General features: G+C 68.7%; 39 protein-coding genes and 1 pseudogene. 27 read left to right on the top strand and 13 right to left on the bottom strand.

What is annotated here, in order from left to right:
- Nucleotides 1–374, top strand: a 374-nt coding sequence (locus tag BST42_RS27280) for an MmpS family transport accessory protein (protein WP_237159609.1), incomplete at its 5' end; no start/stop codon positions are given.
- Nucleotides 374–1,066: a DUF2561 family protein gene (locus BST42_RS27275; RefSeq protein ID WP_083122830.1), complete on the top strand. Its 693-nt coding sequence runs from the start codon at nt 374–376 to the stop codon at nt 1,064–1,066. The genes BST42_RS27280 and BST42_RS27275, both read left to right, overlap by 1 nt.
- Before the next feature lie 97 nt (nt 1,067–1,163).
- On the opposite strand, the gene qcrB is transcribed toward BST42_RS27275, so the two are convergent.
- The 4 genes from qcrB to ctaE are packed head-to-tail and all read right to left on the bottom strand — an operon-like array spanning nt 1,164 to nt 5,471.
- The gene (gene qcrB, locus BST42_RS27270; RefSeq protein WP_083122829.1) at nt 1,164–2,858 is read right to left on the bottom strand and encodes a cytochrome bc1 complex cytochrome b subunit; all 1,695 of its coding nucleotides are present in this window, start codon (nt 2,856–2,858) and stop codon (nt 1,164–1,166) included.
- Nucleotides 2,855–4,009, bottom strand: coding sequence for a cytochrome bc1 complex Rieske iron-sulfur subunit (qcrA, locus tag BST42_RS27265; protein WP_083122838.1), 1,155 nt, complete (start codon nt 4,007–4,009; stop codon nt 2,855–2,857). Before qcrA ends, qcrB begins: the two co-directional genes overlap by 4 nt.
- Nucleotides 4,006–4,848, bottom strand: a complete 843-nt coding sequence (gene qcrC / locus BST42_RS27260) for a cytochrome bc1 complex diheme cytochrome c subunit (RefSeq protein WP_083122828.1) — start codon at nt 4,846–4,848, stop codon at nt 4,006–4,008. Before qcrC ends, qcrA begins: the two co-directional genes overlap by 4 nt.
- An 11-nt stretch (nt 4,849–4,859) precedes the next feature.
- On the bottom strand, nt 4,860–5,471 hold the full coding sequence (gene ctaE / locus BST42_RS27255; RefSeq protein WP_083122827.1) for an aa3-type cytochrome oxidase subunit III: 612 nt from the start codon (nt 5,469–5,471) through the stop codon (nt 4,860–4,862).
- 112 nt (nt 5,472–5,583) lie between these two features.
- Between ctaE and trpD the strand changes: the two genes are divergently transcribed.
- Nucleotides 5,584–6,666, top strand: a complete 1,083-nt coding sequence (gene trpD / locus BST42_RS30210) for an anthranilate phosphoribosyltransferase (RefSeq protein WP_237159608.1) — start codon at nt 5,584–5,586, stop codon at nt 6,664–6,666.
- Here trpD and BST42_RS27245 read toward each other — a convergent pair.
- Nucleotides 6,604–8,559 (bottom strand): annotated as a pseudogene (locus BST42_RS27245) (DEDD exonuclease domain-containing protein); the annotation flags it as partial. The gene trpD and the pseudogene BST42_RS27245 overlap by 63 nt on opposite strands.
- On the opposite strand from BST42_RS27245, the gene BST42_RS27240 reads away from it, so the two are divergent.
- The 5 genes from BST42_RS27240 to BST42_RS27220 all read left to right on the top strand — a co-directional run bounded on the left by BST42_RS27240 (nt 8,528) and on the right by BST42_RS27220 (nt 12,771).
- Nucleotides 8,528–8,749: a hypothetical protein gene (locus tag BST42_RS27240; RefSeq protein WP_110918805.1), complete on the top strand. Its 222-nt coding sequence runs from the start codon at nt 8,528–8,530 to the stop codon at nt 8,747–8,749. The pseudogene BST42_RS27245 and the gene BST42_RS27240 overlap by 32 nt on opposite strands.
- 177 nt (nt 8,750–8,926) lie before the next feature.
- Nucleotides 8,927–10,099 (top strand): peptidoglycan hydrolase RipC, encoded by a 1,173-nt coding sequence (gene ripC / locus BST42_RS27235; RefSeq protein WP_083122824.1) that lies wholly within the window; start codon nt 8,927–8,929, stop codon nt 10,097–10,099.
- 46 nt (nt 10,100–10,145) lie between these two features.
- On the top strand, nt 10,146–10,949 hold the full coding sequence (locus tag BST42_RS27230) for a hypothetical protein (protein WP_435406075.1): 804 nt from the start codon (nt 10,146–10,148) through the stop codon (nt 10,947–10,949).
- Nucleotides 10,950–10,960: 11 nt separating this feature from the next.
- Nucleotides 10,961–12,109, top strand: coding sequence for a glycosyltransferase family 4 protein (locus BST42_RS27225; RefSeq protein ID WP_083122822.1), 1,149 nt, complete (start codon nt 10,961–10,963; stop codon nt 12,107–12,109).
- A gap of 11 nt (nt 12,110–12,120) precedes the next feature.
- Complete coding sequence (locus BST42_RS27220; RefSeq protein WP_435406074.1) at nt 12,121–12,771, top strand: cutinase family protein; 651 nt, start codon at nt 12,121–12,123, stop codon at nt 12,769–12,771.
- On the opposite strand, the gene BST42_RS27215 is transcribed toward BST42_RS27220, so the two are convergent.
- Together BST42_RS27215 and BST42_RS27210 are read right to left on the bottom strand one after the other, a co-directional pair.
- Nucleotides 12,768–13,229, bottom strand: coding sequence for a hypothetical protein (locus BST42_RS27215; RefSeq protein ID WP_207569587.1), 462 nt, complete (start codon nt 13,227–13,229; stop codon nt 12,768–12,770). The genes BST42_RS27220 and BST42_RS27215 overlap by 4 nt on opposite strands.
- 7 nt (nt 13,230–13,236) lie before the next feature.
- The gene (locus BST42_RS27210) at nt 13,237–15,036 is read right to left on the bottom strand and encodes an AMP-dependent synthetase/ligase (RefSeq protein WP_083122820.1); all 1,800 of its coding nucleotides are present in this window, start codon (nt 15,034–15,036) and stop codon (nt 13,237–13,239) included.
- A 65-nt stretch (nt 15,037–15,101) separates the two neighbouring features.
- Here BST42_RS27210 and BST42_RS27205 point away from each other — a divergent pair, with 65 nt between their 5' ends.
- The 5 genes from BST42_RS27205 (at nt 15,102) to BST42_RS27185 (ending at nt 18,487) form a co-directional block, all read left to right on the top strand.
- Nucleotides 15,102–15,491, top strand: a complete 390-nt coding sequence (locus BST42_RS27205; protein ID WP_083122819.1) for a polyketide cyclase / dehydrase and lipid transport — start codon at nt 15,102–15,104, stop codon at nt 15,489–15,491.
- Nucleotides 15,492–15,586: 95 nt separating this feature from the next.
- Complete coding sequence (locus BST42_RS27200) at nt 15,587–16,021, top strand: SRPBCC family protein (RefSeq protein WP_083122818.1); 435 nt, start codon at nt 15,587–15,589, stop codon at nt 16,019–16,021.
- On the top strand, nt 16,022–17,275 hold the full coding sequence (locus BST42_RS27195) for an ArsA family ATPase (protein ID WP_083122817.1): 1,254 nt from the start codon (nt 16,022–16,024) through the stop codon (nt 17,273–17,275).
- The gene (locus BST42_RS27190) at nt 17,272–17,637 is read left to right on the top strand and encodes a hypothetical protein (RefSeq protein WP_083122837.1); all 366 of its coding nucleotides are present in this window, start codon (nt 17,272–17,274) and stop codon (nt 17,635–17,637) included. Before BST42_RS27195 ends, BST42_RS27190 begins: the two co-directional genes overlap by 4 nt.
- Nucleotides 17,638–17,743: 106 nt before the next feature.
- Nucleotides 17,744–18,487, top strand: a complete 744-nt coding sequence (locus tag BST42_RS27185) for a lysophospholipid acyltransferase family protein (protein ID WP_083122816.1) — start codon at nt 17,744–17,746, stop codon at nt 18,485–18,487.
- Here the strand turns inward: BST42_RS27185 and BST42_RS27180 are convergent.
- Complete coding sequence (locus BST42_RS27180; RefSeq protein WP_083122815.1) at nt 18,429–19,724, bottom strand: glycosyltransferase 87 family protein; 1,296 nt, start codon at nt 19,722–19,724, stop codon at nt 18,429–18,431. The genes BST42_RS27185 and BST42_RS27180 overlap by 59 nt on opposite strands.
- Before the next feature lie 148 nt (nt 19,725–19,872).
- Here BST42_RS27180 and BST42_RS27175 point away from each other — a divergent pair, with 148 nt between their 5' ends.
- Genes BST42_RS27175 through BST42_RS27165 form a run of 3 tightly spaced genes read left to right on the top strand, consistent with a single transcriptional unit; the run spans nt 19,873 to nt 22,629 of the window.
- Complete coding sequence (locus BST42_RS27175) at nt 19,873–20,688, top strand: hypothetical protein (RefSeq protein WP_083122836.1); 816 nt, start codon at nt 19,873–19,875, stop codon at nt 20,686–20,688.
- Nucleotides 20,689–20,698: 10 nt separating this feature from the next.
- On the top strand, nt 20,699–21,208 hold the full coding sequence (locus tag BST42_RS27170) for a polyadenylate-specific 3'-exoribonuclease AS (protein ID WP_083122835.1): 510 nt from the start codon (nt 20,699–20,701) through the stop codon (nt 21,206–21,208).
- Nucleotides 21,209–21,240: 32 nt separating this feature from the next.
- A complete protein-coding gene (locus tag BST42_RS27165; protein WP_083122814.1) occupies nt 21,241–22,629 on the top strand; it encodes a class II 3-deoxy-7-phosphoheptulonate synthase in 1,389 nt (462 codons plus the stop codon).
- Here BST42_RS27165 and BST42_RS27160 read toward each other — a convergent pair.
- Nucleotides 22,626–23,858 carry a protein kinase domain-containing protein gene (locus BST42_RS27160; RefSeq protein ID WP_083122813.1) on the bottom strand — a complete coding sequence of 411 codons (1,233 nt, stop codon included), beginning with the start codon at nt 23,856–23,858 and terminating at the stop codon, nt 22,626–22,628. The genes BST42_RS27165 and BST42_RS27160 overlap by 4 nt on opposite strands.
- Nucleotides 23,859–23,895: 37 nt before the next feature.
- On the opposite strand from BST42_RS27160, the gene BST42_RS27155 reads away from it, so the two are divergent.
- Nucleotides 23,896–24,300, top strand: coding sequence for an Rv2175c family DNA-binding protein (locus tag BST42_RS27155; RefSeq protein WP_083122812.1), 405 nt, complete (start codon nt 23,896–23,898; stop codon nt 24,298–24,300).
- Here BST42_RS27155 and BST42_RS27150 read toward each other — a convergent pair.
- Genes BST42_RS27150 through BST42_RS27135 form a run of 4 tightly spaced genes read right to left on the bottom strand, consistent with a single transcriptional unit; the run spans nt 24,218 to nt 28,229 of the window.
- Nucleotides 24,218–25,777 carry an alpha-(1->6)-mannopyranosyltransferase A gene (locus BST42_RS27150; protein ID WP_083122811.1) on the bottom strand — a complete coding sequence of 520 codons (1,560 nt, stop codon included), beginning with the start codon at nt 25,775–25,777 and terminating at the stop codon, nt 24,218–24,220. The two genes, BST42_RS27155 and BST42_RS27150, sit on opposite strands and share 83 nt — an antisense overlap.
- Before the next feature lie 4 nt (nt 25,778–25,781).
- On the bottom strand, nt 25,782–26,903 hold the full coding sequence (gene idsA2 / locus BST42_RS27145; RefSeq protein ID WP_435406073.1) for a bifunctional (2E,6E)-farnesyl/geranyl diphosphate synthase: 1,122 nt from the start codon (nt 26,901–26,903) through the stop codon (nt 25,782–25,784).
- Nucleotides 26,904–26,940: 37 nt separating this feature from the next.
- Nucleotides 26,941–27,591 (bottom strand): LppM family (lipo)protein, encoded by a 651-nt coding sequence (locus BST42_RS27140; RefSeq protein ID WP_083122810.1) that lies wholly within the window; start codon nt 27,589–27,591, stop codon nt 26,941–26,943.
- A gap of 59 nt (nt 27,592–27,650) precedes the next feature.
- Nucleotides 27,651–28,229 (bottom strand): GNAT family N-acetyltransferase, encoded by a 579-nt coding sequence (locus tag BST42_RS27135; protein WP_083122833.1) that lies wholly within the window; start codon nt 28,227–28,229, stop codon nt 27,651–27,653.
- Between the two features lie 271 nt (nt 28,230–28,500).
- Between BST42_RS27135 and BST42_RS27130 the strand changes: the two genes are divergently transcribed.
- The 10 genes from BST42_RS27130 to ftsW form a co-directional block, all read left to right on the top strand.
- Nucleotides 28,501–28,905, top strand: a complete 405-nt coding sequence (locus tag BST42_RS27130) for an SCO2097 family morphological protein (protein ID WP_083122832.1) — start codon at nt 28,501–28,503, stop codon at nt 28,903–28,905.
- Nucleotides 28,906–29,267: 362 nt separating this feature from the next.
- Nucleotides 29,268–29,699 carry a division/cell wall cluster transcriptional repressor MraZ gene (gene mraZ, locus BST42_RS27125; protein WP_083122831.1) on the top strand — a complete coding sequence of 144 codons (432 nt, stop codon included), beginning with the start codon at nt 29,268–29,270 and terminating at the stop codon, nt 29,697–29,699.
- On the top strand, nt 29,674–30,870 hold the full coding sequence (rsmH, locus tag BST42_RS27120; protein WP_083122809.1) for a 16S rRNA (cytosine(1402)-N(4))-methyltransferase RsmH: 1,197 nt from the start codon (nt 29,674–29,676) through the stop codon (nt 30,868–30,870). Before mraZ ends, rsmH begins: the two co-directional genes overlap by 26 nt.
- A complete protein-coding gene (gene ftsL, locus BST42_RS27115) occupies nt 30,870–32,015 on the top strand; it encodes a cell division protein FtsL (protein WP_083122808.1) in 1,146 nt (381 codons plus the stop codon). Before rsmH ends, ftsL begins: the two co-directional genes overlap by 1 nt.
- Complete coding sequence (locus BST42_RS27110) at nt 32,012–33,931, top strand: peptidoglycan D,D-transpeptidase FtsI family protein (protein ID WP_083122807.1); 1,920 nt, start codon at nt 32,012–32,014, stop codon at nt 33,929–33,931. Before ftsL ends, BST42_RS27110 begins: the two co-directional genes overlap by 4 nt.
- A 37-nt stretch (nt 33,932–33,968) precedes the next feature.
- Nucleotides 33,969–35,510 (top strand): UDP-N-acetylmuramoyl-L-alanyl-D-glutamate--2,6-diaminopimelate ligase, encoded by a 1,542-nt coding sequence (locus tag BST42_RS27105; protein ID WP_083122806.1) that lies wholly within the window; start codon nt 33,969–33,971, stop codon nt 35,508–35,510.
- Nucleotides 35,507–36,988, top strand: a complete 1,482-nt coding sequence (locus BST42_RS27100) for a UDP-N-acetylmuramoyl-tripeptide--D-alanyl-D-alanine ligase (protein ID WP_083122805.1) — start codon at nt 35,507–35,509, stop codon at nt 36,986–36,988. The genes BST42_RS27105 and BST42_RS27100 overlap by 4 nt, the downstream gene beginning before the upstream one ends.
- Nucleotides 36,985–38,064, top strand: coding sequence for a phospho-N-acetylmuramoyl-pentapeptide-transferase (gene mraY, locus BST42_RS27095; RefSeq protein ID WP_083122804.1), 1,080 nt, complete (start codon nt 36,985–36,987; stop codon nt 38,062–38,064). The genes BST42_RS27100 and mraY overlap by 4 nt, the downstream gene beginning before the upstream one ends.
- A 1-nt stretch (nt 38,065) precedes the next feature.
- On the top strand, nt 38,066–39,526 hold the full coding sequence (murD, locus tag BST42_RS27090) for a UDP-N-acetylmuramoyl-L-alanine--D-glutamate ligase (protein ID WP_083122803.1): 1,461 nt from the start codon (nt 38,066–38,068) through the stop codon (nt 39,524–39,526).
- Nucleotides 39,527–39,531: 5 nt separating this feature from the next.
- On the top strand, nt 39,532–40,969 hold a 1,438-nt coding region (gene ftsW, locus BST42_RS27085; RefSeq protein WP_207569586.1), incomplete at its 3' end, for a putative lipid II flippase FtsW.

Genomic DNA, 40,969 nt, shown 5'->3' with positions numbered 1-40,969 from the left:
CGCCACCACCACCCCCGCCAGCGACGACGGAGGCACCACCGCCCGTGACCACAACGACAGCTCCGCCGGCGCCGGCCACCACGACGTCGACGCCGCCGCCCGGACCGCGTCAGGTCACCTATTCGGTGACCGGCACCAAGGCGCCCGGCGACATCATCTCGGTGACCTACGTCGACGCCTCGGGCCGCCAGCGCACCCAGCGCAACGTCTACATTCCGTGGTCGCTGACAGTGACACCGATCTCGCAGTCCGACGTCGGCTCGGTGCAGGCCTCCAGCCTGTTCCTGGTGAGCCGGCTGAACTGCTCTATCACCACCAGTGACGGCGTGGTGCTGTCGTCGAACCAGAACAACGCCGCGCAGACGAGTTGCTGATGACTACAGACACAGACACAGAAGACCGCCGGTCACCGGAAACCGTGGACCGGCTGCTGGTCGGGGTATGTGGCGCGATCTGGCTGGTGCTGCTTGCGGTGACGGTGATCGCGATCGTCGCGCTGGTGGACATGAGCCGCGGTCACTCGGCGAATGCGGGCGGTTCGGACACCCCCTGGCTGCTGTACAGCATCATCATCGTCTCGGCGGTGATCATCGTCGGCGCGATTCCGCTGCTGATCCGAGCCCGGCGCACTGCGCTGAATGATTCGCGCCTGACGCCGGAACCGGCCAAGGCCGCGCCACCACGAGCCACGGCCGCGCCGGCGGCCCCGGCGCGCGGCACCGAGGCGCCCACGGAGAAGCTCAAGGTTTTCGGCTCGACTGTGGACCCCTACGAGCGGTACCAGCCGGACTTCGCCCAGTCGTCGGCCTCGCGGCGGGCTGATCCGCTGATCCCGGCCACCGAACTGGACCGGCTGTGGCTGCGCTGCACGGTGATGCTGGCCGGCGCGATCGGCCTTGCGCTGGTCGGGGTGTCGACCGCGACATACCTCATGGCGGTGGACAACGACACCGCGGCGTGGGTGGCACTCGGCCTTGCGGGACTCATCACGGTCGCGATGCCGGCAATCCCGGTGACCTACCTACGTCAGCTGCACGGCGCGGTGGAAGAGGCTGTGCCCGCTTAGTTGGCGCTTGCGGTTGCGTGCGTCGGATGAGACGTGAGCGCTCCTTCAAACCAAGAGAACCCCGGGCCCTGTGGACCCGGGGTTCTCTTGGTTGGTGCTAGTGGTGGTGGCCGTTGCCACTTCCGTTGCCGTTGCCATCTCCGTTGCCGCTGTACTCGCTGTCCTGCCATTCGCGCAGGGCGGTGAGCGTGCGGTGCTCGGCGGCGTGTGCGGCCTCGTTGAGCGCTGCATCCTCGGATGCCGGATCGGCGGTGAGGAAGCTGCCGTGGCCGGTTCGACCGCCGGAGCCCAACTTGTTCATTCGCTTGGGCAGAGCCGCTCCCTGGTACTCCAGGGGGAGCGGGTGGCCATGCTCGTCGACCGGTCCGAGCGGCTGGTGCAGCTCGACGTAGGCGCCGTGCGGCAGACGCTTGATGATGCCCGTCTCGATGCCGTGCTCCAGCACGTCACGGTCGCTGCGCTGCAGCCCGACCGCCCAGCGGTAGGCGATGAAGAACACCAGCGGCGGCAGCACCAGCGAACCGATCCGGCCGATCCACGTCGTCGCGTTCAGCGAGATGTGGAACTTCAGCGCGATGATGTCGTTCATCGCGGCCAGCGTCCAGACCATGTACAACGAGATCGCCATCGCACCGATCGCGGTCCGCGTCGGAGCGTCACGCGGGCGCTGCAGCAGGTTGTGGTGCGCGGTGTCCCCGGTGAACTTCTTCTCCAGGAACGGGTAGGCGATCAGCAGTCCGAACACCAGACCCATGACCAGCGCGACCCAGAAGGCCGCCGGGATCGTGTGGTGGCCGAGGTAGAGCTCCCACGGCGGGAAGATACGGGCCAGGCCTTCCGTCCACATCATGTAGAAGTCGGGCTGGCTGCCTGCCGACACCTGAGACGGCTTGTAGGGACCGAGCTGCCAGATCGGGTTGATCTGCAGCAGGCCACCCATCAGGCCGAGGATGCCGACGGTCACCGCGAAGAACGCCCCGGACTTGACCGCGAACACCGGCATGACGCGAACGCCGACGACGTTCTTCTCGGTGCGGCCGGGGCCGGGGAACTGGGTGTGCTTCTGGAACCACACCAGCGCCAGGTGAACACCGATGAGCGCCAAGATGATTCCGGGGATCAGCAGGATGTGCAGTGCGTACATCCGGGGGAGCAGGGCGCCCACCGCGTTGCACTGGTAGCCCACCCCACCGCAGGGGAAGTCGCCGCCGAACAGTGCCCAGTGCAACCAGGTCCCGACGATCGGCACGCTCATGGTGATCGACGACAGCGCCGCGCGAAGGCCGATGCCGGACAGCAGATCGTCGGGCAGCGAGTAGCCGAAGTACCCCTCGAACATGGCCAGGATCAGCAGCAGCGAACCGATGACCCAGTTGGCCTCACGCGGCTTGCGGAAGGCGCCGGTGAAGAAGATGCGGGCCAGGTGCACCATGATCGACGCGGCGAACAACAGGGCCGCCCAGTGGTGGATCTGGCGGACGAACAGGCCGCCGCGAACCTCGAAGCTGATGTCGAGCGTCGAGGCGAACGCCTTCGACATCTCGATGCCCCGAAGCGGTTGGTACACACCCTGATACGTCACTTCGGCCATCGACGGGTCGAAGAACAGCGTCAGGTACACGCCGGTGAGCAGCAGCACGATGAAGCTGTACATCGCGATCTCGCCCAGCAGGAACGACCAGTGCGTGGGGAAGACCTTGTTCAGCTGGCGTCGAACCGCGGCCGACGGGTGGTAACGGGAGTCGATGGCGTCGCCCTGCTTGGCCAGGGCATCGTTGAGTTTCGGACTCATGATGTGCGCTCCCAGAATGCGGGTCCGACGGGCTCGGCAAAGTCGCCGTTGGCGACCAGATACCCGTCGGAGTCAATGGTGATCGGCAACTGCGCCAACGCGCGCGCAGCTGGACCGAAGATCGGCCGTGCGAAATGCAGTGCGTCAAACTGCGATTGGTGGCACGGGCACAGGATGCGGTAGGTCTGCTGCTCGTACAGCGAGGCCGGGCAGCCCAGGTGCGAGCAGACCTTGGTGTAGGCGAACAGGTCGCCGAAGTTGAAGCTCTCCTGGCCCGCACGCTTGACGACCTTGGCCATGTCGACCGGCTTGATGCGGATCAGCATCACCGGATTGCGCACGCCCATAGCGATTTCCGACAACCGCTCATGGCTTTCGACGGTAGTGCCGTCGCCGTCGCTCTCGCGCCACGGGAACACCGTCTCCATGCCGCCGGCGTCGATGTCCTCGGGCCGCAACTTCACGAACGGCGACTCGCCGGGCAGGCCGGTCGCGCGCGCCAGGAAGATGGTCTCGCCGGTGAACCGCGGGGTCCACCCCGAGGTCCACAGCACTGCCTTCTTGCCTTCGGCGGTGGGAACCACCGGCTTCCACGGGTTCTTGATCAGGCCGCCGATGAACGCCACCAGCGTGCCTGCCCCGAACGCGCCCAACCCGATTCCGAGCGATAGCCCGACGAGCTTGCGCCGCTTGATCGTCGAGCCCTCGAGCGCGTCGGTGAGGTTGGCGACGACGGTCTTGCGCGCGATCTCCGGGGAGGCGCCGTCGTGGCGCTCCTGGACGGAGATCTCCTCGGGGATGAACTTCTTCTGGTAGAGCACCGCGCCGATGCCGATCGCCAGGATCGACATGCCGAACGTGAGTCCGTACAGCGGGGTGGCGAACTCCGACCATTCGACGTTGTTGGTGCCGTCCCACTGCCACGGCCAGAACAGGAAGACCAGCAGCAGCGCCAGACCGAACAGGCCGCCGAGCAGCAGCCAGATCGACACCAGCCGCGCGGCACGCTTCTCTGCCTTGGTTCCCTCAACCGGCCAGCGGGGCTCCTTGAGGATGGTCTCGACACCGTCGATCCGGCCGCCGAGTTCGACCAGTTCCTCGCGCGACATCGCAGCGAGTTGCTCGTCGGTGGGCTGATTCACGTCACTCATGAAGATCTCGCTCCGATCCACAGCGCCGCCGCGATGACGGCGACCATGCCGATGATCCAGGCCGCCATGCCCTCAGATGAGGGGCCGAACCCGCCGAGGCCGTAGCCGCCGGGATCCGGCGCGCGAGTCGCCATCCGCACGTAGGCGACGATGTCCTTCTTCTCCTCAGGAGAAAGCTGGCGGTCGCCGAACTTGGGCATGTTCTGCGGGCCGGTCAGCATCGCGGTGTAGATCTGGGCCGGGGTGGCCGGCTCGAGTTCGGGTGCGTACTTACCCGACGACAGGGCGCCGCCCTTGCCGGTGAAGTTGTGGCACGAGGCGCAATTGAGCCGGAACAGGTCGCCGCCGCGGGCGACGTCGTTGCCGAGCAGCGAGTGGTCGGCGATCTGGCCGTTGGCGTCGCGGGGGACCAGCGGTCCGCCGCCGTTGGCCTGAACGTAGGCGCCGAGCGCGTCGATCTGGGCCTCGTCGAAGACCGGGTCCTTGCGCGGTGCCTGAGCTTCGCCGCGCATCGCAGGCATGCGGCCGGTGGACACCTGGAAGTACACCGCCGCCTCGCCGACGCCGATCAGGCTGGGGCCGCGGCCCTCGACGCCCTGAAGGTTGGCGCCGTGGCAGGTGACACAGGAGGTGTCGAACAGCTGCTTGCCGGTGCGCAGCAGTGCGGACTGTGATTCGTCGGCCACCGCGACCTGCGGGGTGGGCGTCAGCGTGGCGGCCAGGCCACCGGCGACACCGAGCCCGACCAGGAGCAGTACCGCACCGGTCAGGCGGCGACGAAGCCGGCGACGCGACTTCTCGCTTATCGGAGACTTCGGCTGCCCCGATCTCTTGAGCATCGAACCCCTTCTCATCGGATGAAGTAGATCGTCGCGAACAGGGCGATCCACACGATGTCGACGAAGTGCCAGTAGTAGGACACGACGATGGCAGCGGTCGCCTGCGCAGGCGTGAACTTGCTCATCGTGGTCCGCAGCAGAAGCAGGATGAACGCGACGAGACCGCCGATCACGTGCAGGCCGTGGAATCCGGTGGCCAGGTAGAACACGCTGCCGTAGGAGCTGCCCGCGATGGTCGTGCCGTGGGTGACCAGGTGGTAGTACTCGTAGGCCTGGCCTGCCACGAAGAAGGCGCCCATCAGGAAGGTGATCACGTACCAGCGGCGCAGCCCGTAGACGTCACCGCGCTCGGCCGCGAACACACCCATCTGGCAGGTGAACGACGATGCGATCAGCACCAGCGTCACCGGAACCGCCTGATACAGGTTCAGTTCGGTGGGCGGTGGCGGCCATACCCCGCCGGCCTGAGCACGGGCAGTGAAGTACATCGCGAACAGTCCAGCAAAGAACATCAGCTCACTGGAAAGCCATACGATGGTGCCAACACTGACCATATTCGGCCGGTTCAGCGAATGTACGCGCGATGTGATCGCAGTTCCCGAAGTGCCAACAGCGCTCGTCACAACAAGAAGTATGACGCTTTGTAGTTGTCGAGGTACAGCCAGGGGGCCAATTGGTCACATCTGTCTGAAAACTGACGTGTGGACATGCCCCGCGGCATGGGAATATCGGCGCGTGACTCACCCCCATTCCCCGCCCGGCGCAGGCTCGCCGGATACGTCATGGCCGCAGGTCCTGGACCGGTTGACGGCCAGCCTGGAACTCGAGCCCGGGCAGGCGAGTTGGGCGATGGACCAGATCATGAGCGGCGTCGCGACACCGGCTCAGATCGCCGCCTTCGGCGTGTCGATGAAGATGAAGCGGCCGACCGCCGCCGAGGTACGTGAATTGGCCGACACCATGCTGGGATACGCCCGCATGGTCCCCACCGACGAGATCGGCACCGACACCGTCGACATCGTCGGCACCGGAGGCGACCGCGCCAACACCGTGAACCTGTCGACGATGGCGGCGATCGTGGTCGCGGCCGCCGGCGTCCCGGTCGTCAAGCACGGCAACCGTGCGGCGTCGTCGAAGAGCGGCGGCGCCGACATGCTCGAAGCCCTCGGGGTGCGCATCGATCTCGGTCCCGACGAGGTGGCGCGCTGCGTGGCCGAAGTGGGCATCGGGTTCTGTTTCGCGCCGGTGTTCCACCCGTCCTACAAGTTCGCGGGCCCGCCGCGCCGCGAGATCGGCACCCCGACGGTGTTCAATCTGCTTGGGCCGCTGACCAATCCGGCCTCGCCGCGCGCAGGCCTGATCGGATGCGCGTTCGGTGATCTGGCCGAGGTGATGGCCGGGGTGTTCGCCGCCCGCCGCAGCAGCGTGCTCGTGGTGCACGGCGACGACGGTCTCGATGAACTGACCACCACGACCACCAGCACCATCTGGCGGGTGCAGGCCGGCACCATCGACAAGCTCACCTTCGACCCGATGGGTTTCGGCTTCGCCCGGGCCCGCATCGAGGAGCTGGTGGGGGGCGAGGCCGAGGAGAACGCCCAGGAAGCCCGTGAGGTGCTCGGCGGCGCCAAGGGACCCGTGCGGGACGCGGTGATCCTCAATGCGGCGGGCGCAATGGTCGCCCACAGCGGCCTATCCAGCCACGCCGAATGGCTGCCGTCGTGGGAGGACGGGCTGGCCCGGGCCGCGGAGGCGATCGACTCCGGGGCGGCCGAACAACTCCTGGCGCGTTGGGCGCGGTTCAGCCAGCAGCTCTGAGTCCAGCCGCTGCGCCTGTTCGGCAGCCAACCGTGCCGAGCGTGCGGTCGCAGCCCACTGCGCCCACGGACCCGCCGAGGCCAGAGGTGATGTCAAACCCGTTGTGGCGCTGACGATTCGTACGCCGGGAGCGTTGAGCCAGCGGGCGATCAAGGCGGTCTCTTCGACCAGCGCGCCGCCCAGCGGTGCCGGCTTGGGAAGTACCACCTGCGCTCCTGCCTGCAGAGCCTCGACCACGGGCATCGGCGGGACGCGACGGGGAGCAACGCCGGCCCCGGCGAGTTGCCCGTGCCGGATCACCGCCAGCTGCCAACCGCCCGCACCGTCCGGCGCGGCGGCGACGAGTTCTTCGACGGCACTGAGCGACCGCAGTCGCTGGCCGCGCCACAGCACGTCGACGGCTGCCGCGATGTGGTCACGCAGCCGCGCCGCGCTCTCGTAGCGGGACTTCTGCGCCAGGACGGCGACCTGGTCGACGGCCGCACCGAGCGCGGCGTTGTCCAGGCCTTCGATCAGCGCGGCCGCCAGCTGCGGAGCAGCCGCGTACTGCTCGGCGGTGATACCGCGCGGGGCGGGGCATGGGGAGACCTCGCGCTCGGGACAGGACGGTCCGTGCTCGGCCGTGCGGCCGATACGGCTGGTGCAGGTGCGCACACCGGTGAACCGGGCGATCAGCTCGGCGGTGTCCAGGGCGTCGGCCCGCGACCGGAACGGACCGATCGCGCGGTCGTGACGCGGCTCGCGGACCACCGAGAGCCGCGGGAAGGCCTCGTCGGTCAGCGCTACCCACCACCAGCGGTGCGGAAAGCGGGACCGGCGGTTGTACGGCGGCGCGTGTGCGGCCAGCAACCGCAGTTCACGTACTCCCGCTTCCAGCGCGTGGGCGCATTCGACATGGTCGACCGCCGTCGCCAGGGCCACCATCTCCTTCATCCGCCCGCGCGGGTCGGCGCCGTTGAAGTACTGGCCGACCCGGCGGCGCAGATCGGTGGCGGTGCCGACGTAGAGCACTTCGCGCGCCGGCCCCCGGAACAGGTACACCCCCGGCCGGTGCGGCAGGTTGCGGGCCAAGACCCGTTTGTTCCGTTGGGCGTTCGAGATGTTGGGCAGGTACCCGCGCAGATCGGTGTAGGTGTGCACGCCCTGGTTGCCGACCCGTTCGATCAGCGCGTGCAGCACGTCGACGGTGGCTCGGGCGTCGTCGAGCGCACGGTGGGTGGGCGTGGTGGCGGAGCCGACGAGTGCGGCGAGTGTGGACAGCCGAACGCTGGGCGCCTCCTCGCGGGTCAGCACGCGGCGGGCCAGTCGCACCGTGCACAGCACCGGCGGGCGGGGCCAGGGGATGCCGCACTGTTCGGCGGCGGAGCGCAGGAAGCCGATGTCGAACCCGGCGTTGTGGGCGACCAGCACGGCGCCACGGGCGAATTCGAGGAACATCGGCAGTACGGCGGCGATGGTCGGCGCATCGTGGACCATCGCGGTGGTGATCCCGGTCAGCTGGACGATCTGCGGCGGGATGGAGCGCTGCGGGTCGACCAGGGTGGCGAATTCGCCGAGCACCTCCCCGCCGCGGACCCGGACCGCACCGATCTCGGTGATCGCGTCGCGGGAGCCGTCGGCCGATGCGGTGGCCCGCCCGCCGGTGGTCTCCAGGTCGACCACCACGAATGTGGTCTCGCGTAGGGAGATATCGGCGCTCGCGTCGACGTCGGCGAAGCTCAGCTGAGCATCGATCGGTGTGGCCGCCACAGCGACTGACGGTAGGCAGCCCCACCGACAACGTGTCGGTGCCACTCCGATGGGGCGGACTTGTCGGTGGCCGGCGATAGCGTGCGGCCAACTCGATAGAAGGAGTCCCGAGATGGGAATGGAGCCAGCCGAACCGGTCGTCATCGACTGCGACGACTGTGCGGTGCGCGGCCCTGGTTGTCGCGACTGTGTGGTGAGCGTATTGCTCGGTGTCCCGGAAACTTTGCTGGAAGACGAACGAGCGGCCCTGGAGGTGCTCGCTGAGGCGGGCCTGGCGCCGAAGTTGCGGCTGGTGCCGATCCACCGCGCCGGGGGGCGGGGGCTGGCCAGCTAGCGCTGAGGCCGCGTCCTGCTAGGTTGGTTGGCAGGTTGTGACTGGTGTGGCTTGGGTGGCTGAGAGTCTGCTGAATTTCCGCCCCACGTTTGGACAACGCCGATGCCATTTCGTAACCTGTTCGAGACCTAAGGCACTCGATGCATCAACGTCGACGGCACTTAAAGGAACGCAATTTTGAGCTCTGACCGCAGATACCTGACTAAACGCGTTCTCAAGCGCCCTCTAGTTGGTGGGATTGCGGGCTTCCTGGTCCTCTCCGCCGTTATCTCCGGTGCCTCGCATGCCGACCCCGCCGAAGACGGTGTGGCCAAGCTGAACGAACTGTCACGACAGGCAGAACAGCTCACCGAGTCAATGCATTCCGCTCAGCTCGATCTTGACAAGAAGCTGCAGGCCGAAACCGTTGCGGAGAAGAAGCACACCGATGACCTCGCCGCAGCTGACAGCGCAAAGGCCCAGTTGGCGACCTACCAGGCTGCGGTCGACAAATTTGCTGCCGCGGTCTACATGGGCGGCCGCACCGACGGCCTGAACGCCATCCTGACCGCCGAGTCGCCCCAGGGTCTGATCGACAAGATGGCGGTGCAGCGGGTGATGGCCACCGAGATGGCCGCCCAGATGCAGAGCTACCGCCAGCTGAACGACCAGCTGCGCCAGGCCGAGGCTGAATCCGCCAAGTCGGCGGGCGAGGCCAAGACGGCCGCCGAGCAGGCTGCCGCGGTCCGCGCCGACCTGCAGCGCAAGCAGTCCCAGCTGCAGGTGCAGATCTCGGTCGTGAAGTCGCGGTACCAGACCCTCACCCCGGAGCAGCGCACCGCGCTGGCCGCGCCCGGTCCCGTGCCGCCGGCGGACATCCTGGCCGCTCCCGCGCCTGCGGGCCTGCCCCCGCTCAACGATGTGCCGCCGCCCGATGCGCTGCCGCCGGCACCGGATGCCCCGCCGCCGCCGGACGCCGCCCAGGTGACGCCGATGGCCGCCGTACCGACGCCTGGCGGTGGCGGCGAACAGGCCGCCGTCGCTGTCCAGGCGGCGCTGACCCGGATCGGTGATCCGTACGTCTGGGGTGGATCGGGTCCCAATCAATTCGACTGCTCCGGTTTGGTGATGTGGGCCTTCCAGCAGGCCGGCATCTTCCTGCCGCATTCCAGCCAGGCGCTGGCCGCCGGTGGCCAGCCGGTCTCGATGGATCAGATGCAGCCCGGCGACGTCGTGAACTACTACTCCGACGCCTCGCACTCGGCGATCTACATCGGTGACGGGATGATGGTCCACGCCTCGACGTTCGGCCGGCCGGTGATGATCGCTCCGGTCAACAACGCCCCGATCTACAACGTCCGTCGCTACTGACGCACCCCGGCGACGGCGCGCATTCGCGGCCGTCCTGGCCGTCGTTCTGATCACTGAGCTGCTCGGTGGCTCCGCACTGGTAGCCGCTCCCGCGGCGACTCCGCCGTCGCCGCGCTCCGCCGTTCCCGCACCGTCGCCCCTGGTCGTCGGCGACGGCCGCACCGTGCGACTGATCAGCCTCGGTGGAGACCGCACCGACGGCCTGCTCACCCGGATCGCCGGCGACATCGGTGACGCTGTCGCCGCCGTCGAGAAGTTCTGGGGCACCGACTGGGATCGCGAGATCGTCATCATCGCCACCGGCTCGCCGCAGGAGTTTGTCGCCCAGGCGGGCCTGGATCCGCGCGGTCAGTGGCAGGACATCGCGGCGGTCTCGGTCGCCGACCAGGTCGATTTCGCCCACCATCGGGCCGGCGGGCAGCGCATGGTGTTCGCCCCGGGCGCCGTCGCGATGAGCGATCAAGCGCTGCGAATCGTGTTGACCCACGAGCTGTTTCACCTCGCCGCCCGCGCCGACACCGCGCTGGACGCTCCGCGCTGGCTGGTCGAAGGGGTGGCCGATTTCGTGGCCCGCCCGCCGACGCCGCTACCCCCGGGCGCCGCCGCGGACACCGGGCTACCCGCCGACGCCGACCTGGACGCCGCCGGACCGCTGCGTGCCCACGGCTACGACCGGGCCTGGTGGTTCGCCCGGTTCGTGGCCGATACCTACGGCGTCGACGCATTGCGAAGGCTCTACACCGAGGCGTGCGGTCCAGGCCACGGCGACTTCGCGACGGCCGTGCGCAGGGCGCTGAACACCGATATCGCCGAGCTACGCGCCCGCTGGGCGCAGTGGCTGACCGGCTAGCGTGTACGGCGATGACGCGAGTCCTGCTGGTCACCAATGACTTTCCACCCCGCCGGGGCGGTATCCAGTCCTACTTGGAGCAGTTCGTCAGACGGCTCGCCGACAGTGGCGAACACCAGCTCACCGTCTACGCCCCGACGTGGAAGGACGCGCAGGCCTACGACCAGGCGGCCGGCTACCGCATCGTTCGCCACCCCGGCACGCTGATGCTGCCCGAGCCCGGCGTGGACCGCCGGATGCGTGAACTGATCGGCAAGCACGACATCGACACGGTGTGGTTCGGGGCCGCCGCCCCGTTGGCGCTGCTCGCCGGCCGGGCCCGTGGCGCCGGCGCACGCCGGGTGGTGGCCAGTACCCATGGCCACGAAGTGGGCTGGTCGATGCTGCCGATCGCGCGTTCCGCGCTACGCCGCATCGGCGACACCACCGACGTCGTGACATTCGTCAGTCACTACACCCGCGGACGGTTCGCCTCGGCGTTCGGGCCGGACGCCGCGCTGGAGCATCTGCCCCCCGGGGTCGATGCCGACCGTTTCCGTCCAGATCCCGCGGCCCGGGCGGAGCTGCGCGCTCGTTACGGCCTCGGCGAGCGGCCCACCGTGGTCTGCGTGTCGCGGCTGGTGCCGCGCAAAGGCCAGGACATGCTCATCAAGGCACTGCCCGGCATCCGCCGCCGGGTGCCCGACGCCGTACTGGCGATCGTCGGCAACGGGCCCTACGCCGACGACCTGCACAAGCTCGCCGCGCAGGTGGGTGTCACCGACGACGTGGTGTTCACCGGGGCGGTGCCCAGCGCCGAGCTGCCGGCCCACTACGCGATGGCCGATGTCTTCGCAATGCCTTGCCGCACAAGGGGTTCCGGGCTCGACGTGGAGGGACTCGGCATCGTGTTCCTGGAGGCCTCGGCCGCGGGCGTGCCGGTGGTGGCCGGCGACTCCGGTGGTGCCCCCGAGGCGGTGAAGGACGGCGAAACCGGACGGGTGGTGAACGGACGCTCGGTCGAGGAGATCACCGAGGCCGTGTCGGACATCCTCGGCGACCCCGCGCTCGGCGCGCGGATGGGGGAGGCCGGCAGGAGGTGGGTCGAAGCGGACTGGAACTGGGCGGCGCACACCGCGCGGCTTTCCGAACTCCTACGCGTGGCCGACCACGCCGTGTGACGATGCTCACGATGAGCAGAACCCGGGTCGCCGCGTTCGGCGCCGTTCTGGCGACCGTCGCAACGATGGTGGGCCCGGTCGGCGCCGCGTCGGCCGACGACTGTCCCGACGTCGAGGTGATCTTCGCCCGCGGCACCGGTGAGCCACCCGGCCTGGGGCGGGTCGGACAGGCCTTCGTCGACGCGCTCGCACCCCGCCTGGGCGGGCGCAGCATGGGCACCTACGCAGTGAACTACCCGGCCAGCTTCAACTTCCTCGCCGCGGCGTCCGGCGCCGACGACGCAGCCGCCCGCATCGCGGACATGGGTGCCCGCTGCCCGCAGACCACCCTGGTGCTCGGCGGGTTCTCCCAAGGGGCGGCGGCGGTGTCCATGCTGGCCGGCGTCCCGCCGGTGGGGCAGCGCATCGGCAGCATCGGTTCGGCTGCGCCGCTGCCGCCGGCCGCCGCCGGTCAGATCGCGGCCGTCGCGGTGTTCGGCAACCCGGGTGCCCGGTTCGGCACCCCGCTGTCGAACACCGGCCAGTTCGCAGGCCGCGCCATCGACCTCTGCAGCGGCGGCGACCCGATCTGCTCGCCGGGCCTCGACCGCGCCGCCCATAGCAACTACGAGCTGCCGCCGTACCCCGACCAGGCGGCCGGCTTCGTCGCCGGCCTGCTCTAGGTGCCGGTGCCCGGGCAGCCGTCGAATGCGTTACCCGTCCAGGTGGGATGTGCCTTCATGTTCTCGGCACACCACGCGGCGCCGTCCTCGGTCGTGCTCTTCCATTCATATGCCTGTTCGTCTTTGAGCGCCTGCTGCCCCTCCGGGCTGGCCGCCGAGTTGCCGGGTTTGCCCGCCGTCGCCACGGCGGCATTGCAGTTCAGGAAGAGCAGCATGGTGTTGTTCACCTGCTGGAAGTTGCTGCCTTTGACCCAGGGCGCCTTCTGCGACCGGGTGACGATGCACTCTTCGGTGGGCAGTTCGGACCCGACGCGTCCACCGACGACGACGGTCATGCCGGACCCGCTCAGCGCGCCGGCCGCGTCGCTGTAGGTCTCGCCTGCGTAGGCATCCGCGGACGCGACTCCGCACGAAAACAGCGACGCCGTCACGGCGAAGGCGCCGACGGCACCGGTCACCAAGAACCTACTTTGCATAGATCGCTCCGATCTCGTCGGCGAACTTCTCCGCCACCACATTGCGCTTGACTTTCAGCGTCGGGGTCAGCTCACCAGTCTGCACGGTGAAGTCATCCGGCAGGATGCGGAACTTGCGTATCGATTCGGCATGGGACACATGCTGATTCGCGTCCTTGACGGCCAACTCGACCTCGGCGACCAGATCGGGATCCGTCCGCAGATCACCTACCGAGGCGCCGGCGGCCTTGCCGTGCTGGGTCTTCCACACCTCGAACGCCTCGGGGTCGATGGCGATCAGGGCACCGATGAACGGCTGGTTGTCGCCCACGGCCATCGCCTGGCTGATCAGCGGATGAGCTCGCAGGGCATCTTCGAGCACCGCGGGGGCGACGTTCTTGCCGCCCGCGGTGACGATGATCTCTTTCTTGCGGCCGGTGATCGACACGAAGCCGTCGGCGTCGATGCGGGCCAAATCCCCGGTGTGGAACCAGCCGTCGACGATCGCTTCGCCGGTCGCTTTCTCGTTGCGCCAGTAGCCGGCGAACACGACGCCACCGGAGACCAGAAGCTCGCCGTCCTCGGCGAGCGCCATGCTGTTGCCCGGCACCAACTTTCCGACCGTGCCGACCTTGAGCTCGCCGATTCGGTTCACCGTGATCGCCGCGCTGGTCTCGGTCAGCCCGTAGCCCTCGTAGATCGACAGCCCGGCGCCGCGGTAGAAGTGGCCGAGTCGCTTGCCCAACGGCGCGCCGCCCGAGATCGCGGCGTGGCAGTCCCCACCGAGGGCGGCGCGCAGCTTGCTGTACACCAGTCGGTCGAACACGGCGTGGCCGAGCTTGAGCAGCAGGTTGGGGCCGTCGCCGGCCAGCGCCTCGCTGTAGGCAATCGCGGTCTTGACGGCCAGCTCGAAGACCGGACCCCTGCCGCTGTTGCGGGCGTTCAATTCGGCTGTGTTGTAGACCTTTTCGAACACTCGCGGTACAGACACCACGATCGTCGGCTTGAACGACTGCAGCATCGGCACCAGGTTCTTGATGTCGCTGGTGTAGCCGAGCGTCACCTTGTTGGCGAACGCGGTCATGGACAGGGCGCGTGCCAACACATGCGCCAACGGCAAAAAGACCAGCAGCCGCTCGTGTTGTCGCAGTAGCGTCGGGAAACATGTTGTGGTGCCGCGGGTTTCGAACAGCAGATTGGCATGGGTGAGCTGGACGCCCTTGGGTCGGCCGGTGGTGCCCGAGGTGTAGATCAGCGTCGCCGGGTCGGCCGAACGCAACGCCGCCAACCGCCGCTCCAGCTCTGCGGGTTCGGCACCGGCGGCGGCCTCGGCCAGCTCGTCGAGCGCGGTGGGGCCCGAGGACTCGATCCGCAGCGCCTTGCGCAGGTCCGGCAGCTCGTCGGTGAGTTCTGAGACCATCTGCGCGTGGGACTCGGTCTCGGTGAACACCAGCACGGCACCGGAGTCCTGGAGAACCCAGCGGATCTGTTCGGCCGAGGACGTCTCGTAGATGGGCACCGTCACCCCGCCGACCGACAGGATCGCGTAGTCGAGGATCACCCACTCGTAGCGGGTCGCCGACAGGATTGCCACCCGGTCGCCCGCCTGCACGCCTTCGGCGATCAATCCCAGCGCCGCCGAGCGGATCTGGGCGGCGACCTCGGCACACGTCACGTCGGTCCAACCGCCGTCGACCAGCCGTTGGACGATCACGTAGCTGGGATCGGTGCGCTCGTGGTCGTACACCGAACTGACGACATTGTCGTGCTCGCCGATGGTGAACGACGCCGGAACGGTGTACTCACGCATGTCAACAGCGTAGTCACCGGCAACCAGGCACCCCGGCCACGGACCCGATATGTGAAGCTGTTGGCATGAACAGCATCCAGGTCGCCGACGAGACATTTGTCGCGGCAGATCCGGCGGCGGTCGGGCGCGCGGTCGCGGACCGGGCGAGCTGGCGGCGGTGGTGGCCGGACCTGCGTCTCGAGGTCGTCGAGGACCGTGCCGACAAGGGGGTGCGGTGGACGGTGACCGGCCCGCTGACCGGCACCATGGAGATCTGGCTGGAGCCGGTGCTCGACGGCGTGCTGCTGCACTATTTTCTGCACGCCGAGCCCTCCGGGGTGGCGGCCTGGCAGCTGGCCAAGATGAACCTCGCCAAGCTCACGCATCAGCGTCGGGTGGCCGGTAAACGGATGGCGTTCGAGGTGAAATCCGCTTTGGAGGCGTCCCGCCCGGTGGGCGTCGCACCCGGCACCTGATATCAGGTCAGACCCTCGGGCGGGAGGGTACCTTTGTGGCCGAGGGAGCGGACCCCGGTCGGGTCACGCAGCGCAAGCGATGGGAATGGGCAACAGTGGCTGACAAGACGGCGCAGACCATCTACATCGACGCGGACCCCCGCACCGTGATGGATGTCATCGCCGATATCGGGTCGTACCCGCAATGGGTCTCCGAATACAAGGAGACCGAGGTCATCGAGTCCGATGACGCCGGTTACCCGCTGGTCGCGCGACTGGTTCTGGACGCCGCTGTTCTCAAGGACACCATGGTGCTGGCCTACGAGTGGCCGGCCGACCGCAAGTCGGTGCGCTGGTCATTGGTTTCAAGCTCGCTCTTGCGGGCACTCGACGGCGCATACACGTTGCAACCCAAAGGTTCTGGAACCGATGTCACCTACGAGTTGTCGGTGGATCTGATGATCCCGATGATCGGCCTGCTCAAGCGCAAGGCCGAGCGCAGGCTGACCGACACCGCGCTCAAGGACCTGAAGAAATGGGTCGAGGGCTGAGTGACTGACCGGGCCCGGATCAGTTTCTTCGTCGGCAAAGGCGGCGTCGGAAAGTCGACGCTGGCCTCGGCGACGGCGGTCCGGGCAGCGCTGGCCGGTCAGCGGGTGCTGGCCGTGTCCACCGATCAGGCCCACTCCCTCGGCGATGTTCTCGGACTGGCGGTTCCGCCGACCGGGACCCGCGATCCGGTGCGGATCCTCACCGAGGAGGGCACCGATGACACCGCGGGCGGCCACCTTGACGCGCTGGCGCTGGACACCTTGGCCCTGCTCGCGGCCAGATGGCGTGCCGTCGCGCCGGTGCTGGCCGCCAGATTTCCGGAGTCCGACATCAAAGACGTTGCCCCGGAAGAGCTTTCCGCTCTGCCGGGAATCCAAGAAGTGTTAGGGCTGGCCGAGGTGGCCGCGCTGGCCGACTCCGGCCAGTGGGACTACGTCGTCGTCGACTGCGCCTCGACGGCCGATGCGATGCGGATGCTGACACTGCCTGCCGCCTTCGCGATGTATGTCGAGCGAGCCTGGCCCCGCCATCGCCGGCTCAGCGCGGCCGTCGACAGTGTGCACGCCGCGGCCACCGTCGCTGTGGTCGAGGGCATCAGCGGGGCCGTCGAGGGGTTGTCCGCCCTGCTCACCGATGCCGAACGGGTCAGCGCCCACCTGGTGCTCACCGCGGAGCGGGTAGTGGCCGCCGAGGCGGTCCGCACCCTGGGCTCGCTGGCGCTGATGGGTGTGCGCGTCGCTGAACTGATCGTGAACCAGGTTCTCGTCCAAGATGATTCGTACGAGTACCGCAATCTTCCGGATCACCCGGCGTTCGGCTGGTACGCCGAACGAATCTCCGAACAGCAATCGGTGCTCGATGAGCTCGCCGCCACCATCGGTGACGTCCAACTTGTGCTGGCACCCCATCTGGCCGGTGAGCCGATCGGACCCAAGGCGCTCGGACAACTGCTCGACAGTGTCCGGCGTCGGGACGGCTCGGCACCGCCCGGGCCGCTCAAGCCGGTGGTGGACCGAGAATCGGGCTCAGGGCTCGATGCCGTCTACCGCATGCGGCTAGAGTTGCCGCAAATCGATCCGGGCACGCTGACGCTGGGCCGGGTCGACGACGACCTGATCATCGGCGCCGCGGGGATGCGGCGCCGGGTACGGCTGGCGTCGGTTCTGCGGCGGTGCATCGTGATGGACGCGGCCCTGCGCGGCACCGAGCTGACCGTGCGCTTTCGACCCAATCCGGAGGTGTGGCCCGCGTGAACGGCCCGCATCCCGACCTGGGCCCGGAACTGCGCGCCCTGGCCCAGGCGATCCTCGACCGGCTCGACCCGGCCGTACGGGCCGGTGCGGCAATGGCATCCGGTGGCGGGCAGGGTAAGTGCCAGCAGGTGTGGTGCCCGGTGTGTGCGCTGGCAGCGCTGGTCAACGGCGAACAACACCCGCTGCTCACCGTGGTCGCCGAGCACAGCGTGGCGCTGGTGACGGTGATCCGCACGATCATCGCCGAGGACGGCACAAGCCCACCGGAGCCGGACCGGACACCCCCGGAGCCGCCCGGCCCAGATTCGCCGGAGCGCCCCGGCAGCCGCTACCAACACATTCCCGTCAGCGTCGAGGAGTGACGCTGCCCGCGCCCTGATGATCCGGTGAGAACCGGGTGCGACCTGTGGTCGGTGCCCGCGGACCTGGGTAGAGTTGCACGAAAGCGTGCGGTGATCGGGAGGCTCCATGTGGTACTGGCTGTTCAAGTACATCTTCATGGGCCCGTTGCTGTCCCTCTTAGGTAGGCCGAAAGTCGAAGGGCTGGAACATGTTCCGACCAACGGCCCGGCAATCCTGGCCAGCAATCACCTGGCGGTGGCCGACAGCTTCTACCTCCCGCTGGTGGTCCGGCGAAGGATCACCTTCCTGGCGAAGTCCGAATACTTCACCGGCACCGGGATCAAGGGCTGGTTCACCCGGTGGTTCTACACCGTCGCCGGACAGGTCCCGATCGACCGCACCGACGCCGACGCCGCGCAGGCGGCGTTGACCACCGCCGAGCGGCTGCTGTCGCAGGGCAAGCTGATGGGCATGTATCCCGAGGGCACCCGCTCGCCGGACGGGCGGCTGTACAAGGGCAAGACCGGACTGGCGCGGCTCGCGCTCGAGACCCAGGTGCCGGTGATTCCGGTCGCGATGATCGGAACCGACGTCGTGAACCCGCCGGGATCGAAGATGTGGCGCTTCGGCCGGGTGACGGTGCGCTTCGGCAAGCCGATGGACTTCTCCCGGTTCGACGGACTGGCGGGCAACCGGTTCATCGAGCGGGCCGTCATCGACGAGGTCATGTACGAGCTGATGGAGCTGTCCGGCCAGGAGTACGTCGACATCTACGCCGCGACGTTGAAGAACAGCGAGGAACCCGGCGACCCTAAGCAGGGTGGACCAGGTCAGCCACCGGCGCGGTTCCCGGAGTCCGCCGCAGGTTAGCGACCGGTGTGGTCACCGTCAGCCCCGCGACGACGATCACGGCCAGGGCCCACCAGACGTACGACATCCCGAGCAGCTGGCGCCACCACGACGCCGACTCCTCGTGATGCTGGGGCAGCAATTCCAGCGGAATCCACACCATCAACGCCACACCGACGGCGGTCACCACGCCGAGCGCGATATTGCGCCGCCGGTAGGCCGCCACCGCGGCCGTGACCACTGTCGGCAGCGCCCACACCCAGTGGTGTGACCACGACACCGGCGAGACCATCAGCCCGAACAGGGCCACGCACATCAGCGCCAGCGTCGGCGCTTCGGCGTCGGGGCTGGCCCCCAGCACCCGCCGGACCGCCCAGACGGTCAGGCCCAGGACAGCGAAGCACGCCAGCGTCCACAGGATGAAGTGGGTGCCCTTGTCCAGGCCGAGCCGGGCCAGCGCGCCCGCGATGTTCTGGTTGGTGTTGAGCGCCGCGCTGCCGATCCGGTCGGTGTGGCGGATCGTGGTTGTCCAGTACTCCAGCGAATCGCGCCAGGCCAGCGCGCAGCCCAGCAGGCTGGCCGCGACGAAGGTGGCGGCCGCGGTCAGCGCGGCGCGACCCTCGCGGCGCAGCAGGAAGTACAGCAGAAATACCGCTGGGGTCAGCTTCAGCGCGATCGCCAGCCCGAGCAGTATCCCGCGCGGCCAGGGAGTGCGGCGCGGCACGCAATCGGCGATCACCAGCGTCATCAGCACCACGTTGATCTGGCCGAACGCGAAGTTGGCGTCGATGGGTTCCAGATACATCACCGCCAGCGCCACGATGCCCGCCGACAGCCAGGCCCGGCGCATCCAGGCTGGCTCCCGGGTCAGCGTCGAGGCCGGCCACACCGCCAGGCGGGTCAGCACGATCCAGGTCGACACCAGCACCAGGACCAGGGTGATGACGGTGATGATCACGCTCGCCGCCGACAGCGACACCCAGGCGAACGGGCTGAACACGATGGCCGCCAGCGGGGGATAGGTGAATGGCAGGCCCAGTCCGATCGTGGTGCGGAATGTCGCATCACCGGAGTACAGGGACTGACCGTGCAGCCAGGCCTGGCCGCCCATCCGGTAGACCTCGATGTCGATCCGATAAGGGATATGCCCGAACAACAGCCAGCCGGCGTAGACCAGGAGCGCGACGATCGCGACCTGCATCACCCGCCACCCGGCGACCAACCAGGGCCGCGCCGGACTGCCCACGTCGCTACTCATCTCGCGAACAAGACTATCTCCGGCGCCGCGACGCGCCGGGACGTATCCCGGCCGTGCCGGGCCCATCGGGGCGCGTCGGCGCGTATCTTCACCTCCCGTGCCCTACCACCTGCACTTCGATGTCGTCGCCCCCGGGCGCGTGCCGTTGATGTGGTGTCTGATCGCGTTCATCCTCACGTTCTTCGTGACCCGCACGATCGTCCGCTACATCCGGCACAACGCCGGCAACGACGCTCCCCGCAGATGGTGGCAGCCGCGCAACATCTCCGGCCACGGCGGCCTGCACATTCACCACGCCGTGTTCGGCATCATCCTGGTGATGATCTCTGGGGTCGCGATGGTGACCATGGCCACCGAAGGCGGAACCAGCGAGTTCACCGCTGCTGCAATCGTTTTCGGCATCGGCGCGGCACTGGTCCTCGACGAGTTCGCGCTCATCCTGCATCTGGAGGACGTCTACTGGGCCGAGGACGGCCGCGCCTCGGTGGACGCGGTGTTCGCCGCGATCGCCGTGGCCGGCCTGCTGATCATGGGTTTCAACCTGCTGTCGTTCTTCGACATCGGCATCTGGCGCGCCGACGATTCCGTCGGCGCCCGCACGCTGGTCGTGGTGCTCGCCGTCGCGACGCTCGCGCTCGCCGTCGTGGTCCTGCTCAAGGGCAAGGTGTGGACCGGCCTGATCGGGATGTTCATCACGCCGCTGCTGTTCATCGGCGCGATCCGGCTGTCCCGTCCGCACGCTCCGTGGGCACGGTGGCACTACCAGGACAAGCCCCGGAAGATGCACAAGGCCCTGGAGCGGGAACGCTACATGCGGCGCCCCGTCGTGCAGGCCAAGCTGTGGTTGCAGCACATCATCGCCGGTGAGCCGAGCTTCCCGGCCGACGCCGAGGTCGACGCCGAGCTCGACAAGGAGATTCACGCCGCCCCCGCGCCGCTGCCGCGGGCCGAGGCGAAGGGATAGGGTGCCGCCGGTGCGGTACTTCTACGACACGGAGTTCATCGACAACGGTCGGATCATCGACCTGATCTCGATCGGCGTGGTCGCCGACGACGGACGCGAGTTCTACGCGATCTCCACCGAGTTCGACCCCGACTCCGCGGGCCGGTGGGTGCGCACCAACGTGTTGCCGAAGCTGCCGAGCCCGTCGTCGCAGCTGTGGCGCTCGCGCCGCCAGATCCGGGAGGGCCTGGAGGAGTTCCTGGGTATCGACGGCGACGAACCGATCGAGCTGTGGGCCTGGGTGGCCGCCTACGACCACGTCGCGCTCTGCCAGTTGTGGGGGCCGATGACCAGCCTGCCGCCGCAGATCCCGCGGTTCACCCGCGAGCTACGCCAGTTCTGGGAGGACCGCGGCAGCCCGCGGATGCCGCCGCGACCGCAGGACACCCATGACGCCCTGGTCGACGCACGCCACAACCGGCGCCGGTACGTGCTGATGACCACCGGTGTCGACCTGGGCGCGACGCCGGTCAGCCGGTAAAAGGGGATGCGCGGCCCGGTTACCATGGACGGGTGAACTGGACCGTTGACGTACCGATCGAGCAGCTGCCGTCGCTCCCGCCGCTCCCGGCTGACCTGCGCGGACGGCTCGATGCGGCGCTGACGAAGCCGGCGCTGCAGCAGCCCAGCTGGGATCCCGAGCAGGCCGCCGCGATGCGGACCGTCCTCGAGAGCGTGCCGCCGGTCACCGTGCCGTCGGAGATCGAGAAGCTCAAGTCGCAGCTGGCCGATGTGGCCCTCGGCAAGGCGTTTCTGCTGCAGGGCGGCGACTGCGCCGAGACCTTCGTCGACAACACCGAGCCGCACATCCGCGCCAACATCCGCACCCTGCTGCAGATGGCCGTCGTGCTCACCTACGGCGCCAGCATGCCGGTGGTCAAGGTCGCTCGCATCGCCGGTCAGTACGCCAAGCCGCGTTCGTCGGACACCGACGCCCTCGGGCTGAAGTCCTACCGCGGTGACATGGTCAACGGTTTCGCCCCCGACGCCGCTGTGCGCGAACACGATCCGTCGCGACTTGTCCGTGCCTACGCCAACGCCAGCGCCGCAATGAACCTGGTGCGCGCGCTGACGTCGTCGGGATTGGCCTCGCTGCACGCGGTGCACGACTGGAACCGGGAGTTCGTCCGGACCTCACCGGCAGGTGCCCGCTACGAGACGCTGGCCGGTGAAATCGATCGCGGTCTGCGCTTCATGACGGCCTGCGGTGTCAACGACCGCAACCTGGACACCGCCGACATCTACGCCAGCCACGAGGCGCTGGTGCTGGACTACGAGCGCGCGATGCTGCGGATGGACGCCGAGGCTGTGGGCGGACCCAAGCTCTACGACCTGTCGGCGCACTACGTGTGGATCGGGGAGCGCACCCGTCAGCTCGACGGCGCTCACGTGGCGTTCGCCGAGGTGATCGCGAACCCGATCGGCGTCAAGATCGGCCCGACCACCTCACCGGAACTCGCGGTGGAGTACGTCGAGCGCCTCGACCCGAACAACGAGCCCGGTCGCCTGACGCTGGTCAGCCGGATGGGCAACGGCAAGGTCCGCGACACGCTGCCCCCGATCATCGAGAAGGTGCAGGCGTCGGGTCACCATGTCATCTGGCAGTGCGACCCGATGCACGGCAACACCCATGAGTCCTCGACGGGCTACAAGACCCGCCACTTCGACCGCATCGTCGACGAGGTGCAGGGCTTCTTCGAGGTCCATCGCGCGCTGGGCACCCATCCCGGCGGCATGCATGTCGAGATCACCGGCGAGAACGTCACCGAATGCCTCGGTGGCGCGCAGGACATCTCGGATTCGGACCTGGCCGGGCGTTACGAGACGGCCTGCGACCCGCGGCTGAACACCCAGCAGTCACTCGAGCTGGCGTTCCTGGTCGCGGAGATGCTGCGCGACTAACCGATCAGGCCTTGCAGGTTGGTCCCCAGGGTCCAGCCTGCCGCCGCCACACCGCCGGTCAGAAGCAGCACGATCAGGGTCCAGAACATCAGTGCCCGACGGCCGCGCTGCCGTTCCCAGATGAACTCACCGATGTCGATACCGGCGAATTGGCTTGCCAGTTCCGGAGTCTCGTCATCCTCTGCGACCGGCTGCCAGTCCTGCGGGTCACGAATGAGCTGACGGGTGGGATTCTTGACGGCCGGTGGCGGCGGCAGCGGCGGCGCCGTCTGCGCGGGCACCGGCTGCTGGGCGGGGTGGAAGTCGACCGTGGGCCTGCTGTGAAACGCGGTGGCCGCGGCGTGCTGAGCGGAGTTCTTCGGCGCCGGTACCCGGAACCTCGGCAGCGCCAACTCCACGGCGATCGCGTCCAGGTCTTCGGCCATCTCCGCCGCGTCGGCGAACCGCGACTCGGGGTCGCGAGCTGTCGCGCGCGCGATGAACTCGTCGAACTGGGGCGGCACCCCGCTGATCGCCGCACTGGGCGGCGGGACGTCGTGATCCATCCGCTGGTATGCGACGGTCAGCGGATTGTCGCCGGTGAACGGCGTTGCGCCGGTGATCAATTCGTAGGCCAGCACGCCGACCGCATAGACATCGCTGCGTGCGTCGGCCGCCCCGGTGCTGACCTGCTCGGGCGACAGATAGGCCGCGGTGCCCAGAATCACGCTGGTCGAGGTGATCCCGGCTTCGGCGACCGCGCGAACCAATCCGAAGTCGACCAGCTTCACCTCGCCGTCGTCGGAAATCAGCACGTTCTCGGGTTTGACGTCGCGGTGCACCAGTCCGGCGCGATGCGCGGTGGCCAGCCCGCCGAGCACCGGACGCAGCACCGCCGCCGCCGCGTGCGGGGGCATCGGCCCGCGCTCGCGCAGCAACTCGCGCAGCGTGCCGCCCTCGATCAGCTCCATCACCAGGAACGGATGACTGCCGTCGAGACCCTGGTCGTAGACCGCGACCAACCCGGGGTCCTTCAACCGGGCCACCGCACGGGCCTCCCGCTGGAAGCGGGTCAAGAACTGGCTGTCTCCTGCGTACCGCGCGTCCATCACCTTCAGGGCGACCGGCCGGTCCAGACGCACGTCGAGACCGCGATACACGGTGGACATGCCGCCGGTGGCGATCTTGGCGTCGACGCGGTACCGGTCTTCCAGCAACACGCCGTTGAGGGGGTCCGACGTCACCGACACATGGTATGCCGCGGCCGAACAGTTCTAGACTGGGCCGGTGAGCAGCATTCCCGCCGGCGAAGATGTGCTGGATCCCGACGAGCCCGTATACGATCTGCCGGCGGTCGCCGAGTTATTGCACGTCCCGGTGACCAAGGTGCACCAGCAGTTGCGTGAAGGCCATCTGGTCGCGGTGAAACGCGGCGGGGCCCCGATGATCCCGAAGGCCTTCCTCAACGCCGAGGGCGAGGTGGTGAAGAGCCTGCCCGGCCTGCTGGCGGTATTGCGCGACGGCGGCTACCGCGACACCGAGATCCTGCGCTGGCTGTTCACCGCCGACCCGTCACTGACGATCACCCGCGATGGATCGCATGAACCGGTCAGCAACGCTCGCCCGGTTGATGCGCTGCACGCTCATCAGGCTCGTGAGGTGGTTCGGCGCGCCCAGGCGATGGCGTACTGACCTTCAGCGAATACCAGGCCGCCAGAGCGCACGCAGTGGCCAGCAGTACATGGATCCACGAGTACATCCCGTGTGAGCCGTCCGGTTTGAAGATCACCATGATCCACGTCGAGAACCCGGCGATCAGGGCGATGGCGGCGCGGGACTGCGCCAACGCCGACAGCACCGCGAGCGGCCAGGTGTAGTACCACGGCAACGCGGCGGGGACGAAGAGCACGACCACCAGCATCGCCCACGCGATGCCGGTGAGGGCCTCGCGGTCGTTATGCCGAAACCGCCACCACAGCAAGGGAAGTGACACCGCGATGATCACGATCCCGGCGATCCGGGTGACGTCGAGCACCGCGTAGAAGTTCACCGGCAAGAACAGTCCGCCGATCGCGTTGGTGAGGTTGGCGATCGCCGTCGGGATGGTCAGCCAGTTGATGATCTTCACCGAACCGGCCAGCGCCGTCAGCCAGCCCAGGCCCACCCCGGCGACCCAGGACAGTACGGCGAACACAGCGACGAAGATCGCCACCGACGCCGCCGATGCGATCGCGAAAGCTCTTGGCGCGCTGTATTTCTTCCGGTCCCGCAGATGTCGCATCCATACCCAGACCATGAACGGCAGTGCCAGCACGGCGGTGGCCTTGACCGCGACGGCGATCGCGATCAACGCCGCCCCGGCCGCGTGATGGCGGGCGAATGTCAGCGCGATGCCGGCCATCATGAGCCCGACCATCAGCATCTCGTTGTGGACGCCGCCCATCAGGTGAATGATCACCAGCGGGTTGAGCGCGCAAATCCACAGTGCGACCGCACCGTTCGCGCCGATGTGGCGGGCCACCCGCGGTGCGGCCCAGATCAGCAGCGCCAGGCCGGGCAGCATGCACAGCCGCAGCAGCATCGTGCCGGCCACGACATGGTCACCGACCAGGGTCGTGACGAACCGGGCGACCAGGATGAACGCCGGACCGTAGGGTGCGGTGGTCGTCGTCCAGATCGGACTCACGTTGTCCAGCAACGAGTTCTGGTTCTCCACCGGCCCCACGGCGTAGGGGTCCAGACCGTCGCGCAGCAGTGCGCCCTGCGCCAGATACGAATAGGTGTCCCGGCTGAACAGCGGAACGCTCAGCAGCAGGGGAGCCAGCCAGAAGCCCGCCGTGGCGATCATCGCGAACTCGCTGACCTCGGCATCCGGATCGACGACCCGCCGGCCCACCCACAGCCACGCGACCAGCATCACCACGACCCCCACCCACAGCAGCACCGACGAGACCACCAGGCCGTGCCCGAACCGCAACCAGGACAGGTGCATCGACTCCAGCACCGGGTCGTGCTGACGGGTGCTGCCCGCGCCGAGGCCGCCGAGGGTGAGCAGAATCGCGCCGAGGAAACCCAGCAGCGCCGGCCGGCCCTCGTCGGCGGCGGTGAACGCGGCCAGGCGCGCGAGGCCGCCCCGGCTGGTCGGTGTGGTGGGTGTGGTGGCGGACATGGGCCTAGGCGGACCGGTTGGCGGCCAATCTGGCGAGTTCGGTCAGACCAGCCTTGGCCGGCGCGTTGATCGGCGCGCTCTCCAGCAGGCTCAGCGCCCGGTTGGTCAGCAGTTCGATGCGGCCCTCCACCGCGGCCAGCGCGCCCACCGACTCGATCACGTCGCACAGTTGGCGCACGTCGGCGTCGGACAGCTCGGTGCCGATTCCGGCACGTAGCCGATCCGCGGCGGCCGAATCCGAGTCGGACGCCCGCTGCACGGCCTCGGCGAGCAGCACGGTGCGCTTGCCGGACCGCAGGTCGTCCCCGGACGGTTTGCCGGTGACGGCGGGATCGCCGAACACGCCGAGAACGTCGTCGCGCAGCTGGAACGCCACACCCAGGTCGGTGCCGAGTGCGTAGAAGATCCGCTGGACGTCGGGTCGGTCGGCGGCGGCTGCGGCGCCGAACTGCAGCGGCCGCGAGATCGTGTACGAGGCGGTCTTGTAGGTGTTCACGTTCATCGCCGACTGGATGGACTCGGCGCCGCTGGATTCGGCGACGATGTCCAGGTACTGACCGCCGAGCACCTCGGTCCGGATGTCCGACCACACCCGCCGGACGCGGCGCCGGCCGTCGTCGTCCAGATTCGCCGCGGCGATGATGTCATCGGCCCACACCAGCGACAGGTCACCCAGCAGGATCGCGGCCGAGCGGCCGAACTGCTCGGGCGAGCCGCGCCAGCCGCTGCTGCGGTGCACGTCGGTGAAGTGGACGTGGACCGTCGGCCAGCCGCGCCGCGTCGCGGAATCGTCGATGACGTCGTCGTGCACCAGCGCGCAGGCGTGCAGCAGCTCCAGCGCCGAGAACAACCGCAGCGTGTCGTCGTCGACCGGCAGATCAGGGTCGGCGGTGACGGCGCGGTATCCCCAGTAGGCGAAGGCGGGCCGCACCCGTTTGCCGCCGCGCAGCACGAAGTCCTCGAGGGCACCGATCAGCCGGTCGTAGTCGGTACCGATGTAGGCGGCGTCGGCGCGGCGGCCGGCCAGGTACTTCCGAAGTTGATCGGTGACGGCGCCGGCCAGCTGGACGGCAGACGGAGCTGCTTCGACGCTCAGCGCAGCGCCCCTTTCTGTGTATGACCGCAAGCGGAGAGATCCGGGTGCAACCAGACTAGAACGTCGGCTACCTGTCGGCCTGATCGGAGTTGGCGAATCGCGGCGAGCGGTCCCTGCTGACCCAGGCCAGGCTGCCGATGACGCCGGACACCACCAGCGCGCCGAGCCCGAGCCAGAGCGCCGCCCCGGTGAAGGACCTGGTGCTGGGGTCGGTGGCGCGGGCCTGGGCGCTCATCGTCGACACCACGCCGGGCTTGAGTTTCCACTCGACGACGTCGGTGTCGAGGCGGTCGCCATTGGTCGACGTCACCTCGCCGGGGAAGGAAACCGTCAGCGAAACGTCAGCGTCGGTGTCGGTGACGCTGGTCAGGTCGACCCGGCCTTCGAGGATCACGAGATTGCCTGCCCGCCGAAGCGAGATGTCCACTCCGGCGGCCTCGCGGTTGAGGTTGGCCAGCTGCGGGACCTCGGAGAAGCTGAGGTTGGAGAACACCGCCTCGGAGCCGACGAAGTCGTCGGATTTGTACTTCGATACCGAGATCTTCTGGCTGAACGGCACATTGAGATCGAACTGCGGCCCCTGGTCGTCTGAGTCGCGGGCTTTGGCGGCGGCGATGATCTGACCGGAGACCTGGTCGTCCGGCGACACCGTGATCGACGCGTGGACTCGCACACACCCGACCGCCAAGGGCGCAACGATGAGCAGCAACAACGCCATGGCGCGTAAGCGCAGGCGGCGGGATCGGTCGCGCACGTGGGTATCGTGCCAGATCCGCGCTACAGCGGGAGGCTGCGACCCAGAATCGCGAACGCCCGCGGATCGCCTGCGAAGTGGTAGCCGCGGATCACGTCGGTGAATCCGAGCCGACGATAGAGCCGCCAGGCCCGGTTGGCCTCGCCGATGATCTCCGGGGTCGACAGCAGTACGTGGGACTCGCCGCGGTCGGCCAGCAGCCGACGGGCCAGCGCTTCACCCAGTCCGCGACCTTGGGCGCTTGGGTGGATATGGAGCTCGGTCAGCTCGAAATAGCTGCTGGTCAGCCGCCCGATCTCCTCGGCAGGCACGCCGATGCGGTGCAGCCCGGCCACCACCTGCTGCTGCCACCACTGGTCGGGGGCGCCGCAATAGCCGTAGGCGATACCGAGCAGGGGAGCGGCGTCCAACTGCTCCGCGGTGTCGGCTTCCACGGCGGCGACGGCTTTCCACCCCTGCCTGCGGGTGTGCTCGAGCCACATCGCCGCCCGCTGGCCCTCGGTCCCGCGCGGGTAGCGCATTGCATCGACGTACACGCTCAGAGCGTCGTGAAGACGCTGCGCCATGTCGGTGGGCGACAGATCGATGAGGAAAGTCGCCAACGCCACGGTGCCTTTCTGTCTGCCGATCGATCCGGGGTGCATGGCCATTATCAGTGCACTCGCGGCCCGGCTCTGCCGCTGCTGGGGTGACCAGGCCCTTACGTGGCGATGGCGAGGACAGAACAACGCCTGGACACAGCTACAATCGGGTGGACCAACTAGGTGGTACGCCGCACATCTAGCTCGTATCATTTGGTTAGTCGCCCCGTAGATTGCTGGGCAGCCAAGTTCTATCGGAATCGTGACCGGCCGTGTCGGCAAGGAGGGACGAATGCCACTCTCCGATCATGAGCAGCGCATGCTCGATCAGATCGAGAGCGCTCTCTATGCCGAGGACCCCAAGTTCGCCTCGAGTGTGCGGGGCGGAACTCTGCGGGCCCCCTCCACGCGCAGACGATTGCAGGGCGCCGGCCTGTTCGTGATCGGTCTGGCCATGCTGGTTGCCGGGGTTGCGTTCAAGGCCACCATGATCGGAAGCTTCCCGATCCTGTCGGTGATCGGCTTCGTGGTGATGTTCGGCGGCGTGGTCTTCGCGATCACCGGCCCGCGCGTCGCAGGCGGCCGGGATCGCTCGGGCCCGCCGTCGTCCGGTTCGCGTCAGCGCCGGCCCAAGGGCGGTGGGGGATCGTTCACCAGCCGCATGGAGGATCGCTTCCGGCGTCGTTTCGACGAGTGACGGTCAACGTCTCCAACACGGGGTAGCCGCTTCGGCTGCCCCGTTTTTGTTTGCCTGGGCGTTCTCGGCAGTTCGCTCTGCGCGATATCGACACGAGGGTTGTCGATCAGCCATCTGAGCGACCGTGGTGTCGAGCTCGATGCACACGCTGCTGCCCCCACTTCGCCCCACCGGCATTTGAGCTGGGCTTTTGTGGGTCGAGTCGGCGATTCACGCGCCCCGAGTGGCCGGTAGGTGGCGGAGAGTGGCGGATGAGGATAGAAAACCGCCCATCATGTGGAGCAAAGTGGGGGATTGTGGGGTATTGTGGCGGTTAACGGAGCGACGGCTCCGGGGCGTGAGGGCAAGGAGATGTGCGCAGCATGTTTCTCGGCACGTACACGCCCAAGCTCGACGACAAAGGGCGGCTGACACTGCCCGCCAAGTTCCGCGACGCGCTGGCAGGAGGGTTGATGGTCACCAAAAGCCAAGATCACAGCCTTGCCGTCTACCCGCGGGCGGAATTCGAACAGCTGGCCCGGCGGGCTTCGCAAACCTCGCGCAGCAATCCGGAGGCGCGTGCGTTCCTGCGCAACCTGGCGGCCGGCACCGACGAGCAGCACCCCGACTCACAGGGCCGGATCACACTGTCGGCGGACCACCGCCGCTACGCCAATCTGTCCAAGGAATGCGTGGTGATCGGCGCCGTCGACTTCCTCGAGATCTGGGACGCCCAGGCCTGGCAGGACTACCAGGAGACCCACGAAGAGAACTTCTCCGCGGCCAGCGATGAAGCACTCAGCGACATCATCTGAGCTGGCCGCCCAGCCGGAGGTGGCCCGTGCATCGTGGTCTCTGCCCGAACCGACCCTGACGTACTTCCCCAACGCCAGGTTCACCCGTTCGGACAGGGACCTCGATGCAAGGACACACCCCGCCCCAATTGGTGCGGCGCACCGTGAATTCCCCGGAGGTCCCGTCGTGGTTGACGAATCCGACCCCGAATCAGGGCATGGGCACATCCCCGTCCTGCTGGATCGGTCCGTCGAGATCCTCGGCCCGGCGCTCGCCCGCCCGGACGCGATCCTCGTCGACGCGACCCTGGGCGCCGGCGGCCACTCCGAGCGATTCCTGACCGAATTCCCCACGTTGCGCCTGATCGGGCTGGACCGTGACCCGGGTGCACTGGCCGGTGTGCGAGAGCGGCTGGCCCCGTTCGCCGATCGGATCACCTTGGTGCACACCCGATACGACGGCATCGCCGACGCCCTTGTCGAAGCCGGGTGCGAGGCAACCGAATCCGTCGACGGTGTCCTGTTCGATCTCGGTGTCTCCTCGATGCAGCTCGACCAGGCCGAGCGCGGATTCGCCTACTCCAAGGACGCGCCGTTGGACATGCGGATGGACACCGACGCCCCGCTGACCGCTGCGGAAATCCTCAATACCTACGGCCGTGCCGAACTGACCGACATCCTGCGCCGCTTCGGCGAGGAGAAGTTCGCCCACCGCATCGCGGGGTTGATCGTCGAGCGTCGCCAGCAGGCGCCGCTGACCACCACCGGCGAACTCGTCGAGATCATCTACAAGGGCATCCCGGCGCCCGCGCGGCGCACCGGGGGTCACCCCGCGAAGCGGACCTTCCAGGCCCTGCGGATCGCGGTCAATGCCGAGCTGGACTCGCTGACCGCGGCCCTGCCCGCGGCGCTGGCCGCGCTGCGCCCCGGCGGGCGGATCGCGGTGATGTCCTACCAGTCGCTGGAGGACCGGATCGTCAAGACCACGTTCGCCGCGGCGACCGCCTCCAGGTCGCCGGCCGGCCTGCCCGTCGAATTGCCCGGCTATGAGCCGGAATTCAGCGCGATCACCCGCGGTGCCGAACGCGCCGACGCCGCGGAAATCGAACGGAATCCACGCAGTGCGCCGGTTCGGCTACGGGCACTGCAACGCGTGATGTCGGTCAACCGGGGACGGGGAGGAAACAGCTGATGAAGGTGGGGCGTAAGCCGGTTGATTCGATGGATCGCGCAGGGGCCAAACGGGACGGGGCCAAGCGCGACAAGAACGAACCGACCAAGGCGGCCAGGAAGAAGACGGGCGCAGCCACGGCCACCGCCCGCCGCCGCGGCACCGAGGCGCAGGCGCGGCCGGCGCGCGCGTCGGCCCGCCGCCCGCACGAGCCGAGGGCGCTGCGGCAGGGACCCCAGACCGCGCCGGTCGCCCGGCCTGCCGAACGCCCCACTCGGGCCAAGAACGTCAGTCAGGCCAAGGCGCGGGCAAAAGCACGTAAGGCGAAGGCTCCCAAAGTCATCCGGCCGCCACTGCGCGAGCGGCTGATCGCCCGGCTGGCCGATATCGACCTGCGTCCGCACACGCTGGTCGCCAAGGTTCCGTTCGTCGTACTGGTGATCGGCGCGCTGGGCCTCGGTCTGGCCGTCACGCTGTGGCTGTCCACCGACGCGGCTCAGCGGTCCTACCAGTTGGGCACCGCCCGGTCCACCAATGAGGCGCTGTCCCAGCAGAAGGAAGCGCTCGAACGTGACGTCTTGGAGGCGGAATCCGCGCCCGCGCTGGCCGAGTCCGCGCGGAATCTGGGCATGATCCCGTCGAAGGACACCGCGCATCTGGTGCAGGATCCGACGGGCAACTGGACCGTGGTGGGCAAGCCGAAGCCGGCCGAAGGGGTGCCACCCCCGCCGTTGAACAGCAAGCTCCCCGACGACAAGCCGCTGCCGCCTGCCGCCCCCGTGCCGCCCCCGGCGCCCGCGCCGAAGCCGGGAAGTTCCCCCGAGGTTCCGGTGCGTGTCGCAACCACTCCGCTCGGCACGCTGCCGTTGAATGGTGCGATGCCCTTCGGCGTTCCCTTGGCCACCCTGCCCGGCACGGTTCTGGCGCCCGGTACTGTCGCACTTCCCCCCGGCGCGGCGCAGGCGCCGTTGCCCGGCACGCTGGCGGTCCCCGCTCAGGCGCCCGCGGCTGCACCGGCCGCACCGGCACCGGGCCTCGTACTCGCGCCGGTGCCCGCGCCCGCTGACGCCGCACCGCCCGCAGTCGCACCGCCCGCAGTCGCTCCCGACGTTCCGGTTGCGCCGCCGGTCGATGCGCCCGTTGCGCCCGCCGGAGCCGGGCAGTGAGTCGCCGCGACACCAAACGGCAGCGCACCTCGTCGGGCAAGGCTCAACCGGATGCCGGGCCGGGCCGGCCGGCAAAGTCTCGTCGCACCCGTGAAATCATCGAAAGCGGCTCTCGCACAGCATCATTCGTCTTCCGGCACCGCGCGGGCAACATCGTCATCTTGCTGGCCCTCGGCGTGGCTGCCACCCAGCTGTTCAACCTGCAGGTGCCTCAGGCCGCCGGCCTCCGTGCCGAGGCCGCCAGCCAGCTCAAGGTGACCGATGTCGAGAAGGCGGTGCGCGGCAGCATCGTCGACCGCAATTTCGACAAGCTGGCCTTCACCATCGAGGCCAGGGCGCTGACGTTCCAGCCGGCCAAGATCCGTAAGCAGCTCGCCGAGGCCAAGGAGAAGTCGCCTTCCGCGCCGGATCCCGACAAGCGGCTCACCCAGATCGCGACCGAGGTCGCAGGCAAGCTCAACAACAATCCCGATGCGGCCACCCTGCTCAAGAAGCTGCGCAGCAACGAGACGTTCGTCTATCTGGCCCGCGCGGTCGATCCGGCGATTGCCAACGCCATCATCAAGAAGTTTCCCGAGATCGGCGCCGAACGCCAGGACCTGCGCCAGTATCCCGGTGGCGCGCTGGCGGCCAACATGGTCGGCGGCATCGACTGGGACGGCCACGGCCTGCTCGGCCTCGAGGACTCAATGGACTCGAAGCTGTCGGGCACCGACGGCTCGATCACCTACGACCGTGGCTCCGACGGTGTCGTCATCCCCGGCAGCTACCGCAACAAGCACGACGCCGTCAACGGCTCCACCGTCCAGCTGACCCTCGACGACGACATCCAGTTCTACGTCCAGCAACAGGTCCAGATGGCCAAGGACGCCTCCGGCGCCAAGGACGTCTCCGCGGTGGTGCTGGACGCGAAAACCGGTGAAGTGCTGGCGATGTCGAACGACAACACCTTCGACCCCAGCCAGGACATCGGCCGCCAGCAGGACAAGCAACTGGGCAACCTGCCGGTCACCTCACCGTATGAGCCGGGATCGGTGAACAAGATCGTCACCGCCTCCTCGGTGATCGAGTACGGGCTGTCGAACCCCGACGAGGTGCTGCAGGTGCCCGGTTCGATCAACATGGGCGGCGTGACCGTCAACGACGCGTGGAGCCACGGCGTGATGCCGTACACCACCACCGGCGTGTTCGGGAAGTCGTCGAACGTCGGCACCTTGATGCTCGCGCAGCGGATCGGGCCCGAGCGCTACTACGACATGCTCGGCAAGTTCGGTCTCGGGCAGCGCACCAATGTGGGTCTACCGGGCGAGAGCTCGGGACTGGTCCCGCCGATCGACCAATGGTCGGGCAGCACGTTCTCGAATCTGCCTATCGGGCAGGGTCTTTCGATGACCTTGCTGCAGATGACCGGTATGTACCAGGCCATTGCCAATGACGGCCTGCGCATCCCGCCGCGGATCGTCAAGGCCACCGTCGCCGCGGACGGCACCCGCACCGAAGAGCCGCGACCCGCAGGCATCCGCGTCGTGTCGCCGGAGACCGCCCGCACGGTGCGCAACATGTTCCGCGCGATCGTCCAGCGGGACCCGATGGGCTACCAGCAGGGCACCGGGGCACCGGCCGCAGTCGACGGTTATCAGATCGCAGGCAAGACGGGAACCGCCCAGCAGATCAACCCGGCGTGTGGCTGCTACTACAGCGACGTTTACTGGATCACCTTCGCCGGCATGGCGCCCGCCGACGATCCCCGCTATGTCATCGGCATCATGATGAACAACCCGCAGCGCAACCCGGACGGAACGCCAGGGCACTCGGCCGCGCCGCTGTTCCACAACATCGCGGCCTGGCTGCTGCAGCGGCAGAACGTCCCGCTCTCGCCGGATCCCGGCGCGCCGTTGATCCTTCAGGCCACATAACCGGCGCACCGTGCCGGCTGGGTAGGGTGAGCACCCAATGACCAACGCCCTGCGGCCCCGCGCCACGCCGGCGCTGACCTTGCCGACGCTGGCCGCCCGGGTCGGCGCGGTTCCGGCTTCCGGTGGCACGACGCCCGACGTCCGAATCACCGGAATCACCCTGCGTGGCCAGGACACGGTGGCCGGTGACCTGTTCGCCGCACTGCCCGGCTCCTCGGCTCACGGCGCTCAATACGTCAGGGCCGCGGTCGACGGCGGGGCGGTCGCCGTGCTCACCGACGCCGAGGGGGTCGCCGTCATCCACCGCCTGCTCGGCGAACCCGCACCCATCCCGGTCCTGCTGCATCCGCAGCCCCGGGCGGTGCTCGGTGAACTGGCCGCCTCGGTCTACGGGCACCCGTCAGACCGCGTCGTGGTCGTGGGCGTCACCGGAACCTCCGGCAAGACCACCACCACTCACCTGATCGAGGCGGGCCTGCGATCGGCCGACCGCGTTCCGGGGCTCATCGGCACCGTCGGTGTCCGAATCGCCGGTGACGATGTGCCCAGCGCACTGACCACCCCCGAAGCCCCGGCGCTGCAGGCGCTGCTGGCCGTGATGGCGGAGAAGGGCGTCGACACCGCGGTGATGGAGGTCTCCAGCCACGCCCTCGAACTCGGCCGCACCGACGGCATCCGGTTCGCCGTCGGTGGTTTCACCAACCTCTCCCGCGACCACCTCGACTTCCATCCCACGATGGCCGCCTACTTCGAAGCGAAGGCGCGTCTGTTCGACCCGGCATCACCGGCACACGCCGCGATGTCGGTGATCTGCGTCGACGACGACGCCGGCCGCGACATGGCCCGCCGGGCCGGCGATTCGGTGACGGTGTCCGCCGAGGGACACCCCGCGGATTGGCGGGCCGAGGACATCACGGTGCTCGACGGCGGTGCCCAGGAGTTCACCGCAGTGGACCCCGCCGGGGTGCATCACCGGCTGCGGATCCGCCTGCCCGGGCGCTACAACGTCGCCAACGCGCTGCTGGCACTGGCGATGCTCGACGCGATCGGCGTATCACCCGAGCAGGCCGCACCCGGGTTGCGTGCCGCGGCCGTGCCCGGGCGGCTGGAGCCGATCGACCGCGGGCAGGACTTCCTGGCAGTCGTCGACTACGCGCACAAGCCTGGCGCGCTGCAGGCAGTGCTCGAGACTCTCAAGCCCGCGCAGGGCCGGCTGGCGGTGGTCTTCGGCGCCGGCGGCGACCGCGATCCCGGCAAGCGGGAACCCATGGGCCGCATCGCTTCCGAGCTTGCCGACCTGGTGATCGTCACCGACGACAACCCGCGCAACGAGGACCCCGCGACGGTTCGGGCCGCGATCATGGCCGGTGCCGGACAGGCCGAGGGCGCCGACGTCATCGAGATCGGGGACCGGCGCGCGGCGATCCGGCATGCGGTGAGCTGGGCCCGCAGCGGTGACGTCGTGGTGATCGCAGGCAAGGGTCACGAGACGGGGCAGGCCGCGGACGGGCAGACCCGTCCCTTCGACGACCGTGCCGAACTCGCGGCCGCGCTCGACGCGCGGGGAGCGGGCGCATGATTGCGATGTCCGTCGCCCGGATCGCGGAGATCGTGGGCGGCGAGCTCGCGGACATCAGCGCGGACGCGGCGGGCGAGCGGCTCGTCACCGGGACGGTCGAATTCGATTCGCGCGCGGTCGGTCCGGGTGGGCTGTTCCTGGCATTGCCGGGTGCCCGCAGCGACGGGCATGACTTCGCCGAGGCCGCGGCCGCGGCGGGCGCGGCCGCGGTGCTCGCGGCCCGGCCGGTGGGGGTGCCCGCGATCGTGGTGCCACCTGCGGTGGCCGCCGACGCCGGGGCCGGGGTGCTCGAACACGACGTCGACGGATCCGGCGCCGCCGTGCTGGCCGCGCTGTCGAAGCTGGCCGCGGCGGTCGCGGCCGAACTCGCGGCGGGCGGGCTGACGATCGTCGGGATCACCGGATCGTCGGGAAAGACGTCGACGAAAGATCTCATCGCCGCGGTGCTGCGCCCGCTGGGCGATGTGGTCGCCCCGCCGGGTTCGTTCAACAACGAGCTCGGTCTGCCGTGGACGGTGCTGCGTGCGACCGAGGACACCGACTACCTGGTCCTGGAGATGTCGGCCCGCCACCTCGGCAACATCGCCGCGCTCGCCGCGATCGCGCCGCCCTCGATCGCGGTGGTGCTGAACGTGGGCACCGCGCACCTCGGCGAGTTCGGCTCGCGTGAGGTGATCGCCGCCACGAAAGGTGAACTGGTAGAAGCGGTTCCGGCTTCCGGTGTGGCGATCCTGAACGCCGACGATCCGCTGGTGTCGGCGATGTCGGCCCGGACCGCCGCCCGTGTGGTGCGGGTCGGGCAGTCCGAGGCGGCCGATGTCCGCGCCGAGAACATCGAGCTCGACGAGCTGGCCCAGCCGCGGTTCACCCTGCTGACCCCGGCCGGTTCCGCCGAGGTGCGGCTGGCCGTGCACGGCGAGCATCAGGTCGGCAACGCGCTGTCGGCGGCGGCGGTGGCGCTGGAATGCGGGGCGACCGCTGAGCAAGTGGCTGCCGCGCTGGCGACCGCCGGCCCGGCGTCGCGGCACCGGATGGAGGTGCGCACCCGCGCCGACGGCGTCACCGTCGTCAACGATGCGTACAACGCCAACCCGGACTCGATGAAGGCCGGACTGCGGGCACTGGCGGTGATGGCCCGCTCGGGCGAAACGCGCCGCAGTTGGGCGGTACTCGGCGAGATGGCCGAACTGGGGGATGAGTCGATAACCGAGCATGATCGTGTCGGCCGGCTGGCCGTGCGCTTAGATATCAGTCGACTCGTCGTCGTCGGAACCGGGAGGCCCATGAGCGCCATGCACCACGGGGCGGTCATGGAGGGATCCTGGGGTTCGGAATCCACCATGGTCGCCGACGCCGACGCTGCCCTGGCGCTGCTGCGTGCCGAACTGCGGCCCGGTGACGTCGTCCTGGTCAAAGCGTCCAATTCGGCCGGCCTCGGCGCGCTGGCCGAAGCGCTGCTCGACGAGGGCGCGTCATGAGACTGATCCTCGTCGCCGTCGCGATCGCGCTGGCGGTCTCGATCCTGCTCACCCCGGCGCTGATCAAGCTGTTCACCCGCCAGGGCTTCGGTCACGAGATCCGCGAGGACGGTCCGCCCAGCCACAAGACCAAGCGCGGCACACCGTCGATGGGCGGAGTGGCGATCCTGGTCGGCATCTGGGCCGGATACTTCGGCACGCACCTGGTCGGTCTCGCTCTCAACGGTGACGGACCGTCGGCCTCCGGCCTGCTGGTGCTGGGTCTGGCCACCGCGCTCGGCGCGGTCGGTTTCGTCGACGATCTGATCAAGATCCGCCGCTCCCGCAACCTCGGTCTGAACAAGACCGCCAAGACCGTCGGGCAGATCACCGCCGCCGTGCTGTTCGGCATCCTGGTGTTGCAGTTCCGGAACTCCGACGGGCTCACGCCGGGCAGCCCCGAGCTGTCCTATGTGCGCGAGATCGCCACGGTCACGCTGAGCCCGCTGCTGTTCGTGCTGTTCGCCGTCGTCGTGGTCAGCGCCTGGTCCAACGCGGTCAACTTCACCGACGGCCTCGACGGGCTGGCCGGCGGCAGCATGGCCATGGTCAGCGCGGCGTACGTGCTGATCACGTTCTGGCAGTACCGCAATGCCTGCGCGACCGCGCCCGGACTGGGCTGCTACAACGTGCGTGACCCGCTGGATCTCGCGCTGCTGGCGGCGGCCACCGCCGGGGCGTGCATCGGCTTCCTGTGGTGGAATGCCGCGCCTGCCAAGATCTTCATGGGCGACACCGGGTCGCTGGCGCTCGGCGGGATGATCGCGGGCCTGTCGGTGACCAGCCGCACCGAGGTGCTCGCGGTGGTGTTGGGCGCGCTGTTCGTCGCCGAGGTCACCTCGGTGGTGGTGCAGATCCTGGCCTTCCGCACCACCGGGCGACGGGTGTTCCGGATGGCGCCGTTCCATCACCACTTCGAGCTGGTCGGGTGGGCGGAGACGACGGTGATCATCCGGTTCTGGTTGCTCACCGCGATCGCCTGCGGCCTCGGCGTGGCGCTGTTCTACGGCGAGTGGCTGTCGGCCATCGGGGCCTGAGGTGCCCGGGCTCGAGCCGCTGACCTCGGGGGCGCAGGTGCTGGTGGCCGGCGCCCGGGTGACCGGCCGCGCGGTGGTCTCGGCACTGGCATCGCTCGACGTGCACGTCTGGGTCTGCGATGACAACGCCGAATCGCTGAAAGCGTTGGCCGACAACGGCATTCATGCGATCACCCCGGCCGAGGCGGTCGTTTCGATCAGCGATTTCACCCTGGTGGTGACCAGCCCGGGCTTTCCCCCGACCGCGCCGGTGCTGGCCGCGGCAGCCGGGGCCGGAGTGCCGATCTGGGGTGACGTCGAGCTGGCCTGGCGCCTCGACGCCGCGGGCCACTACGGCCCGCCTCGGCAATGGCTGGTGGTCACCGGCACCAACGGCAAGACCACCACGACCTCGATGCTGCACGCCATGCTGGTCGCCGACGGCCGCCGCGCGGTGTTGTGCGGCAACATCGGCGACCCGGTGCTCGACGTATTGGGTGAGCCGGCGGACGTCCTGGCCGTGGAGCTGTCGAGTTTCCAGCTGTTCTGGGCGCCGTCGCTGCGTCCGGAGGCGGGCGCGGTGCTCAACGTCGCCGAAGACCACCTGGACTGGCACGGGTCGATGGAGGCGTACGCCGCCGCGAAGGCCCGGGTGCTCGACGGCCGGGTCGCGGTCGTCGGTCTCGACGACCCGGTTGCGAGCGGGCTGCTCCCGGGGGCGGCCGCACCGGTGAAGATCGGGTTCCGGCTGGGGGAGCCGAACAGCGGGGAACTCGGCGTCCGAGACGGCATGCTCGTCGACCGCGCGTTCGCCGACGATCTCGAACTGGCGCCGGTCGAGTCCATCTCGGTGGCGGGCCCGGTCGGTGTCCTCGACGCGCTGGGCGCGGCGGCGCTGGCCCGCTCCGTAGACGTCGCACCTGCCTCGATCGCCGACGCACTGACGACCTTCCGCGTCGGGCGGCACCGCGCCGAGGAGGTCGGCGTTGTCGACGGGGTGGCCTACGTCGACGACTCCAAGGCCACCAACCCGCACGCCGCGCAGGCGTCGATCACCGCCTATCCGCGGGTGGTGTGGGTGGCCGGCGGCATGCTCAAGGGCGCATCGGTCGACGATCTGGTCGCCAGGGTGGCGGACCGGTTGGCCGGCGCGGTGCTGATCGGCCATGACCGTGCGGTGGTTGCCGAGGCGTTATCGCGACACGCGCCCGATGTCCGCGTCATCGAGGTGGTGACGCGGGAGGATGCTGTGGTGCATGAGACCAATGAGTCAGGTGTTACTCATGAGACTCGAGTGGTCGACGCCTCCGCTCCGGGACTGGGCGCCCGAGTGATGACCGAGGTCGTCGCCGCCGCCGCAAGCCTGGCCCGCACCGGCGACACCGTGCTGCTGGCCCCCGCCGGCGCGTCGTTCGACCAGTTCGCCGGCTACGCCCACCGGGGCGACGCGTTCGCCGCCGCCGTGCGCGCCACGGCCCGGTAATCGCCGTGCCCACCATCCTGTCCCGGCTGCGCCGTCGCGGCTCAGCCGACGCCGCCGACACCGATACCGCCGCCGACACCGACACCGACACCGACGCCGAGGCCGACACCGCTCCGGTAACCACCACCGCCGCACCGGCCAAGCACCGGTTCGAGGTGCACCGCAGGTTCGGGGCCTGGCTGGGCCGGCCGATGACGTCGTTCCACCTGATCATCTCGGTGGCCGCGCTGCTGGTCACGCTCGGCCTCACGATGGTCCTGTCGGCGTCGGGTGTGCATTCCTATGACGAGGACGGCTCGCCATGGGCGATCTTCGGCCGCCAGGTTCTGTGGACCGTGGTTGGTCTGGTCGGATTCTGGATCGCCCTGCGGGTGCGGGTCAGCTTCCTGCGCAACACGGCGTTCTCCGCATTCGCCGTCACGATTGTGATGCTGGTGCTGGTCCTGATCCCGGGCATCGGTCACGAATCCAACGGTTCCCGTGGCTGGTTCGTCGTCGCCGGGCTGTCGATGCAGCCGTCCGAGCTGACCAAGATCGCGTTCGCCATCTGGGGCGCACACCTGCTGGCGACCCGGCGCCTCGAACACGCGTCGCTGCGCGAACTGCTGATCCCGCTGATCCCCGCGGCCGTGATCGCGCTGGTGCTCATCGTCGCCCAGCCCGACCTCGGGCAGACGGTCTCGCTGGGCATCATCCTGCTGGCGCTGCTGTGGTACGCCGGCCTGCCGCTGAAGGTGTTCGTCACCTCACTCGGCGCCGCCGTCGCGGCCGCCGCGGTGCTGGCGGTCTCCGAGGGCTACCGCTCCGACCGCGTGCGGTCGTGGCTGGATCCCGGCGCCGACGCGCAGGGGTCGGGTTACCAGGCCCGGCAGGCCAAGTTCGCGCTGGCCAACGGCGGCGTATTCGGCGACGGGCTGGGGCAGGGCACCGCGAAGTGGAACTACCTGCCCAACGCCCACAACGACTTCATCTTCGCCATCATCGGCGAGGAGCTCGGCTTCGTCGGCGCCTTCGGGCTGCTGGCCCTGTTCGGACTGTTCGCCTACACCGGTATGCGCATCGCCCGACGCTCGGCGGATCCGTTCCTGCGGCTGCTGACCGCCTCGGCCACCATGTGGGTGATCGGCCAGGTGTTCATCAACGTGGGCTACGTCATCGGCCTGCTGCCCGTCACCGGAATCCAGCTGCCACTCATCTCGGCCGGTGGAACATCAACGGCGACAACACTGTTCATGATCGGCCTGATGGCAAACGCGGCCCGTCACGAACCGGAGGCGGTGGCCGCTCTGCGCGCCGGCCGCGAAGACCGGATGAACCGCATCCTGCGGTTGCCGCTGCCCGAGCCCTATGTGCCCTCCCGGGTGGAGGCAGTGCGCGACCGGTTGCGCAGCAAGCCGAACGCCGCCAAAGCCGCCAAACCCGCACGGCCGGCCCGCCCGGCCC

Source organism: Mycolicibacterium rhodesiae (assembly GCF_002086695.1).
GTDB classification, from domain to species: domain Bacteria; phylum Actinomycetota; class Actinomycetes; order Mycobacteriales; family Mycobacteriaceae; genus Mycobacterium; species Mycobacterium rhodesiae.
The sequence above is the reverse complement of the archived record's forward strand: the minus strand, read 5'-3'. Positions and strand labels throughout refer to the sequence as shown.

Bases quoted from the DNA above. Each gene is read 5' to 3' on its own strand.
- BST42_RS27275 (WP_083122830.1), top strand. From the start codon at position 374: ATGACTACAGACACAGACACAGAAGACCGCCGGTCACCGGAAACCGTG.
- qcrB (WP_083122829.1), bottom strand. From the start codon at position 2,858: ATGAGTCCGAAACTCAACGATGCCCTGGCCAAGCAGGGCGACGCCATC.
- qcrA (WP_083122838.1), bottom strand. From the start codon at position 4,009: ATGAGTGACGTGAATCAGCCCACCGACGAGCAACTCGCTGCGATGTCG.
- qcrC (WP_083122828.1), bottom strand. From the start codon at position 4,848: ATGCTCAAGAGATCGGGGCAGCCGAAGTCTCCGATAAGCGAGAAGTCG.
- BST42_RS27240 (WP_110918805.1), top strand. From the start codon at position 8,528: ATGGGAATGGAGCCAGCCGAACCGGTCGTCATCGACTGCGACGACTGT.
- BST42_RS27225 (WP_083122822.1), top strand. From the start codon at position 10,961: ATGACGCGAGTCCTGCTGGTCACCAATGACTTTCCACCCCGCCGGGGC.
- BST42_RS27220 (WP_435406074.1), top strand. From the start codon at position 12,121: ATGAGCAGAACCCGGGTCGCCGCGTTCGGCGCCGTTCTGGCGACCGTC.
- BST42_RS27210 (WP_083122820.1), bottom strand. From the start codon at position 15,036: ATGCGTGAGTACACCGTTCCGGCGTCGTTCACCATCGGCGAGCACGAC.
- BST42_RS27205 (WP_083122819.1), top strand. From the start codon at position 15,102: ATGAACAGCATCCAGGTCGCCGACGAGACATTTGTCGCGGCAGATCCG.
- BST42_RS27185 (WP_083122816.1), top strand. From the start codon at position 17,744: ATGTGGTACTGGCTGTTCAAGTACATCTTCATGGGCCCGTTGCTGTCC.
- BST42_RS27180 (WP_083122815.1), bottom strand. From the start codon at position 19,724: ATGAGTAGCGACGTGGGCAGTCCGGCGCGGCCCTGGTTGGTCGCCGGG.
- BST42_RS27175 (WP_083122836.1), top strand. From the start codon at position 19,873: ATGTGGTGTCTGATCGCGTTCATCCTCACGTTCTTCGTGACCCGCACG.
- BST42_RS27150 (WP_083122811.1), bottom strand. From the start codon at position 25,777: ATGTCCGCCACCACACCCACCACACCGACCAGCCGGGGCGGCCTCGCG.
- BST42_RS27140 (WP_083122810.1), bottom strand. From the start codon at position 27,591: ATGGCGTTGTTGCTGCTCATCGTTGCGCCCTTGGCGGTCGGGTGTGTG.
- BST42_RS27130 (WP_083122832.1), top strand. From the start codon at position 28,501: ATGCCACTCTCCGATCATGAGCAGCGCATGCTCGATCAGATCGAGAGC.
- mraZ (WP_083122831.1), top strand. From the start codon at position 29,268: ATGTTTCTCGGCACGTACACGCCCAAGCTCGACGACAAAGGGCGGCTG.
- rsmH (WP_083122809.1), top strand. From the start codon at position 29,674: ATGAAGCACTCAGCGACATCATCTGAGCTGGCCGCCCAGCCGGAGGTG.
- ftsL (WP_083122808.1), top strand. From the start codon at position 30,870: ATGAAGGTGGGGCGTAAGCCGGTTGATTCGATGGATCGCGCAGGGGCC.
- BST42_RS27105 (WP_083122806.1), top strand. From the start codon at position 33,969: ATGACCAACGCCCTGCGGCCCCGCGCCACGCCGGCGCTGACCTTGCCG.
- BST42_RS27100 (WP_083122805.1), top strand. From the start codon at position 35,507: ATGATTGCGATGTCCGTCGCCCGGATCGCGGAGATCGTGGGCGGCGAG.
- mraY (WP_083122804.1), top strand. From the start codon at position 36,985: ATGAGACTGATCCTCGTCGCCGTCGCGATCGCGCTGGCGGTCTCGATC.